Raw genomic sequence first — 56550 nt, 5'->3', positions numbered from 1 at the left:
CGCTGCACCTGCCGCGGCGCAAAGCAGATAGAAGATGAGAAAGCGGACATGGCCCAAGGCATCCTCGACATTGTCGCCGAAGACCCAGAGGAACAGCATGTTCGGCGCCAGATGCCAGAAATCGATGTGGAGAAAGGCGTAGGTCAGGAAAGTTGCGTCTTCCGGCACGATGACGAGCGACGGGTCCAGCACCGCGTGGTCGAAGATCAATGCCGGGATGAAGCCGAGCGCCATCGCCGCGCGCTCGGCCTGATCGGATGGGGCGAGCGTGGTGAACAGCCATGCCAGCACGTTCGCGACGATCAGCCCGATCGTGACGTATTGAACCTTTATGTATCTGAGGTGGTTCGCATCATGCAGTGGTACGAACATTAGCAGCCTCCATGATCCCCTGTCCGTCTCGACTTTAAAAAGACCCCTCCCAAACCCTCCCCACAAGAGGGAGGGATAACCTGGCCGTTCCGCCGAGGCCTAATCGAGGCAGGCGATCGCGGCGATTCCTCTCCCCCTTGTGGGGGAGATGGCCGGCAGGCCAGAGGGGGACTTGCGGACGTCGTGGGCTTTGGCATAGCCGTGGCTCTCCAACCCATCACCACACCTCACCGATGCTTCCCCGGCACCCACAAAATATCCGCCTGTCCGCGATCATTGGCAAATCGTGCAGCGACGAACAGGAAGTCCGACAATCGGTTGATATATTTCAGCGCCGCCTCGCCGATCCGTTCCTGGCGGGACAGCTCCACCATCAGGCGCTCGGCGCGGCGCGCCACGGTGCGGGCCATGTGCAGATGAGCGGCGGCCGCCGTGCCGCCCGGCAGGACGAAGGATGTCAGCGGATCGAGCTCGCCGTTCAGGCTGTCGATCTCCCGCTCCAGCCGCTCCGCCTGCGCCTCGATGATGCGAAGCGGCTCGTAGGCGAACTCTTCGCCCGTGTCGGGCGTGGCAAGATCCGAGCCGAGGTCGAACAGGTCGTTCTGGATGCGCACCAGCATGACATCCAGCTCGTTGACGCCGATCGTGTGGAGGCGCGCGAGGCCGACCGCGGAATTGGTCTCGTCCACCGTGCCATAGGCCTCCACGCGCAAATCGAACTTTTCCCGGCGTGGGCCGGAGACGAGCCCGGTCGTGCCCTTGTCGCCGGTGCGGGTGTAGATCTTGTTGAGCTTGACCATGGTTCCTCGTTGTTCAGGTCGGCCTGCCGCCGCCGGTGATCCAGAGCGTCAGCATGATGAGCACGATCGCGACCGCCTGCAGCACCAGCCGGAGCTGCATCAGTTTGTTCGACCGGTTGGCGTCCTGACCCTTCATCATGGTGAACAGGCCGCGGATCAGGACGAGCACGACGAGGCCCATCACGATCACGGTGAGAATGGTGGTGAATGTGGACATCAGGCTCCTCCCGTCAGTCGAACCGCTTCAACAGCGTATAGAAAAGCGAAGCGGGAAGCAGCCTCTTCAACAACGCGCCCTGCTTGGCAGGTCTGGTGACCAGATAGTGCGGTTGTGGACGCGGCGAGGTCAAGGCGTGGCGCAGTACCTCATAGACCGCATCCGGCCCGAGCTTGTGGCGATTGACCGGTCCGCTTCCGTCCAGCCGCCTGAGCTGGCGTTCGTATTCGGCTGCATGGGCCGAGCCTTGCAGATCGATATGTTCGTTGATCTTGGCGAGTGCATTCGCCGTGAAACGCGATTCGATCGGGCCTGGCTCGATCAGGCTGACGCCGATGCCGCTGCCTTCCAGTTCCATGCGCATGGTGACGGTCAGCCCCTCCAGCGCATATTTGGAGGCCGTGTAGGCGCCGCGATAGCGATAGGGCACGAGGCCGAGGATCGACGAGCAATTGACGATCCGGCCCTTTCCCTGCGCCCGCATTATCGGAATGACCCGGCGGGTCAGCTCGTGCCAGCCGAAGACATTGGTTTCGAACTGCTCGCGCAGAACCTCGGTCGTCAGGTCTTCGACGGCACCGGGTTGGCCATAGGCGCCGTTGTTGAACAGCGCGTCGAGCCGGCCACCAGTCCTCTCCGCTACGTCCTCGACCAGCCGCGCGATCGTCTCCGGCCTTGTATAGTCCATGATCAGTGCTTCGATGCCGTCGGCCTGGAGAGCTGCCAGATCCTCTTGCTTGCGCACACTTCCGAACACGCGCCAGCCGTCTGCCTTCAATGCCCTTGCGCAGTATGCGCCGATGCCCGAGGAACAGCCGGTGACGATGATCGTTCTCTTGGCAGTCATTGTGAAACTGTTCCCCGGCTTCCCTGTACAAGTGGCGGTGTTCCTCCCATATTTCGCCGGAAGTCACAACGGAGTGTCCATTGTCGGAAGAAATGCGTCGGCCGCGATGGCACAGACTGGCCTTCAAGGTTCTGTGGGATGCCTATTGGCACTTCTCCGAGGATGACGGCTGGGCGATGGCGAGCCATGTTGCGCTTTCCGGCCTCCTGGCATTGTTCCCCTTCCTGATCTTCGGCACGGCATTGGCCGGCTTTCTGGGCGCGGGCGGATTTTCGGAAACCACGCTGCATCTGATGTTCGACACATGGCCGGCCGATATCGCCGATCCGATCGCGTCTGAAATCCAGCGGGTGCTGGAAATCCCGCGCGGCGGGCTGCTCACAGTCTCGGTACTGGCTGCCGCCTATTTTGCCTCCAACGGTGTCGAGGCGGTGCGTGTTTCGCTCAACCGCGCCTATCGCGTCACCGAGACACGTCCCTGGTATGTTACGCGCCTCGCGAGCCTCGGCTATGTCATCCTGGCGGTGGTGATCTTTGCCGTCATCAGCATCCTGCTGCTGGCGGTTCCGATCGCCAGCCGTTTCGCCCAGACGCGTTTTCCGTGGCTGATCAGCGATCTCAATGCGGTCGCCAACTGGGGTCTCATCGGCACGGCGCTTCTCCTGATGATCGGGCTGCTCGGTTCGCATAAATGGCTGCCGGCCGGTAACCGCCGGCTGATCGATATCCTGCCGGGCGTGGCGATGACCGTGGTGCTGTGGACGGCATTCGGCTTCGGTTTCGCCGCCTATCTCTCGACCTTCGCCAACTATGCCGCGACCTATGCCGGCCTCGCGTCGATCATGATCGTGCTGGTCTTCCTCTACATGGTCGGCGTGATCTTCATGCTCGGCGCCGAACTCAACGCCGCGATCCTCAAATACAAGGTCTATTCGGTGGTCAAGCAGGTCAAGCGGCAGCGCAAGGTGCGCCGGGCCCAAAGCCTAGAGGCCGACAAGGCGGCGAATGTCGTCGGGGAAGATGCCTTCGTCCCGAAGAGCCGCAATTCCGGTTGAGCCTTCGCTTTTCGAAAGCTTTCGACCTTCATCGTCCACGACAAGCCGGTGGTGGTGGTAGACAGGCTCGGGAAGGTCGAGCAACACCTGCAGCAGCCGGTGCACCGCCGTTGCGGCAAACAGGTCCTGCCCTCGCACCACATGGGTGATGCCCTGCAGTGCGTCGTCCATGACGACCGAGAGATGATAGCTCGACGGCGCATCCGAGCGTGATAGAACGACATCGCCCCATCGGCCGGGATCGGCGACAATTTCTTGATCCTCTCCGTCGCCCGTCTCCTGCCAGGAGAGCGTCTTTTCCGTCATTGCCAGCGCCTTGCCCATATCCAGCCGCCAGGCATGCCGCACACCCTCTGCGATCAGCCGCTGCCGCTCGGCCTCGCCGCAGTGCCGGTCGTCCTCCGGATAGAGCGGCGAACCATCCGGGTCGCGCAGCCAGATGCTGCCGTCCCGCTCATAGTCCGAAACCCGAGCCTTCACCTCGCCGCGGGTCATGAAGGCAGGGTAGACGAGGCCCATGTCCTGCAGCCGGGCGAGCGCCTGCCGATAAAAATCGAAATGCTCCGACTGCCGCCGCACCGGCGTCTCCCACGAGATGCCGAGCCAGGCGAGATCTCGATAGATCATTTCCTCGAATTCGGGTGTGCAGCGGGCCACATCTATGTCTTCGATGCGCAGCAGGAAGCGGCCTCCCGTGTCGCGGGCCATATCGTGGTTCATCAGCGCGGAACGCGCATGGCCGAGATGCAGGAGCCCATTCGGGCTTGGCGCGAAGCGGAAGACGGGGCTATCAGAGGATTGGGTCTGCATGCGGTCTTCTGCCATGCTTTAGGCTCATGGGCCAAGGCGAGAATATGGGGCCAAGGCGAGAATGGGGCCAACGGGAGAATGGATCGGTGCAGGTCATAACATGCGACGCGGATGTCGAGGCAGGGCTTGCGCAACTCTTGCTTCTCGACAAACGGCTCATCCCGATCGCCGAACTGACCGGCCCGCTTCCCCTGCGTCTCTCCAAGCCCGGCTTTGCCGGTCTCGCCTCGGTCATCGTCTCCCAGATGGTGTCCCGCGCCAGCGCCGACGCGATCTGGCGCAGGATTACCGTGGCTGGACCGGTGACGGCGCCGGCATATGCCGCGCTTGCGCCCGAGGTCATATCCACCTTCGGCCTGTCGCGGGCAAAAGCCGCAACGCTGATGGCACTCTCGAAGGCCGTGGTCGACGAAACGGTCGACCTGCACGGCATCTGCGCCCTCGATGGCGACGAGGCGATGAAACAGCTGGTGTCACTGCCCGGCATCGGTCCCTGGACGGCACAGGTCTATCTGATGTTCTGCGCCGGCCATCCCGATATCTTCCCGTCGGGCGACGTGGCATTGCAGTCTCGCCGTCGGCCACGCCTTCAAGATGGATGCACGACCCGAATCGAAGGCACTGGCTGCGATGGCTGAAGGGTGGAGCCCGCACCGGTCCGTCGCGGCCCGGCTATTCTGGGCCTATTACGCGGTCGCCATGCGCCGCAACGGCCTGCCGATTGCATAAATCTGTGTGAAGCTCGGGGGAACGAAGCCACTGCATTTATTGGGCTTCACAATCCTGTAACAACGGACCTAATATAGAGGAGATAGATGCCGAATCGGGTAGGAGCGTCACTTGACGATTGCAGTCTCCCCGCAGGCCTTGCCGGCGCTCGTCCTGAACGCTGACTACCGGCCGCTGAGTTACTATCCCTTGTCGTTATGGTCCTGGCAGGACGCGATCAAGGCGGTCTTCCTTGACCGTGTGAACATCATCGCCGAATACGAGCATTCGGTCTGTTCACCCAGTTTCACGATGAGATTGCCGAGCGTCGTCAGCCTCAAGACCTATGTCCAGCCGACCCGCAACCCCGCTTTCACCCGCTTCAACGTGTTCCTGCGCGACAAGTTCGAGTGCCAGTATTGCGGCGCCCATGACGAGTTGACCTTCGACCACGTCATCCCGCGTGCCCATGGCGGCGAGACGACCTGGGAAAACGTCGTCGCGGCCTGTTCGCCCTGCAATCTCAGGAAGGGCAGCAAGCTGCCCAAGCAGGCCGGCATGTTCCCGCACCAGAAGCCTTATCCGCCGAGCGTGCAGGACCTGCACAACAACGGCCGCCTCTTCCCGCCCAACTATCTGCACGAAAGCTGGATGGACTATCTCTACTGGGATACCGAGCTGCAGCCTTAAGCCGAAGGGCTTCTTTCGATGTTCGGATTTACCGAAGGCCGCCTCAGGCGGCCTTTTTCGCGCCGATAAAGGCGATCGCGGCAAGCACGAGGCTGGCAAGCACGTTCCAGCCGGCAAAGGAGAGGCCGAGCACGCGAAGGGCGGCCTCGGTGCAGGACGGGCCATGTACGGTGTTGAGGTCGCCAAGCAGGTTGCCTGCATTGGTCGTGACGCCGGCGCCGCCGCCGCAGCTAGCAGGCCCCGGCCAGAAACTCCATTCGACGCCCGCGTGATAGACACCCATGCCGGCGCCGACGAGCATCATGATGCCGACGATGATCAGCAGGATACGGGGGATCCAGGCCGGCAGGCCGAAGGCGGCCGAGCCGACGGCGAGAATGCCGACGGGAATGCCGAAATAATAGGGATCGCGCTGCAGCAGGCAGAGCGCGCAGGGAATGTAGCCGCCGATATGCTGGAAGCCGAGCGCGCCGCCGACCGTCGCTGCCATGCCGAGCGTGACGAGTATCGCATGGCCGGTGCCGGGGCGGTTGGTCCGGGCGGTCGTCGTCATTGCCATGCAGCTCTCCTTGCCGTTCGCCGTCAGTCGACCCTGCGATACGCAAGCCATGTGTCGGCATTTCGGCGAAAGCTGTAGAGCAGAACGCTCACTACTGTAAACTGGGGGAGGCGGCGTTCTTGCCGCTGTTTCCGGCACATTCCCGTGATCGCTGCCTCGGCATCAAGCGCGTGCCCGGTCCGTCCGATTGCCAGCGTCCGTCTTGTTTAGTACGAGGACGGTCAAAGGCGTGCCGGCCGGACCGGCGCCGCATCATGCGTTTTGCCCAACAGGCAGGTGAACAGAGTGGACTACCCTTTCAAGAGCGGGCGACCCGATATCCGTCGGGGCATGGTCGACAAGCTGCGCACGGCCTATGAGAACTGGCGCATCACCCGGCGCGAGCGTCGCGACAGGCAGGATGTCGAGCTTGCGCCCATGGCAGCAGTCAGGCCGCTTTCGCGCGAAGACCTTCCTCTGGTCTTCGTCACCCACAACGACATGACGATCCTGCCCTACTTCATCCGCCACTATCGCAAGCTCGGCGTGACGCGCTTCATCTGCGTCGACGACGTCTCCAGCGACGGAACGCGGGACTATCTCGCCGCACAGCCGGATGTCGACCTCTGGACCTCGCCGCTGCGCTATGGCGAGGCAAGGCGCGGCCGCCGCTGGCGGGAGGCGCTTTTGCCCGCTACGGCTATGATCGCTGGTATGTCAACGTCGATTCCGACGAGTTCCTTCTCTACGACGGCTGCGACGCAAGGGGCTCACCGAACTCACCGCCCTCTTGGAGGAGCATGGCGCCGGGCGGCTTGCAGCGCCGATGATCGATATGTATCCCGGCCCGGGCAGTATCGCGCCCGATCCGGATCACGGGGAGCCCTGGCAGTTCTCCAATCATTTCGACGCGAGCGGATATGATGCCGCACTCGACAAACGCGGCGTGAGCCTCAAGGGCGGGCCGCGCAAGCGCCGGTTTTCCGAGGCCAACGAGCTGATGAAATATCCGGTGATCTTCTGGGACCGCCACTGCTTCTTCGGCAGCAGTCCCCACCGCCCGCTACCTTACGAGCGGAATTTCGAACCGTTTTTCGGCGTGCTGCTGCATCTGAAGTTCTTCACCAACTACCGCGGCAAGATCGCCGAGGCGGCCGAGGGCAAGCAGCATCATAATGGCGCAGAGCACTATCAGGCGATGATGACCGCGCTTGATCGCGACGGAGACCTCGATTTTGCCGGGAAGGAATCGGTCCGCTTCGAAGGTCCTGCGCAATTGCGGGAACTGGGTTTCCTTACGAGCCTTCCGGAAACCTGAGCCGGCAGCGGTGCCGCCGGCATTGCGCCATCAACGCTGAAAGTGGAAGGTCTTCCGGTCGCTGCTCTTTTCCTTGAAGCCGGCGGTAGCAAGGCTTGCCTTGATCTCCTCGACCTTCTGCTCGCCGATGATATGCGGGTGCAGTTCGACCAGAATGTGCCGGATCGGTCCGAGATCGGCATTCGGCAGAAGCTCGTACTCGCCGCCCTCGACATCCATGATCAGAACGTCGGGACGGTGCCTGGCGATGACTTCGTGGAACGGCTCGCTTTTCACGGTAAGGGTCTGGCCTTCGACACCGCGTTCGAAGGCGCTCGACGAGATGATGTTGGCGGCGGCGTTGAAGACGAGATCCCGGCCGTCCTGCGTCACCGCATGCATGTTCAGCTGCGGTTCGATCCCGTTCAGGCGAAAGTTCTGGCGGATCAGGCTTTCGACCGCCGGATTCTGCCTCATAGGTCCAGACATTCTCCGGTCCGCAGATCTTGGACGCCAGCAGGGCGATGAAACCGAGGCCGGTGCCGAGTTCCACCACCCGTGACCCGGGCTTCAGGATGTCGAGAAGTATGTTGCGTTCGGTGTCTTCATAGACCTCGCGAAACATCAGGTCGCGCACATAAGGCGGCACCTGGTCCTTGCCGGAGACCAGCCTGATGCCGTTGATGGTAACGGTTCTCGCATTCGTGAGCCGCCTGAATTTCTTCCTGATCGAGCGTGCAAGTCTCTGCATGGCAATGTCTCTTCTCGTTTGGCGTGGCCACGTCGGGCGACGATCAGTTGTCGCCGCGTCGCCGCAACAGGCGCGCGGGCACGCCGCCGTAAATTCCATAGGGCTCGGTCCTGCCCTTGACCACGGCATTGGCCGCAATCACACAGCCTTTTGCGACATGCGCACCGGCCAGGATCTTCGCGCCGCTGCCTATCCATACGTCATCCTCGATGATGACGGGGCGCAATGTGACGCCCTGATCAGTGATCGGACGGGACTTGTCGGAGTAGTTGTGCTCGAAGGAAACAATCACCGCGTGGGCGGCGATGCGCACGTCATTGCCGATCGTCACCCCGCCGGCACCATAGATGATGGCGTAGGGATTAAGGGATACGTGCTCGCCCAGAACTATGCTGCCCTTCTGGGCATCGAGCATGGCGCCCGGATGCAGCTTGCCACGGGCGCCGATGACGATTTTGCCGCGGTGAAAGAGAATTCGTGCGCCGACCGCGATCTTGCTGCGTGGACCGATCCTCAATTCTCCGGGTAGGAAAAGAGCTTTCAGCCGCTGATACAGGAGAAACGGAGTGGGTATCTTCACCTTCGCCGGCGCCTAGCTTTGATCTGATGGTGCCCCGTGCCGGCGTCAGGTCACCGGTCTGTGGGCAATGATTTCAATGGTTTAGATTTCCATCTGCGCTGTCCGCTGTAGCAGGTTGCTGTAGCAGTTTCAACTCCAGCCCAAGTCTTCAATCTCGCTTTAAAGGTATGATCTGCCCCTGATTGCCTTCAGCATTTCGCGGCGCAGATTTCGGTTGTTTCAGCAACACGACACGCGCAGACTCTGGCTCAGCCACCCGGAAGGAAGATTGGTTAGACTCTCAACATCATGTGGAAGTAGCGGGAGGTCATGCCGCAGCACTTCTTTGCTAATCTCCGCCGAGTCTATCAATGCGCGGAACACATCGGAGAGAAGGGAGGGGTGTTGAAGCTCCCAAGTGTCGTCGAATGGCTCGTTAGCGTTATAACCTCGCGCACTGTACGCCTTGTAAAGACGAAGAGCGTTGCCTTTGTCGATCACGCTTAGCCTCTGCAGCCGAACTATCTGAGCTTTAATTGATACCTTCCATCGAGCCTTGAGGCGTTCGAGTTCCCACATCGCCCCAGAGCTTACCTCTGCTACGTATTGCGCTGCTGGCAGCAAAAAAGCGGAGGCGAAGCGATGCGCTTGGTCCTCAATGAGGCGATGATCTTCGACCAATTCATTCTGAGTGACGGCACGATGAATTAGAAGATGCCCAAGCTCATGCGCTGCGTCGAATTGGCGTCGAGAAAAAGACTGCTTATCATTGGCTAGCAGAACATAGGGCCGACCGTCGCTCCCCCACCGGCTCACTCCGTCTAGTTGCGTTGTCTCCATGGTCTCAGCGGCGACGACCACGCCTATTTTCTCAAGGAAAGCGACCATGTCGGCTATCGGACGTAGCGCCAAACCCCAATGGTTTCTCGCGTTGATAGCGATAGCTTCGATCTCCTCCTCTCTGAGGGTTTTGAAGGAGCGGCCAGCTAACATATCGGGGACATCAACTTCTGGTAAATATGCGTAGTGATCGGCAACCGCAGTTATATCCTGCAGCCACAGCAAGCGAACTTCTTGGACGCCACGGTCACTCTTCAATGCGCCAGCAAACGAACGGAAAAACGGCAAGCCGCTTTCACCTTTACGCTCTGCCAGAAAGAAGTCTTCCGGCATGCTAAGCACGTTCGCCAACTCAGCTAACGCTGACGGTTCTGGCGCAGTTTCACCGTCCTCCCACCGAATGACGGTGCTAGGTGCTTTACGCATCAAGTCCGCCAACGCCTTACGCGAACTTATGCCTCTCGCCAGTCTCGCTTCGGCAAGCTTGGCGCCCGAGAAGCCGACCACACCGTTACGCACGGTTATTCACCATATCAAACCTACTTCGTCTCTTGCTCGCCGGTCGATGATCCTTTGAAGGTGGTTTTGACCGGTTTGAGCACTGTCGTTCGGCGAGCAGGTACTCCGGACGCAGAGCCATATCCAGCCAAAAATTCACCCAGTTCTTGCTGGTAGACAAAGCGCTCTTGCCGCGCATCAATCAGGCAAACGGTAATCATCGCTATCTTAGACACATCTTCCAGATCGCGCCGAACCATAAGAACAGCGAACCGGTCTGCGTCTCTGTAGCTTTCAAGCGGGGCGAAAAGGTCTCTCGTTAGGCCCCTGTTCAGCGTGCACAGCGCCCTTCGCGATTTGCTCCGCTTATTTGGCAAATCGTCGGCTTTGAGGTGGGAAGCAAAACCCAATAGCGTGGAACCAAACCGACCCACTGTGACGAAAACAGGGGTATCCTTCTTCTCATCTGTTCCGACATCGATCTTGATCTGTCGTACAAACTCGACGCCGTGCCTCGTCAAAATTTGTTCGAAAGCCTCATCCAACATCTGCGCCCGCAGAAGTCCGATCGCCAATCTTTTGCGGCGAGAGGAAAGCAGCAAAGGCCGCTCTTCCTTACTCTCTGCGGAATTAACTGAGTGGTCCGCTTGTCGCGCGCCAACGGGGAATATCTCTTGCACTTCCAGCAAAATGTTTCTCGAGACATCTCGCCTGATGCCGGCTGCGAATTCCAACTGCTGTGCCATTTCCAACATGAGGTCCGCCACATTCGAATCATTGTGATGGTCGGATTATGTTGTGAAATTTTTGCATTATGCAATAATTTTCTGCTGAGGTTTTGCTGAAATAGCCATTTATGGCGTCATGTTACGCGCATTAGGGTGGCCAGTTTAAGGCTGCGCTACCGCTTCTGTTCGCAGAGACGTGGTAAAATCCCTCCATAGTTGAGATGTCAGGGATTTCTCGAAGAACTCAGCTTCTATACCCGATTGACGAAAATCAGGACTGATATTTACCGACACACTTTTTCCATCTGAGTTCTTCCATACAGAGGTGGAGTATGGATTGTCGGAGGGTGCAGATATTGTTGGATTTCGTGGAGGAAGATTGAGCTGAAGATCGCCAAGGTGACCACCGCCACCGAATGGGCCGTGATGCGAATTGTCCCTAAGGCTAGGAATGAGGCTATTATTCTCGCCGAACGGTGCTCCACCGCCGGGAACGATGATTGAGGCGCCGATTATCGTGCTGTTCAGCCCGTCTTCGAGCTGATCTGCGGTGTAAATTTCAGATGAGAACGTAGCCCCAAAGGGCGAGGCTGCCATCTCCAAGGGGTTACAAAGAGACCCATCCGGCGCGAAATTTGCGGCTCTCAGCAATCGAATTATAGGTTCAACAGGAATCATAACCCCATAACCGTCAACCTGCGTGAGCTTCTCCTTTGTCAATCCGACGACCGAGAACATATGAACTAACGGGCCGCCACTATCGCCATTGTGTACTGGTGCGGGGCTAAACCTAACGTTTGGCGCAAATTGTCCGAGGTCATCTAATTCCGTTAATAGGGCGGCTGGATCAACTAAAGGCGCTGGCATTGCAAAACGCACCACCGTTTCATTCACAACGCTTTTATCGGCTATTGCCAATGCGCACATGCTGTTCGGGGCATCGCTGCCCCTGAGCTTCAAAAGAACAATGTCACCTAGCGAGCTTGCTTCGTCTGCTATGGACTGGAAGGTCGCGGAGGCGGACGAAGCCCTTATGACCTTATCGCAAACAGCAGGAGTATCTATCACGTGTCTCGCTGATATGATCAAAGAACGGCTTACCAAAAAGCCCATCCCTTGCGATTGACACTGGTCAATACCGCCGCTGTCAAACTGAGGAACCCTGCCTGATACGTCAATCTTGACTATTGCTCGTTTGAAAAGCTTGACGACAGTTCGTTGCATTGCATCTGACGCGAAGAGGCTGTCGGGTAATATAGAGTACAGGCAAACGAACAGTAGAAAAAGGCGCATTGCGCTAGCCCTTTGCTTGAACAAACGAAAAGAAGCGGCTGTTCGGGCCGATCGCTTCTTTGCCCATGGTCACGGCTCCATTCGTGCCTGCCAATCCTTGATTGCCTCCGAGCATCCTAACCTTTCCATCAGGAAGCTTCGCAATAAAGAATGCCACATGACCTGTTCCAAGGCAGCTAGCGGTCATATTGCCAGTTCCTTTGTTCGCCATGACGACTAGGTCACCTCTTGCTGGGTCATCCGTCTTTGTGTTGCATCGGAACGATCCGGAGCTTGCGCTGTTTGTGCTGAATCTCAATAGATTGTCATTGCTGAATGGTTGTCCTGACTGAGAGAAAAAGCCCGGTGATTTGCCGATTTCGTCGATAGTTTTCGCTTTTGCTCTTACGTGGCACCAATTCATAAATGCGGCGCACCATGCAGTTGCATCACCTTCGGGCTTAGTTCTCGTGGCTGAGAAAAAATGGAATATTACGGGGTTGGCGCGCTCGGGCCATTCGCGAGCGTATTTTGCGAGGTTGGCCCCGAAATCGCCTTGTCCCAGTTTGAGAAAATACTCGGCGACTTCAATCGGTTCGCAGTTAAAAGGCGATGCGATTAGAACGTTGTAAGCGTCAGTTATTTCGTGAGCTAGCGGCTTCCCAGTGCCTACAACGGTAGTTTCAATAAAAGGCGCTGCGGCTTGTCCGTCTAAGGCAACAAGATCATCTGGAAGAGGAGGCATCGGACTCTCAATCTCGATCCCTTCACCTGAAGATTGCGAGAGTGCTTTGTTGGCAGCGAAGCCAAATGCTGCTGTCGAGGCTACACAGCCCGTAAGAAAAGTGCGTCTTTGCATATTAACCCCCATAGCGTGTATGTGTGGGAGGTTCTCACCTTTTGGTTTTTCGTCAAGTGATAAAGTATCATTTTCATTTGGAGCTTGAGTTTCTTGCCTTAAACATCATTGAAAAGCGTATTTATTCAGTTGTTTACTGTCGATTGTTCTTTCGTATATTTACTTGAATCGTTTTGTCTTCTGCGTTTTCGATGTTTTTCCACCATCCTCATACCCGGCGCTATGCCTCGTTTCGAAATTCACGTGCATCAGGTGAAAATACATAATCATCCCATGACAAACGGACGCGTGATTATTCCGCCCGAAGCGCCCTGAACACGCTGGAACGGCTGATGCCTAATTCCACAACTATTTGCTCTGCGGTCTTCCCTTCGGCCCTCAGGCGCTTCACGTCATCAGCTTTCCGCTGAGCAGTCGGGGCGCGGCCCTTGTACTTGCCGTCAGCTTTCGCCCTGGCAATGCCCTCCCGCTGCCGCTCCAGCATGATGTCGCGCTCGAACTCGGCAATGGAACCTAGCAGGCTCAGCATCAGCTTGCCGGTAGGTGTCGAGGTGTCGATGTTGAGATTAAGGATTTTGAGCGTGACGCCTTTAGTCTCCAGCGTGTCCTTGATCCTCACTAGGTCGGTCATGGAGCGCGCCAATCGGTCCAGCTTGGTGACGATGAATACATCACCTTCACGGGCATGGTCTATTGGCACTGAAGGGGGATTGCTCCCCTCCAGCTTATCGACACGGCCTAAGCGCTGATTGTCTCCTCCTCGGCATGAGTAGCGACCAGAAGGCGATGGAGGAAAGCATGGCCCTCGCTGGTCAGGTGCAGCTCTGTGTTCCGCCCATCGCTCGGCTGACGACGCTGGCTAACGAAGTTCAGCCCCGGCTTTCCGTGTCGGTCGGTGTCCAAGAGAGCATAGACGTTGCGGGAGACACCGGCTTGGCTGATGTCCATGAGGTCGAGCAACTCCCGCTGACCAATCCCCGGCTTCATGGCGATGAGGAGCAGGATGGCGGCTGTCTGCATCGGCATGTCAGGCCGCAGCTCACGGAAGGTTTCGATGAAGCGGAAGGCCTCGTACAGCGTCCGCTTCGATGAGAAGGCATCGGTTCGAGTGTGGGTCATTCGAAAGGTCTCACGGTGGGTTTGTCATTCGATTACAGCGGGTTATGCGCCCGTCAAGTGCATCGAGATGGCCTCAAAATGCAGGGAGGAGGCCCACCGGGGGAAGCCGGTAGAGCCTTGTATCTGATTGGGGTCTCGAATTTTTGGCCCGAAAAAGTCCGGACCTGATGCGGACCAGTAGGCCTACTTATTGGCCCATGCTCGGGTGCGCCTCGGCTTGCTGATAGGCAGCGTCGGAGGGTTGCCCTTGTGGGTGGCGAGGAAGCTGGACTTACCGTTGGAGCGAGGCCGCTGCGTGGCTGCCTGCTTGGTCTCAGCCTTGGCTTCCGTCTTGGTTGGGGTGATCGCCAGCGAACTGGTCGAGCGCGTGTCCTCGGGCTGAGATGCCGGGGCAGTCTTGGCCGTGGAGCGACCAGCATTCTCGGCATCGACCGAGCTGGAGCGCGGGCCGCTGTTGGTGGCTGGTCGTGGTGTCGGAGTGGGGACAGACTTCATGGTCTTCTCCATCTCCTCCTTGGTCTTGGTGTGATAGGCTCGGCCCTGCCACTTGAAGGTGGTCTTACCGGCTGAGCGGGCGGCTTTGAATGCTTCGCCGAATGCTGTCATGCGATTGTTTCCGTTGTTATGGGGGTGACGGTGGTTTCTGGTTGCCTCGTGTCGGCCTTCTGGGCGCACGGAGTGCATGGACGGGTGAAGACCACCCGCCGATGAGGAATAGCGCTCATAGGCGCGTTTTTGGGATTGGGTCTCAGGCGTCCAGGCGGAGCTTCGAGACCTCGACGATAAGCCGCCTGTAATCACGCTCGGAGATGAGACCAACGGGGCCGATGATCTGGCCTCGGTCATTGACGGTGGTCTTCGTGAAGGGGATGCCGAAGTCGGTCAGAACATCGAGGCAATCACCGTCCTCGTCAGCGTTGATGTCGAGATGCTCACCGACATCCGTGGTCAGGAACTGGGCAGAGCCGTCAGCAGCGTTGATGAAGCGGATGCGAATGATGGCGACATCCTCGTCATGGCTGTCGATGGTCATGGTGCGAATACGCGGAAAGGTCATGTGCGTTTCTTTCTGGGTTCGTGATGATGGTCGTGTCAGGCGGCAAGCGCCGAGGCGTTGAAGGGTTGGTAGGTCGCGACCCTCGGGCCATGTCCGGTGGTCTCGGAGATCGTGAGGGCGGCTGCGGTCTCGATGTCGCGGATGATGAGGCGAGCGAACGGCTCACCGATGCCCCAGACCTCAAGCCGACCGGAGTGGCCGAGAGCGACCAAGCGGCGGCAGGCATCGGCGGAGGGATTGCGGGTCTTGTCGATGATGATCTCGCCTTCGAACGAGACCGAGTAGTTCTGCCCACGCTGGTCGAGGCTGGTGGGCTGGATGAAGATTTTCAGGGTAGAGGTGGCTGAAGGCATGGCTTCGCCATCCTCCCGACCAAGGGAAGTTTCGTTGTGCATGATGATGGTCTCAGGGTTCTGTGGTGGTGATGTTGGCGGGGCGGTGAAATGCAAACGGCCCTCTCGTCAGCAGACCACGAGGCTGAGCCTAGAAGTCGCGACAAGAGGGCCGAGGGTCACCACACCCATGAGAACGGCTGATGCTCAACTTTGAGCATGAGCTATCGCACTCTCGGAAGTCGAGCGTCCATGATGGGGACTGTGCGGGGTGGAGGTGGTCGAGGGTTCGCTATGAAGGAAACCTCGGGGTGGACATGAAGGGAGACTATAGGTGGATTAGGGTTTCATCACGATCATCATCACCATGAATATCAAGACAGAGATCATCCTGATTTCATCAGCCATCCTCTGTTCCAGTTCATTTCAGATGATGGTCTCCCCCTTCAGGCCCTTCTATAAGGGTGGGGTAATCGATTTGAGCTTCTGAGTGTCAGTTTTCCAGCGTCGATTAGCGGTTGCCGTCGTGTTCCCGATATGCGGTTGTGGCGTTGGGAATACACGCCTAATGATTTCGGAAAGCCAGATTACCAAGGGAGAAGACCAATTTCTGAAGCGATCGACCCAAACTACGTGATCCACCGTCCGTGGCGCGGAGACCTGTACGAGCAAGGCATCGAAGGCCGCCGCGTTATGATCGTCGGCAACTCCCACTGGCTTGGCGAGGATGAGCCAGACGACAGCGAAGTTACCGAGGAGGTTCTCGAAAAGGTCGTCTCAGGAGATTACAATATCGCGTTCTTCAACCACATCCGCGACTACTTCGGCTTCACGACCCACTCCGATTTTTGGAGCCGTGTCCTATTCATGAACTATGCTCCGTGGGCGATCGGCGAAGGGGAAAAGCGATACGCTCACCTGAGCGGACCAATGGTGCCAGTCGCGAAGTCACGGTTTGAGGATGAGATTTCCAAAAATGCGCCTGACGTGGTCTTTGTATTCAGCAAAAAATTCAGTGGGCACTGCCAGAGATGGCCTTTGAAGAGGTCGATGTCCCTCTTGCCGGTTCTCGACTGGGCGTTTTGCCGACCAATCCTTCGACCCGCATCTTCCTTCTGAGGCATACTCAGGGTGCCCCGAAGCGAAAGATGATCGAGACCGTAGTGGCAGGACTCGACATGCCCTCTCCGCAACCAAAGGAAAAGGCAGCTCCTCTTGTCTCGTCCCCGCATTTTAACGCGCTCAATGCTCCGAGGTAGATGAGCGCCGGTCTGATGGCGAAAGGCGAAAAAACCGGGGGGACGAGGAAGGTAAGAACGCTATCTGAGGCTGGAGCGTTTCGAGCTGAAGGTCTGCGGTAGCCGCCGCCGTCTCGTCGTGTGGCGGCGCACCTTCACGGTCTGCCTAAGCCGAGCCTTTAGGGCGTCGATAAACAACGCCTCGCGGCCAGCAGCGGCATCACCCATGGCCCGCGTCAGCGCCTCCCGAAGGAGAACGCTCAGGCTCTTGTGGCGGGCAAAGGCGGTGACAACCGCTCGGGCCGTGGCATCAGCTCGGCGGCTAGTCGAGAAGTGACAGACGAACAGCGCCTGATCTTCGGTCAGCAGATAGGCCCGCGATGGATCGACTGACACGGCTACACCGCCATCATCTTCCCAGATCATGAAGCCATAGTGCATCGGGCCGGTGACGTAGAGTTTGATGAGGCCGGTCCTGATGTCGATCGGACGGCGCATCCCAAGGGACACGGCAAGGTCCAGATCGCGGACGTATGGCTCACCATTGCGGACGTAGAGGGGAAGTTGGCGCTCATCCTGCGGTCACCTCTGAAGGCTCCGCTTGCTGCTGAATTTTCAGCAATAAGGCGTCTGTGTCCTGTGAGCCGCTGCCGTGGCGCTTCTCGATGACCCAATGCCGCCACTTGCCAGACGGTGACTGAAACCATTCCTCCCGGCTCCAAGCGAACTCAAGACGGTCTGTGAAGATATAGAAGGCATGCGGGAAGCGGTTAACGACTTCGATGTGGTGGCCGAAAGCGGCGAACTGGAAAGACATTCTGAAAGTCCATGAGGGAGGTTGAAGTGATGCGTTCCGGCCAGAACGATGCTGTTAGACTCCGCATCAGATAGTTCGTCAAGCTCGTAAATCTCATGAAAATCAATAACATAACCACCGGTGAATTTCTTGACGATAAGCCGTTGATCGGCCTCAGAAAACCTGAAGAGATTTTTTGAACGGATGTGGCGATAGCCCTAGCGACGTTTCACATTTGGCCCTTGCCTCGCTCGGCCGCTGCCCTGCGTGGCTTCAGCAACTTCGCCCGCGTGCGATTTTCGACCAGCTTTACGCCTTTATCGCCTCTTGGTAGTTGTCGTCTTCGAGGGCTATGGGGTGAATTTCATGACAGACTGGTACTACGCCGTAGGACAGGGGCAGCAGGGGCCTGTCGGCGACGACGAGCTGCGCTCATTAATCAAGAGTGGTGCTATCAAGCGCGACACCTACGTTTGGCGCGATGGGATGGAAAACTGGCTGCACGCCGAGGACCATCCAGACTTAGCGAAAGCCTTCGTCACGCCGCCGCCTTTGCCCTTGATCCAACCACCAAAGCTGCCGCCACCCGCCTTCCAGCCAGTCGCACAGCAGCCTGCTATCGTGCTGATATCGAGGCCTTGGCCACGTTTTTGGGCGCGGTTCATCGACAATCTTATCTTCGTGCCGCTTTTGGGTTTTGGCATCGGATTGTGGTCCGTACTGTATGCGCCCGACATCTATCTCCAACTCATGACGATGAATGCAGTGGTCTTCGGCATTCTGGTACTGCCGCTCGCAATGCTGATGACTGCGCTTTGCATGATCTTGACAGGTTACACACCCGGCAAGGCTATCGTGGGTGTGAAAGTCCCGGTAGCCGACGGACGCAACCGTATCGCTTTTTTCTTGGGCCGTGAGATGAGGGTCTGGGTGGCCGGTCTCGGTCTCGGCATTCCGTTTGTCGCCCTGTTCACGCAAGTCCGCCAGTATCGCCGTTTAGCTGCGGGTAAGGCAGCGACCTATGACGAGGGCGCTCCAGTCGTTACCGCAAGTCCATCGAAAATGAGGTTGGGATTGGCAATAGTGATTGTCAGCGCGCTTTTCGCTGGCAACATCGTGCTGCGGATGGACGAGCAACAAAGCAGCCGGAACCTCACAACCAGCAAGACGTGGGTCAACCCAGTCACGAACAAGCCCGCAAGTATCGGTCGAACATGGCAGCCCGAGGAGATGGCGACCAACAGCGGTCGGGCATTCTACTTTGCGTCCAACGAACTCTTAGCCGAGGCAATTTTTGGCTACGAACAGTTCCCCACCGCTGGAGTTGATGCCGCCGCTTATGCTCGGGCGATCAAGGATGCAGTGGCTTCAGACGTGGCGATTACGTCGGAGTGGCAGCCTACATATGTGCAGAGGATGCCTGCTCTGCGTGCTACTGGAAGAGCGATCAAGGCCAATGACAGTGTAGTCGAGGTCACAATCGTCGTGTCAGGACGAAACGCTTGGAGGACGCTGGTGTTCACTAGAGGCAATTCGCCAGCGCAAGCGGCCGAGAAGGACAGGTTCGTCCAGGCGATGTTTGCAACCGCTAACTAAGCTTCTACGTTTGCCCGCCAGAGCTATCATGGCGATCGATTGTGAACGCTTTCCGCATCGCCCTCGTAAGCCCCACCAGCTTCACCGAAGCGGAGCCGTAATGCTTCTCACTGGCACCTGCATTGAGGTGGCCCAGTATCGCTGCCTTGTCGGTCGGATGGACACCCGCAAGGTCACACCTGTCAGCCATGTTGTGGCGCAAAGAGTGGATGGCATGGAGCCGGTCCGTGCTGACGGTTCTCAGCCACTTCATCAGCGACTGGGATGCGGTGTTCGGGCCGACTGGGCCTGAGTATCGGGCAAAGGCATGGGCGCTTCCCTCCGAGGCTTTGTGGGCCTCTGTGGCGGCTGCGAGTGCATCGCCTACCAGCGGAACATCCCGCTTCGACGCGGCATTCTTCAGCCGTCTTCCTTCGTGGGGAACAATGCGGAGATGCGGCGTCTCGCTATCAAGAACGATGTCCTGCCGTCTCAAGCCGGTTATCTCGGCCAGTCGGCAGCCGGTCCCCTCCAACAATCGCCAGATCAGCTTGAGGTCGGGATTGGCCTTCTCCAAGACCTTGGCGCGGGTAGCTGCGACCACACCCGCAGGCAGCGGCTCTCTCGCCTCCTTGTCGGACACGGCGCTCTTGGGTAGGTCCAGCCCAGCGAACGGGTTATCCATGCTCCTGAGCTTCTTTGCCTTGTAGAGCGAGAACACGCCCTTCAGGTCATTCAGCTCGCGGCGCACGGACGACGGCTTGAGTGTGCCTTTCCCGAGCATGTGGTCTCGGACCTTGTAGGCATCATCGACCGTCCAATCTGGCAGAGCCGGTATCTCGCCCAAGGCCGCCTTAACGGTGCGCGTGATGGCGTCTAGGCGGTTCTTGCGCTTCTTCTGGGCGAACTCAGTGCCTGACACCTTCTCGGTGATGTAAAAATTCTTAGCCTCTTCCAGCGTGTGCTTGCTGGGCTGCGACTTCTCGACTGACACAACAGCGGGCTTCGGGGTCTCGATCACATCGCCCATGTTGCGCTGTCGCTTCGCCTGATCGGCTTTGATCCTTGCCTGATAGATCGCCCTGACCAGCTTCAGCCAGCTTGGCGAGTTATCAACCAGTCGAAGTTCAATGCCGTCCCATGACAGAACCTCGGCTGCCTCGTCCAGCATGAAGGGGAGATTTGACCGCGAGCGAACTCCCTGCGGTTCTCTTGGTCAAGTGTGTCCAGCCATTCGGCTGCGTTGTCGAAATCATCGCCTTCGAAGCCGCCAAGTCGCCGTTCCTCGTCCTCGTCCAGAAGGTGGGCGAAGTAGACATCCCCGATGATCTTGAGCTGGGCTTCCGTCAGCTCCTCCAGCGGCGGCTCGTTGAGACGTGCCAGTCTCAGGCGCTCTTTTTCGAACATCTCCGAGACCACGCCGCTCTCAATTCGCAGCTTCTCAATCGCCTTGCGACGGTCCTGTGTGCCTAGGGATTTCCAGATTTGGGTCTTTTTCAGCACCTCATGGAGGTCTGCGGGCACTGGGGCGCGGAGATAATAGGTGCGATTTCTGAGGGTCAACCAAGGGTAAACGGTCACGTCTTCCATGCCTCGCTGTAGCAGTTCGCTGTAGCAGATGGAAGTTTAACCTATTGAAAAACCAGTAGGTATTTGAATTACCTATAAGTTTTTGGTGCCCCGTGCCGGAATCGAACCAGCACTCCTTTCGGAACCTGATTTTGAGTCAGGCGCGTCTACCAATTCCGCCAACGGGGCACGGAAGGTGTTCAGCGCTCTATCATGCGCCGTCGGGAAAGCGCAAGGAGGAAGTGCGCGAATTCACGTCACGAGAACGAGCCGCGTGCGAGTTCGGCGCACGCATCAAACGGCTCCGGTAGAGGGCGCTAAACCCCGGGAATATTTATATTAGAAATCACTGAAACAAAAGTGGCCTGATCCGCATTGATAGTCGTCGTCGGCCCGCAGAGTGCGGACCACATGGAGGAGAGTAACATGCACAGGTCTTTGAGTTTGGTGCTTGTGTCGACTTGCGTCGCAGCGGCCCTTTCGGTGCCGGTGGTCGCACAAAGCGTATCGATTGGTGGAGCCAACGGAGTAAACGCCGGCATTAGCGGCGGCAATGGCGGGCTTGGTGTAGGCGCGTCGATCGGCGGCGCCAATGGTGCCAATGCGGGCGCCAGCATCGGCGGAAGTCGCGGCGGCGTCAGCGCCGGCGCTTCGTTGGGAGGCTCCGGCGGTGTCGGAGCAGGTGCGAGTGTTGGTGGCTCAAACGCCGCCGGCACGGGCGGTTCCGGCGGGCTGGGCGCGGGCGCCTCGGCATCGATAGGAGGTCGTGGCGGCGTGAATGCCGGTGCGGGAGCCAGCACGGCGAACGGGATCGATGCGGGCGCGACAGCGTCCATCGGCGGTTCCAACGGCGTCAATGCGGGCCTTGGGGCGCGCGTGGGCGGTACCAGCGGAACCGGCGTCGGGATCCAGGTCGGAATAGGCGGTGAACTTGTCGGCGGAGGCTCCGGCGGCGGCACTGGCGGCGGCGTCGGGGGAGGTGCTGGAGCCGGTGGCGGCATCGGAAGCGGTGCAGGCGGGCTCGGAGGGCGCGGTCTCTCCGCGCCGCAACGCGCAGCCTTTGACAACATGTCCACCGCTGAACGGCGCCAGCTCCTGACCCGTTGCGCGCAGATTTCCGGCGGCGGCTATGATCCTGCGTTGGTGCAGCTGTGCCGCATGCTGAAGATGAGTGCGTCGCGCTGATCCTCGACAAAGAAAAGCCCGGGGCTGCGGTGTGGCCCCGGGCTTCATGTATCAGAAAAATGATCCCGAGATTTACCCGTCGCGTCCCGTCAACTGCATGATCTTTTCGCGTAGGATGCGCGCCATGTTGCGGGTATTGCGGTAGAGATGCAGCTGGGCTGCGACCTGACGCACGTCACGGTCGGCATTGCGCTTCAAGCCGATCACGAGATTGCCCATCTCCTCGCGCTCCTCCCAAAGCCGGCTCATGATCGGATGGTCCGGCACCGCGCAGGAATCGGTGCGGACGATATTGGCATCGTCCAGATGCCATTCCGTCAGCTTCATGATCAGCAGCTTGCCCGGCGAATGCTGGGCGAGGCTCTCATCATAGGCGGTTTTCCAGGTGTAGGCTTCGCCGGCCATCAGGAAGACGACGATCGAGGCGATCGCCCGGCCGTTGAGATTGATGGTGTGGATGCGAACGGCGTCGATTTCGGCAAGATTGGTGATCGCCTCGCGGGCGAATGCCGCGCGGTAGCGGTCGCTGATCAGCGCCGTGCGTTTCTTGCCCTTCCAGCCTTTCGCCTCGAGCGCCAGAAACTCCTCCATCCGAAGGCGCACCTCCTCCGGCTGGCGGGCGACGTTGTAGGTCATTTCGCCAAGGCGCTCGAGGTGACGCCATTGGCGACGCATTTCGCGGTAGTGATGGGGGAAACCGCCTGCTTCAGATAGGTTTCGCCATCGGCATAGCTTTCCAGCATCGGCCGGCGGACGGTTCCACTCAGTGCGATCGGCAGATCATGGCTGACTGCGACCGCCTTTGCGAGCTGGGCGAAACGGCCGTTCAGGCGAATGTCGGGAAACACCAGGATCGACGGCATGCGCGCCCGTGGCGACACCAGCACTTCGAGCAGGTTGTCGATCGTCTCGGCCGCGTCCTCGGCATCGACCAGCGGGGTGCCGAGCGGGCCGAACGGGTTCGCCCAGGCGCGGATTATCGGAGCGCCGACCGAAAAGCCGGGTTTCTCGACGGTGAATGGCATCAAAAGACGCAGCCGGCTGCGGTTGCCGTTGTCGTCGCGGATCAGGGCGAACCGCACCTGCTTGTCTTCCACCCGCGGCATGGCGGGGGCGAGCAGGCGGGCGGAGAAGAAGATGTTCGGCTCCATGGCGCGGTGCGACAGGAACTCCAGTTCCTCCTGCAGGTCATAGCCGAGCGCCGCCGGATAGATGGAAAACTCCCGCCCGGTCCTGCCGATCGCCAGCTGAAGATCCGCTTCGGGCAGGGAGCCGCGACGCGCCTGCTCGCTGGCTGAGCCGGCTGCATCGGCTTGCTCGATGTCGTCGGACGACGGCGGGATCCGCATGGTCAAGTCGCTCCTGGACGGTTGGGGTCGGGCCGGGCGAAGGCGAAGAGGACGATGCCGAGCGTGCGCTTGACGGCGACGTGCAACAGCAGGGCTTCCACCATGACCGCACCGGCGGACGATATGGCGGCCCCGGTCAGACCATAGAGCGGAATGAGGATCACATTCAAGGTGATCGCGACCATAAGCGTAACTGCATATAGCGCTACGCACAGGTTCTGCTTGCCGGCCATGTTCAGGAGCACTTCACCGGGGCCGACCGACGCCTTGGCGAGGATGCCGGCAAACAGGATCGCCATCAGCCAGTGGCCTTCGGTGAAGGCCGGTCCGAAAAGCGATAGCAGCAGTTCGCCGGCCGCGAGCGTGCAGATGCCGATCGCAAGCGACGGCCAGAAGGTCCAGCGGGCGGCTTCGCCGGCAAAGGTCGCAAGCGCAGCCATGTCGTTTTCGGCGATGATGGCGGAAAAGCGCGGTGCGGCAGCCGCCTTGATCGAGAAATAGACGAACTGAACGAGCACGATCGTCTTTGCCGCGGCGAAATAGATGCCGACCTGATCCGGTGGCAGGTAGAGACCGACCACGACCACGTCGGCATTGGTCAGCAGGAAGCCGATGCCGTCGACCAGAAAGAGCGGCAGGGAATATTTCAGCCAGGTACCAAGCTGGTAGCGGCGCGGTGCGGTTCCGTAGACGCCGCGAAGCCTGAGCGTCAGCTGCAGGATATGGGCGAAGGTCGTCACATAGGTGGCAGCAAGTGCGGCGATCATCGCCGTCTTCGCGCTTGCCGGGGCGCCGGTCAGCGATGCCGTCGCCATGAAGGTGAGGATCAGGATCGGGCGCAGGATGTAAGTCGGCCCGAGTGCCGAGATGGTCCAGCCGCGGGTTCGTGCCATGCCGTCCAGAATGTCGCCTACGGCGATCATCGGGATGATGAAGAGCGCGATGCCGGCCGGGACCACGTAATAGGGCTCGATATGCTCTCCGAAGAGAAACAGGAAGGCGAAGCCGAGGCATCCGAAGGCGGTGGAGGCGGCAAGCGCGATCAGGCAGGCGGCTATGTTGAGCCCACGCAGAATGCCGTTCTCGCCGCCTGCGGCATAGAGATGCGAGAAGCGGATGATCGAGGTGTGGAAGCCGAGGCAGGACAGGCTGCCGGCCAGGATGACGATCACCCAGACGAAGGCATAGAGGCCGTATTCGAACTCGCCCATGATGCGGGCAAGCAGGATCTGCGACAGGAAGGCGATGGCGGCGCTGGCGATGCGGATGGCGAAGGCGGTCAGGGCCTGGCGCTGCGCGCGTGCCGTCTCGCCCTTGTCGGTCAGCGCGGTGACGACCTTGCCGACAAGTGGTGCGACCCGGGCGCGCAGGCTTGGCGGGAGCAGTCTTTCCACTGTTTCGATGACCGCCATGAGGGGCACGCGATGCTCTTTAATCCCGCACAAACAATCGGTGGACCCTGCCATGGCAAGGTTAAGAAACGGTTCTTCCGCACAGTTACAGCCGTTAACCGGCATGGTCCAGACCAAACGAAAACGCCGCCCTTGAAGGCGGCGTCAATCGATCTTGCTACAGGGTCGAACTGGCCTCAGGCCTGCTCGAATGCGCCGTGGCAATGCTTGTACTTCTTGCCGGAACCGCAGGGGCAGTTCTCGTTGCGGCCGACCTTGCCCCAGGTGGACGGGTCTTCCGGGCGGCGTTCGGCGGGGGCAGCGATGAAGTCCTGACCGCTGCGGCCCGTCACCTGATCCTCGCCGGTCAGCGGGTCGAGGTGATGTTCCTCATAGACCGGCGGCGGTTCGGGTGCCTGCGGGTTCTGGACGAGCTCGACGCGCATCAACTGGGCGGTGACGGCCTCGCGCAGGTTGGCGAGCAGCGCCTGGAACAGCTCGAAGGCCTCGGCCTTGTATTCCTGCAGCGGATCGCGCTGGGCATAGCCGCGGAAGCCGATGACGGAGCGCAGGTGGTCGAGGTTGACGATATGCTCGCGCCACAGGTGATCCAGCGTCTGCAGGAGGATCGAGCGTTCGACATAGTTCATGACGTCGGCGCCGAAACGGTCGCGACGGTCCTTGGCGGAAGCATCGGCGGCCTGGGTGATGCGCTCGCGGATATCGTCTTCGCCGATACCCTCTTCCTTGACCCAGTCCTCGATCGGCAGGTTGAGGTCGAGCAGGCGCTCCACGTCCTGATGCAGGCCGGCGCCGTTCCACTGTTCGGCATAGGCGCGCTCAGGTATATGTTTGGCGACGATAACCTCGATCACCTCGGTGCGCATGTCCTCGACGGCTTCCGAGACGTCCTCGGAATCCATCACTTCGAGGCGCTGCTCGAAGATCACCTTGCGCTGGTCGTTGGTGACGTCGTCATATTTCAGAAGGTTTTTACGAATGTCGAAGTTGCGGGCCTCGACCTTCTTCTGGGCGCGTTCCAGCGCCTTGTTGATCCACGGATGGACAATCGCTTCGCCTTCCTTGAGGCCAAGCTTCTGCAGCATGCCGTCCATGCGGTCGGAGCCAAAGATGCGCATCAGGTCGTCCTGGAGGGACAGGTAGAATTTCGAACGACCCGGGTCGCCCTGACGGCCCGAACGGCCGCGCAGCTGGTTGTCGATACGGCGGCTTTCGTGGCGCTCGGTGGCGATGACGTAGAGACCGCCGGCCTCGAGCGCCTTGGCCTTCAGCACCTTGATTTCCGCCCGGATGGCCGCTTCCTTCGCGTCGCGCTCGGCTTCGTCCTCGATGCCTTCGAGCTCACGCTCGAGACGCATGTCGACATTGCCGCCGAGCTGGATGTCGGTACCGCGACCGGCCATGTTGGTGGCGATCGTGACGGCGCCCGGCACGCCGGCCTGGGATACGATATAGGCTTCCTGCTCGTGGTAACGGGCGTTCAGCACGTTGAATTTTTCGAAGCCCGACTGGCGCAGCATGGTCGCCAGGATTTCCGACTTCTCGATCGACGTGGTGCCGACGAGAACCGGCTGGTTGCGCTCGTGGGCGGCCTTGATCTCGACGATGATCGCCTGGAACTTTTCCTCGAAGGTTCGGTAGACCTCGTCGTCCTCGTCGATACGGGCGATCGGCAGGTTGGTCGGAACTTCCACCACTTCGAGCTTGTAGATATTGCCGAATTCTTCCGCTTCCGTCTGCGCCGTGCCGGTCATGCCGGCAAGCTTGGAATACATGCGGAAATAGTTCTGGAAGGTGATCGAGGAGAGCGTCTGGTTCTCCGGCTGGATCTGCACCTTTTCCTTGGCTTCCAGCGCCTGGTGCTGGCCTTCGGAGAAGCGGCGACCGGGCATCATGCGGCCGGTGAATTCGTCGATGATGACGATCTCGCCGTTGCGGACGATGTAGTCCTTGTCGCGCGAGAACAGCTTGTGGGCCTTCAGCGCGTTGTTGATGTGGTGAACGATCGCGACGTTTTCGACGTCGTAAAGCGATCTCGCCCTTCAGCAGGCCGGCCTGGCGCAGCAGGTTTTCCAGCTTTTCCGTGCCGTCTTCGGAAAAATTGGCGGAGCGCTGCTTCTCGTCGATCTCGTAGTCTTCAGGCGACAGGAGCGGAATGAACGCGTCGATCGTCGTGTAGAGATCGGAGCGGTCGTCGAGCGGACCGGAGATGATCAGCGGCGTGCGCGCCTCGTCGACCAGGATCGAGTCCACTTCGTCGACGATCGCATAGTTGTGGCCGCGCTGAACCATCTGGCCGCGCTCATACTTCATGTTGTCGCGCAGGAAGTCGAAGCCGAGCTCGTTATTGGTCGCGTAGGTGATGTCACAGGCATAGGCCTCGCGGCGTTCCTCGTCGGACAGGCCGTGCATGATCACGCCGGTCGAAAGGCCGAGGAAACCGTAGAGGCGGCTCATGATGCCGGCGTCGCGCTGAGCGAGGTAGTCGTTGACGGTAACGACGTGGACACCCTTGCCGGACAAGGCGTTGAGATAGACGGGCAGCGTGCCGACCAGCGTCTTGCCTTCACCGGTCTTCATCTCGGCGATCGCGCCGTCATGCAGGATCATGCCGCCGGTCAGCTGGACGTCGAAGGGCCGCATGCCGAGAACGCGGCGGGAAGCCTCGCGCACGACAGCAAAGGCCGGGATCAGGATGTCGTCGAGCGTCTTGCCCTCTGCCAGCATCTGGCGGAATTCGACGGTCTTGTTGGCGAGCTGCTCGTCGGTCAGCGCCTTGGTCGTTTCCTCGATGGCATTGATCTTTTCGAGTCTCGGATTGTAACCGCGGACGCGGCGCTCATTGGCCGAGCCGAACAATTTGCGGGCAATGCCGCCGAAGCTGACCATCCAAATGGTCCTTTCTGATCTCAGTACCATGGGATACGGGCAGAGTGCCGGTCGTTTCCGGTGCCGGCAAATTGACCCGCCGCGCCCGGAAACTCTTCTGGACGCCAAGTTGCGTGACAGATAAGAGGGGTCCGAATTATGTCAACGGTTGCGGCCGATACAGAATGGCCACATTCCGGTGTTTGTGAAGGATTTTAGGCTGGTTCTCACATGAGGCCGGCGTCCATGCGAAAGGTAACTTGATGTTGCGCCACAAACTTCTCGTAACGGCGGCCATCGCCGCTGCGATCTCCTTCCAGGCTCCCGCATTCGCGCAGGAAGACCCGGTCGTTGCCAAGGTCGGCAATCTGGAGATCCACCAGTCCGAACTGGATCTGGCCGTACAGAACCTCGATCCGCAACTTGCCCAGCTGCCGGACGAACAGAAGAAGGTCGCTGCCCTTTCCGGCGCCATCGACATCAAGCTTCTTGCCAGCGGCGCGATCGCCGAAGGCGTCGACAAGACCGACGATTTCAAGAAGCGGATGGCTTATATCGGCGACCGCGAATTGCATAACGCCTATTTCCGCAAGCATGTCGTCGAAGCTACCACCGATGAAGAGGTGAAGGCACGCTACGACAAGGAAATCGCCGGCCTTCCGAAGCAGGAGGAATTCAAGGCTGCTCACATCCTGGTCAAGACCGAGGATGAGGCCAAGGCTATTATCGCCGATCTCGACAAGGGTGGCGATTTCGCCGCGCTCGCCAAGGAAAAGAGCCAGGATTCCAACAAGGATGAAGGCGGCGATCTCGGCTGGTTCGGTCCGGGCCGCATGGTTCCGGAATTCGAGCAGGCTGCCATGACCCTCGAAAAGGGCGCCTATACCAAGACCCCGGTCAAGACCCAGTTCGGCTTCCACGTCATCAAGCTCGAAGACAAGCGCGATGCCCCGCCGCCGCCGTTCGAACAGGTCAAGGACCAGGTCAAGCAGCTCGTCATGCGCGACAAGTATGTCGCCATGATCGACAAGGCGAAGACCGACCAGAAGATCGAGATCACCGACGAGGCCCTGAAGAAGGGTTATGAGGAGGTCGGCAAGATGCAGGAAGCCGGCGGAGACGCAGCCGCTCCGGACGCTGCAGCCCCTGCCGCGCCGGCTCAACAGTAAGAGCAATCATGGGCCCGGTTCATCCGGGCCCTTCCATATCAGACAGCCAGGGTCCGCCGATGTCCGCTTCCATCTCTCCTCTCGCGCCGAAATACTATCCTGAAATGCCCGTGGTTCGCGGCGTGCGGATGGCCACAGCGGCTGCCGGTATCAAGTACAAGAACCGCACCGACGTGTTGTTGATGGTGTTCGACGAAGCTGCTGCTGTCGCTGGCGTCTTCACCAAGTCCAAGTGCCCTTCGGCGCCGGTCGATTTCTGCCGTTCGAACCTGTCGCATGGCGTCGCCCGTGCCGTCGTGGTCAATTCCGGCAACGCGAATGCCTTTACCGGCATCAAGGGCAAGGCCGCGACTGCGCTGACGGCGAAGTCCGCTTCGGAGGCTGTCGGCTGCGGCGAGAATGAAGTCTATCTGGCGTCCACAGGCGTCATCGGCGAACCTCTCGATGCCGGCAAATTCGCTGGCGTTCTGGGTGACATGCAGAAAACCGCGACCGGGGATTTCTGGCAGGAAGCCGCCAAGGCGATCATGACCACGGACACCTACCCGAAGGTCGCGACCCGCACGGCCGAGATCGGCGGCGTCACGGTCACGATCAACGGCATCGCCAAGGGTGCCGGCATGATCGCGCCGGACATGGCGACCATGCTGTCCTTCGTCGTCACCGATGCGGATATCGCGGCCCCCGTGCTGCAGAGCCTGCTTTCGGCCGGCGTCGAGCCCAGCTTCAATTCCATGACCGTCGACAGCGACACGTCGACATCCGACACGCTGATGCTGTTTGCCACCGGCGCTGCCGCCAAGGATGGCCAGAAGCAGGTCACCGATGCCAAGGATCCGGCGCTTGCTTCCTTCCGCGATGCGCTGAATGCGCTTCTCAAGGATCTCGCAATCCAGGTCGCCCGCGACGGCGAGGGTGCCACCAAGATGCTGGAAATCACCGTAACCGGTGCCGAGAGCGATGCCGCCGCCAAGACGATCGCGCTGTCGATCGCCAATTCGCCGCTGGTCAAGACGGCTGCCGCCGGCGAAGACGCCAACTGGGGCCGTATCGTCATGGCCGTCGGCAAGGCCGGTGAAGCTGCCGATCGCGACAAGCTGGCGATCTGGTTCGGCGATGTCCGCGTTGCCGTCAATGGCGAGCGCGACGCCGGCTATTCCGAAGAAGCCGCCTCGAACGTGATGAAGGCGCAGGACATTCCGGTGCGCGTCGATCTCGGTCTCGGATCGGGCAAGGCGACCGTCTGGACCTGCGACCTGACCAAGGAATATGTCGCCATCAATGGTGACTACCGGAGCTGATGCTGGTGATGACAATGCCTTCCGCCCCTGCCGACCTGCCTTTGGTCCGCAGGCTCGAAGCCGTCAGCTTTCGAGCCTGGCCCGCGGCATCCGTCGTCTATGACGGAAGCTGGCAGGTGCGGCTGACCGGCGGCCACCCGTCGAAGCGGTTGAACTGCATCGTTCCTCTCGATCCGTCCGACTACCGCGACCTCGACACGCGGCTCGCCAAGGCGACCAAGCGTTTCGAGGATTACGGCCGCCGGCTCGTGCTCAGGGAGACGCCGCTCGCGCCGCCGCCGATGATCCGGCATCTGGAAGAGAACGGCTGGGAGGCATTCGAGACCGTCGACGTCCTGACCGCCGGACTGTCGAGCCTCGAACTTCCCGATACGCTCGATTACCTGCCGAGCCACGATATCGGTCGTTTCGCCGATGCCTGTCTGCAGGTGGCGGAGGAGGATGCGGCGCTGAAACCGGCCCTCGCGGAGGTGCTGAGCGCCATCAAACCGCCGTCCGGCTATTTCATGAAGCAGGATCCCAACAACGGTGCGGTCGCCACCGTTCTGTGCGTGCAGGACAACGACCTCGCCGGGATCATGTCGCTTGCCGTCGCCGAAAAGCATCGGCGCGAGGGGCTTGGCACGGAAATGATGTCGTCGGCGCTGCGCTGGGCCCGTATCAGCGGCGCCAAGACCGCCTGGCTGCAGGTCGAGAACGGCAATGAGGCGGCTCTCGCCCTCTATGAACGCCTTGGCTTCCGCAAGGCCTACTCCTATCGCTACTGGCGGCAGGGAGAGGCAGCATGAGCGTGGAAAGAAAGATTCTGCTCGTCGCCGCCTGCGCGCTGATCGACGCTGATGGCCGCATTCTGCTGGCCCAGCGGCCTGAAGGAAAATCGCTTGCGGGCCTTTGGGAGTTTCCTGGCGGCAAGATCGAGCCCGGCGAGACGCCCGAGGAAACCCTGGTGCGCGAGCTTCACGAAGAGCTCGGCATTGTCACCAAACCAGCGTGTCTCGCGCCGCTGACCTTCGCGAGCCATACCTACGAGACGTTCCATCTGCTGATGCCGCTTTACGTTTGCCGCCGCTTCGAGGGCGTGCCGATGGGCAAGGAGGGGCAGGCGATCAAGTGGGTGCGCCCGAATGCGCTTCGCGACTATCCCATGCCGCCGGCGGACGAGCCGCTGATCCCGATCCTGCAGGACCTGCTTTAGGCGGTAACTAAAATTAGCTGCATCGGATTTAGACCGCGTTAACAATTCGTTCAACGGATTCTGGCATCGTCAGGGCTTGGCACGTATTGGCTTTGGCGAGGCTTCGAGGAATGGACGACGAGTTCTGGAAAACTGTGCGTGATCGCCAACGTGCGACGTACAGGTCCGGCAAGACCGGCGTGCTCAATGTTGCGCTGCTGTTCGGGACCGCGGCGATCGCGCTTTCTCTCATCCTCACGCCCATGCTCGCCGAGCGCGCCGATCAGCGCCGCATGGCAAGCGTGCATGCCGATTTCGACATGCTGACGACAGGCTCGATCAAGCCCGCCGACAGCAATACCAAACACTATACGATCCGCCGCAGCGTCCTGCAGGACACACCCGGTTCGGTCTGTATCGTGCAGGGCTACGGGGCAGACGGGGATTGCTGACCGCCGGTCCACGCATGAAGTCAAGGCAGCCGGTCTCGAAAGGACCCTTTATGCGTTTTTTCCGTAGCCTGCTGAAGGATCGCAGCGGAGCCACAGCCGTGGAATATGGCGTTCTTGCCGCTATCCTTGCCGTGACGTTGGCTATTGCCCTCGGCAATTACTACGAGCTGATGAATGGCGTGTTCAGCGGCCTCGGCGGCACATATCAGAACGCGACGTCCCGATAAGTTGGAAATCCATCACTCAAGATTCTTCAGCGCATCCGCCAGTCGCACCTTGGCCGAGCCCGGCTTCAGCGGTTGCTGCTGGCTGGCATGCGGCGCCCAGCCGGATGCGTAGATGATCGTGAAGGTGGCGCGGATGCGGCCGTCCGGGTCCGAGTAGCGCTCCGCGTAGATTTCAGCGGCCCTCAGGAAAAAGGCACGGTTCAGCGGTTTTCTGCTGCGCCCGACGAGCGGGTTGGTCATGCCCATGGCTCTCAGGTCGCGCATCAGGGGAAGAGGAGTCGTAGCGCACCGTATAGCTTTCGGCATCGACGACCGGCAGGGTGAAGCCGGCGCGCTGCAGAAGCGAGCCGACATCGCGGACGTCGGCGAAGGGGATGACGCGCGGGCTGGCGCCGCCAGTCAGTTCGGCTTCGGCCGCCAGCAGTACGTCGCGCAGTTCAGCCAAGGTGCCGGCACCGGGGATGGCTGCCATGAACAGCCCGTCCGGCTTCAAGGCGCGGCGGATGCGGACGAAGGTGCCGGGCGTATCGTTGACCACATGGAGAGAGGCGGCGACAGGACAAGATTGACGCTTTCGGGCGCCAGCGGCACATCGTCGAGAGCTGCTATCCGGATGTCGCTTCCGGTCGCGAATGCGGTGCTCGTCTCGATGCGGGCAATGTTTTCGACCTTGCCGGTCGCCAGCGCATGACGGGCAGCAGTGCCGGTAGCGCCATGCAGCTCGACGGCGTCCGTGAACTTCCGCTCGACGACCGTCAGTCGTTCGGCCATCTCCTGGGCTGCGATCTCCAGGAGGAAGTCGGCCTTGTCTGTCCGTCTGGCTAAGGCCTGTTCGCGCCTTCTGGCCACAAGCGTCTCGTCGAAAAGAATTTCCATCGTCACCACTCGAATTGTTCTTCGCTAAGGCGCCGTTCGGCGCTTATTGTCAAGCCATGACCGACCATCCGGCTCCCAGTCTCGTCTTCAGCCTCGGCGCTTCCGCGTCGGGATGGGCGCGGCGTGTCGCCGATCTCGTCTATCCGCCGATCTGCCTCGGATGCGGGGTCATGACCGGCCGTCACGGCGCCGTCTGTGCCTCCTGCTGGCAGAAGCTGCGGTTCATCGATCGGCCGCATTGCGACGTGCTGGGCCTGCCGTTTTCCTATGATCCCGGGCCGGGCATGCTGTCGGCGCAGGCGATCGCTCATCCGCCTATCTTCGATCGGCTTCGCTCGGCGGTGATCTTCGACGGTGCTGCCCGTGCCATGGTTCATGGCCTCAAATATAAGGATCGCGGCGATCTCGCGCCAACCATGGCGGCGTGGATGGCGCGGGGAGGGCGGGACTGTCTCGACCGGTGCGACGCGATCGTGCCGGTGCCGCTGCATCGGACGCGGTTCGCCTTCCGAAAATTCAATCAGGCGGCCGAGCTGGCGCGGCATCTCGCGAAGCTGACGGACAAACCGTATCTACCGGCGGCGCTGATCCGGACCAAGCGGACACGCCGCCAGGTAGGCCTGACGGCCCGGGCGAGAGAGGAGAACGTGCGGGCGGCTTTCGCCGTGCCGCCTGGGCGAGAGGCCGAGATCTTCGGCAAGCGCATTGTCCTCGTTGACGATGTCTATACGACCGGGGCCACTGTGACCGCCGCGACACGGGCCTTGAAGAAGGCGGGTGCGGCGGAGGTCGGCGTGTTGACCTTTGCAATGGCTCTCGCCGAGACTATATGACGAACAGACAACAGACGGCGCAAACACCCCTATCGCGCCCGGAGACCATCATGGCAGACGTTACGATTTATACCCGTGAATATTGCGGCTACTGTTCGCGCGCCAAGGCGTTGCTGACATCCAAGGGTGCCGACTATGTCGAGCATGACGCGACCTATTCGCGGGAGCTTCGCGAGGAAATGATCGCCAAGGCCAACGGCCATTCGACCTTCCCGCAGATTTTCATCAACGGCCAGCATGTCGGCGGCTGCGACGATCTTCACGCGCTCGACCGGCAGGGCAAGCTGGACGAGATGCTGGCGGCTTGAGGATTTCGGGATGACGATCAGGGTCGCTGCAGTTCAGATGTGTTCCGGGGTGAACCCCGAGAAGAACGCTGCCGACATGGCGCGGCTGGTGCGCGATGCCGCCGCTCGCGGGGCGACCTATGTGCAGACGCCCGAAATGACCGGCATGCTGCAGCGTGACCGCAAGGCCGCCCGCGAAGTCTTGCGCGGCGAGGCGGATGACGTGATCGTCGCGACCGCCCGCAAGCTGGCGGGTGAACTCGGCATTACCCTGCATGTCGGTTCGACGGCGATTGCCCGCGACGACGGCAAGATCGCCAACCGTGCCTTCATCTTCGCGCCGGACGGCAGCCAGATCTGCACCTACGACAAGATCCACATGTTCGATGTCGATCTCGACAATGGCGAGAGCTGGCGGGAAAGCTCGGCCTACGAGCCGGGCGATGCCGCGAAGGTTGCGGAGCTCGGCTTCGGCAAGATCGGCATGGCGATCTGCTACGACGTCCGCTTTCCGCAGCTGTTTCGCAGCGAAGCGGTTGCCGGTGCCGAAATCCTGACGGTTCCTGCCGCCTTTACCCGCCAGACCGGCGAGGCTCATTGGGAGATTCTGTTGAGGGCCCGCGCGATCGAGAACGGCGCGTTCCTCATTGCCGCGGCGCAAGCCGGACTGCACGAAGATGGCCGCGAGACCTATGGCAATTCGATGATCATCGACCCGTGGGGCAAGATCCTCGCCAGAGCCGGCGACGCGGGTGAAGAGGTTCTGATCGCGGATATTGATCTCGATGCGGTGCAGGCCGCCCGGCGCAAGGTTCCCAATCTCAAGAACGCACGCGAGTTCGTGCTGGAAGACGTGCCCGGCAGACAAGCCGGAGGAGTTGCCGCGTGATCAAGTATACCCTGTGCTGCGACAATGCGCATACATTCGAAGGCTGGTTTTCCGAGAGTGCCGATTTCGATCGTCAGGTCGAAAACGGCTTCCTCACCTGTCCTGTCTGCAATTCCGGCTCGATCTCCAAGTCGCTGATGGCGCCATCGGTTTCGACTGCCCGCAAGCAGGAGGCCAAGCGGCAGATGGCGATGGATCTGGTGCGCCAGGAGGCGATGGCCAAGCTTCGCGAGGCGGTCTCCAACATCCGCGCCAATTCCGAGGATGTCGGCGAGAAATTTCCCGAAGAGGCGCGCAAGATGCATTACGGCGAGGCGGATGCCCGCGGCATCATCGGCCAGGCGAGCCTCGACGAGGTGCACGAGCTGCTGGACGAGGGCATCGATATCGCGCCTCTGCCCAATCTTCCTGACGACACCAACTAGCATGACTGGTGGGGCGAAACTGGCGATCTACAATTTCGGCCTGTTCGTCGCGCCTTATGAGAGTGATGCAGTTGAAGGGTTTCGGCTTCGGGAGCCCGCGAATTTCGCGGCTGCCGAATGTGCTGAAGGTTTCCTCGGCCGCGCGGGCTATGGCGAAGAGGCCGGGCTTGAGAGCTGGGGCGAACAGGTTTTTCCTCGCTTTATCGAGGGCAGCGGCTTCGACTGGGCGCCGTCGTCGCTGTCGCTCTGGGCCGATCTCGAAAGCCTGATGGCGTTTTCCTATTCCGGCGTGCATGCCGATGCGCTGAAACATGCTCGCAACTGGCAGGTAGAGCGGCGCTGGCCGGCGCTCGTGCTCTGGTGGACAGAGCATCGGCCTGACTGGGCGGACGCGGTGGAGCGGTTCGAGCGCCTCCACGATCATGGGCCAGGGCCGGCCGCCTTCCATTTCAAAGATCCCTACGGGCCGGATGGCGAACGGATATCGATCGACCGTGCCCGCGTGCGCGAACTGGCCGCGCTCAATGCGGAAAGACAACAAGAGCTGCTGGCCCATGTGCTTTCGGTGGGAGTTTAACGCAAGCGTGGGCGAGGGGGATGGTCAGCCATCATATTCTCCGTTCCCGATCGAGAATTTGCAGATAGTCCCTAGCACCGTGGATGATGCGGAGGAGATGAACGCCGTTGTGTTCCACGCTGTAGAAAATGAGATAGGGTTCGAATACGCGTCGGCGTATGTCCGGCAGACTTGCGTCCTCCACCATCTCGAAGGCATTCGGCATCTGCCCGATTTGAAGGCATGCCGCGCGCAGTTGCTCGACATAGGAGCGTGCCCGGCGAGGATTGCGGTCTGCGAGGTAGCGGGCAATTCCCGCAAGGTCCTGACGAGCCTCCCGGGTGAAAATGACCTTCATCGCGCAGGGCGTTTCCAGCCAAGTTCTTCATAAACGCTGTCGAAGGCCTCTTCGATCGACATGACCCGTCCAGCCTCGACGTCGTCGATGCCCTTCTGGAGTTCGGCATCGAGCTGACGCCGTGCGAGTTCGCGCTCGCGGCGTTCGCGGATCAGGTCCTCGACGTAATCGCTGGGGAGTCAAACGGCCCGCGCTCGACTTCTGCGCGGACGAAATCCTCGATCTCGGGTTCCAGCGTGACTGTGATTTTCAAGCCTTCCGACATGGGCGGTTCCTCGCTGTCACCGGGACTCTAGCACAGATGCGGATGGCGGGAAATCACGCCTCCCGCTTGGCGAGCAGCATGTAGTTGACGTCCATGTCGGGCGACAGGTTCCAGCGATCCTGGAGCGGATTGAAGAAGACGCCGGTGCGGTGGATGATGTGCAGGCCCGACGCTTCGAGCGGGCGCTCAATCTCTTCGGGGCGGACCAGCTTTTCGTATTGATGGGTGCCGCGGGGCAGCCAACGCAGGACGTTCTCGGCGGCGAAGATCGCTAGCGCGCGGGCCTTGAGCGTTCGATTGATGGTGGCGACGAACATGAGGCCGCCGGGACGGACCATGTTGGCGCAGGTCTCGAGGAACAGGTTGACGTCGGCGACATGCTCGACGACTTCCATGTTCAAGACGATGTCGAAGCTTTCGCCGGCCGCAGCCAGATCTTCCGCCGTCACGGCGCGATAATCGACCGGAACACCGGTCTCCTTCGCATGGGCCGACGCAATGCCGATGTTCTTTTCCGACGGGTCGGCGCCGACGACTTCGGCACCCATGCGGGCGATCGGTTCCGACAGAAGGCCGCCGCCGCAGCCGATGTCGAGGATGCGCAGGCCGGCGAGCGGCTGGTGCGCCTTCGGATCACGGCCGAAATGCTGGCAGATGCGATTGCGGATATATTCGAGACGAACCGGATTGAACTTGTGGAGCGGGCGGAATTTTCCGGTCGGGCTCCACCATTCGGCGGCCATCTTCGAGAACATTTCGACCTGGTCCTTGTCGACCGTCGTCGGCGCCGCTTCCGTCATCTTCGTCATCCTTCGTGTTTGGATGTTGAAGTCGGACGTTGGAACGGTGAAGTCAAGGCCCCGTCGGGCTTTCCTTCCGAGGTGCTTGGCGCGACATCCGCATCTCATTCGCAACCCACCAGCGTATTTCGGCGTCGGTTAAATCGCTTCGCATGTCTGAGAGGCTTTCCGCTAATTTTCTGAGTGATGCGTATTGCAGCTCTGGAACGTGAGCGACGCAGCCGGGAAGTGTCGCGCAGGCTATGCCGCTCAGACCGATCTCCTGTTGTGCGCGCACCTGCATCTTCTGATGATCGGATGGACACATGGGGCCGCAACATTCCTGAAGACGGCGGCACTGGCGAAAACGGCAGAAGCGATTGCGAATGGTGGCGAGCGCTGCGGCAAGCCGCCAGAAAAATTCGTGATCCTCGGCGCGGCGTCTTTCATATTCGGAGAAATCGGGTTTCGTCATGGGCGTCCTTTCCGCGGCTGACGTCGAGACTGATCTGATGACTGCAGGACGGAGTCCGCCCTTGGCGATCTTGGTATTTTTCATTTCGGCCGGGACACGTCGGGTGCCTCGAATTGAATTTTTATATGTGACACTCGGCGTGTCCCGTTCGGTGTGTTTTTCTGCGCAACTCCGGTCCGTCTGCGGCGGCAGGTCTTATGTCCTTGCGGACTGCCGGCCGGTTTGTGTGCGACACACGCACGCCTCCTTATAAAAGGAGAGGCAGACCATTTTCTGCGCAGCCCCGGATGTCCCGCCTGCATCACTGCGGCCCATCCGATCACCGATCCCGCCTCGCCGGCAATGCTGACCGGTGTAGCCGAAGCGGAACGGGGGGATTGTAGGCATGAGCCGAAAAGGCGTGGATGAAGTGGGGGAAGATTTTCTGAGGCGCTTTCCTCTCCCCTTGCGGGAGAGGAAGAAAAATCAGCATCTTAGCTCGAAGAGGTAAGTGCTGGATTTTTCAGGAGAGGGGCAAGATCTTCCCCGCCGGAGAGAGCCCCTCTCTTGCGATTTCTAAGACTTAGCCTTCGGCTAAGATCTTGAAAGCCTTCACGCGGCGTCGCGTTCAGGCCTTCGTTCGCTGAAATCGACTTCATCGATTTCTGGCCTCTGGCCACCACTCCGAAGTCTCTCCCGCAGGGGAGAGATACAGGTGCCGCACCCTCGGCGCTCTACCTCTCCCTTGGTGGGAGAGGTTACAAAATCAGCCTTTCAGCCGAAGGCTAAGTGCGAGATTTTGTTGGTGAGGGGCGCGTTTTTTGTCCGATATCAAGCCTCGGCCTCTATTCTGCCTGCCGGAGATGAGAAGGGTGCAGTACGTCTCGTCATGCGGATGAACCATGCCCCACTACCCTGTTCACGAGCCATTCAGGGCTGAACTGGAACAATCGAGGTCAATCGACATTTAGGCGATAAAAACATGGAGCAAAAAACCAGTGCTCCGGTAAAGGTCATCAGGAGGAAGCCCCTTTGAAGAAGTTCTTGATGAGCGCTGCAGCTTTCTGCGCGCTTCTGGTGGCGCCATCGATCGCCGACGCGGCGGTTCGGGGCTATGCCACCGCCAATGTGAACATGCGCTCGGGCCCGAGTACCGCCTATCCGGCCGTGACGGTGATCCCCGTCGGATCGCCGGTAACGATCAACGGTTGCATGAGTGCGGTCAACTGGTGCGACGTGTCGTTCTACAACGGTCGCGGCTGGGTGTCCGGCAACTACGTTCAGGCGTCCTATCGTTCCAATCGTGTCTATGTCGCACCGGACTATTATCAGGGCCTCGGCATTCCGTCGGTGACTTTCGAGGTCGATAATTACTGGGGCCGCTACTATCGCGACCGCAACTTCTATCGCGAGCGTGACCGCTGGCGCGATTATAACTGGCGCGCCGACCGTCTGCCACCGCCGCCGCGCTGGGATGACGGCCGCCGCCCGCCACCACCCGGCTGGGACAGGGATCGCGACAGGGATCGCTGGGACCGCGACAGAGACAGAGATAGGGACCGGTGGGACCGCGATCGTTCGGATCGGGACAGGGACCGCTGGGACAGAGACCGGGATCGTGACCGTGATCGGGATAGGGATCGCCCAGACCGAGACGAAACGCGACGTCCGCCACCTCCGGGCTTCGACCGGGATCGCGACGAACGCCGTGATCCGCCGCGCGCCGAGCGCAATCGCGATGATCGGCAGGGCGGAGAGCGTATCCGTGTCGAGCGTCGGGATTCGGGTGGACCGGGACGTGACAGCCCAAGTCAACCCGTGATCGTGCCGGGAGAGCGGCGCTCGACTGGGGATCACTGACTGGCCGAATGACCGGGATCGAAAAACAGGAATGGGCCGCAGTGCGGCCCTTTTCTTTATGACGAGCGTACCGCTTAGCCAGATTCCGGCCATTGCACGCCTCGCCCCTTTTCGATAATAGACGCCAACTCGATGCTGGCCCTTTTGGTCAGTTTGTTGTGTTTGGAATCTGGCGCTCCGGCAATGCCTGGAGCGAGTTGGTGGTTTTAGTCGAATGGCACGCATCGTCATGAAGTTCGGCGGCACTTCTGTCGCCAATCTTGAACGCATTCACAACGTTGCACGCCATGTCAAACGCGAGGTTGATGCCGGGCACGAGGTTGCCGTCGTCGTTTCCGCCATGTCCGGCAAGACCAACGAGCTGGTCGGCTGGGTTCAGGACATGCCGAAGGTTGCCGGCGCCAATTCGCCTTTCTACGATGCGCGCGAATATGACGCTGTCGTTGCCTCCGGCGAACAGGTGACATCCGGCATCCTGGCGATCGCGCTGCAGTCGATGGGCATCAATGCCCGGTCCTGGCAGGGCTGGCAGATCCCGATCCGCACCGACAATGCCCATGGCGCCGCGCGCATTCTCGAGATCGACGGTTCCGACATCATCAAGCGCATGGGCGAGGGCCAGGTGGCTGTCGTTGCCGGCTTCCAGGGCTTGGCCCGGATAACCGCATCGCGACGCTCGGCCGTGGCGGCTCCGATACGTCGGCCGTGGCCATCGCCGCCGCCGTGAAGGCTGACCGCTGCGATATCTATACGGATGTCGACGGCGTCTACACGACGGACCCGCGCATCGTGCCCAAGGCGCGCCGCATGAAGAAGGTGTCCTTCGAGGAAATGCTGGAAATGGCCTCGCTCGGATCGAAGGTCCTGCAGGTCCGCTCCGTCGAGCTCGCCATGGTCCACAAGGTGCGCACCTTCGTTCGCTCCAGTTTCGAGGATCCCGATGCACCGGGCATGGGCGACCTCTTGAACCCACCCGGTACGTTGATTTGCGCAGAGGAAGAAATCGTGGAACAGGAAGTCGTAACCGGCATCGCCTATGCCAAGGATGAGGCACAGATCTCGCTGCGTCGCGTCGCCGACCGTCCTGGCGTTTCGGCCGCTATCTTCGGCCCGCTGGCCGATGCCCATATCAATGTCGACATGATCGTCCAGAACATCTCGGAAGATGGTTCGAAGACCGACATGACCTTCACCGTCCCGTCCGGCGACGTCGAGAAGGCCATCAAGGTTCTGGAAGACAACAAGCCGGAGATCGGCTTCGACGTGGTGCAGAACGAATCAGGTCTCGCCAAGGTTTCTGTCATCGGCATCGGCATGCGCAGCCATGCCGGCGTCGCGGCCACCGCATTCAAGGCACTTGCCGCAAAAAGCATCAACATCAAGGCCATTACGACGTCAGAAATCAAGATTTCCATCCTGATCGACGGCGCATATTCCGAACTTGCAGTTCGGACTTTGCATTCCGCATACGGTCTCGATAAAAGCTGATAGAAGCCCTTCCGGCATGATGCTCCGCCAGGCGCGTCGCCGGGCGGTGATGGAGAGGCTGTAAGGGGAGCACTATGCCGATGAGAGACCTGTCGGCTGGGCCGCGCGTTCTTTTGAAGCGTCTGCGCGAACTGATGGCCGAGCCACTGGACCCGCAGGAACGCCTCGACCGCATTGTCACGCAGATTGCAGGCAACATGGTGGCGGAGGTCTGCTCCGTCTACGTGCTGCGTTCGGACGGCGTGCTAGAACTCTACGCGACCGAAGGCCTCAACAAGGAAGCCGTCCACCTTTCGCAATTGAAGATGGGGCAGGGCCTCGTCGGGACGATCGCGGCATCGGCGCAGCCGCTCAACCTTTCCGACGCCCAGGCGCATCCCGCCTTCCGCTACCTGCCCGAAACGGGTGAAGAGATCTATCATTCCTTCCTCGGCGTGCCGATCCTGCGCGCCGGCCGCACGCTCGGCGTTCTCGTCGTGCAGAACAAGGCGAGCCGCAACTATCGCGAGGACGAGGTCGAGGCGCTCGAGACCACGGCGATGGTGATCGCCGAGATGATCGCCACCGGTGAGCTGAAGAAGATCACGGCGCCCGGGCTGGAGCTCGACCTGACGCGGGCCGTCTCGATCGAGGCGAACGGTTACAACGAGGGCATCGGGCTCGGTCATGTCGTGCTGCACGAGCCGCGCATCGTCGTCACCAACCTGCTGAACGAGGATTCCGACAAGGAACTCGGCCGGCTGGCGGAGGCGCTCGGTTCGCTGCGCATCTCGATCGACGACATGCTGCAGCGCCGCGATGTGGCGCAGGAGGGCGAGCACCGCGAGGTGCTGGAAACCTACCGCATGTTCGCCCATGACCAGGGCTGGGTGCGGCGCATGGAAGAGGCGATCCACAACGGATTGACCGCCGAGGCGGCCGTCGAGAAGGTGCAGAGCGACACCAAGGCGCGGATGATGCGCCTGACCGATCCCTATCTGCGCGAGCGGATGCATGATTTCGACGATCTGGCGAACCGGCTTTTGCGCCAGCTGACCGGGTTTTCCGGCCGTCGGGCGGATGATTTTCCGCCGGATGCGATCATTCTGGCGCGCGCCATGGGTGCCGCGGAACTTCTCGACTATCCGCGCCAGAACCTGCGCGGCCTCGTGCTGGAAGATGGAGCCGTTACGAGCCATGTGGTGATCGTCGCGCGCGCCATGGGCATTCCGGTTGTCGGTCAGGCGACGGGGCTCGTGGCGCTTGCCGAAAACGACGACCCGATCATCATCGACGGTGACGACGGCCATGTGCATGTGCGGCCGCTGATCGACATCCAGAAGGCCTATGAGGAAAAGGTTCGCCTGCGGGCCAAGCGGCAGGAACAGTTCCGGGCGCTGAAATCGGTCGAGCCGCTGACCAAGGACGGCAAGGCGATCAGCCTCAACATGAATGCCGGGCTTATCGTCGACCTGCCGCAGCTTGTGGAATCCGGCGCGCAGGGCATCGGCCTTTTTCGCACCGAGCTGCAGTTCATGATTGCGTCCACCATGCCGAAGCTCGAGGAGCAGGAGGCGTTCTACCGCAACGTCATCAAGCAGGCCGCCGGCAAGCCGGTGACGTTCCGCACGCTGGATATCGGCGGCGACAAGGTCGTCTCCTATTTCCGCGCGCAGGAAGAGGAAAACCCGGCACTCGGCTGGCGGGCGATCCGCCTGTCGCTCGATCGGCCGGGCCTGCTCAGGACCCAGCTTCGCGCGCTTCTGAGGGCCGCGGCCGGGCAGGAGTTGCGGATGATGCTGCCGATGGTGACGGAAGTCTCCGAGATCCATGCTGTGCGCGACCTGCTGCAGAAGGAAGTGCAGTATCTGTCGAAATTCGGCTATGTGCTGCCGCGCAAGCTGCAGTTCGGTGCGATGCTGGAAGTGCCGTCTTTGATGTGGCAGCTCGATGAACTGATGGCGGAGGTGGATTTCGTCTCGGTCGGGTCGAACGATCTCTTCCAGTTCTCGATGGCGGTAGACCGCGGCAATGCGCGGGTCGCCGACCGGTTCGACAATCTGGGCAAGCCGTTTCTCAGAATCCTGCGGGATATAGCCAGAGCTGGCGAGCGCAACCGGACGCCTGTGACGCTGTGCGGCGAGATGGCCGGCAAGCCCTTGTCGGCCATGGCGCTGATCGGCGTCGGTTTCCGCTCGGTGTCGATGGCGGCAACCTCGATCGGTCCGGTCAAGGCGATGCTTCTGGGCCTCGACGCGGACCAATTGGCGTCGGAGCTGAACGCGGCGCTCGACGATACGAAGTCGACGGAGTCCATACGGGAGTTGTTGCTGCGGTTTGCAGAAACCAACAACATTCCGATTTGACGATTGAATGACGGTTGTTGATCGAGCTATGTGCTCTCAACGTCATCCTCGGGCTTGTCCCGAGGATCTATCCACGCCGATAGACCTGCAGATCCTCGGGACAAGCCCGAGGATGACGAACGGCATATTTGGAGTTCAGTAATTGGCGAAGCTTCCTGTCGAGAAAATGCGCGAGCTGGAGCGCCGGTTCGGCGAGATTGAGGCCCGCATGTCGGAAGGCCCGGCTGCCGACGTCTATGTGAAGCTGGCCTCGGAGTATTCCGAACTGCAGCCGGTGGTCGGCAAGATCCGCGAATACGAGAAGACCGTCGCGGAAGTGGCGGACCTCAGGGCGATGCTGTCCGACAAGGGCACCGACCGGGAGATGCGCGAACTGGCCGAGATGGAGCTGCCGGAAGCGGAAGAGCGGATCGAGGCGCTGGAGAAGGACATGCAGGTCCTGCTCCTGCCGAAGGATGCGGCGGACGAGAAGAGCGCGATCCTGGAAATCCGCGCCGGCACCGGCGGCAACGAGGCAGCGCTCTTTGCCGGCGACCTGTTCCGCATGTATGAGCGCTATGCCAGCGCCCATGGCTGGAAGGTGGAAGTGCTTTCCGCCAGCGAGGGCGAAGCGGGCGGCTACAAGGAAATCATCGCGAACGTGACCGGCCGTGGGGTGTTTTCCAAGCTGAAATTCGAAAGCGGCGTGCACCGGGTGCAGCGCGTGCCGGACACCGAGACGCAGGGGCGTATTCACACCTCGGCGGCGACCGTGGCGGTGATGCCGGAAGCAGAAGAGATCGATATCGAAATCCGGCCCGAAGACATCCGCATTGACACGATGCGCGCGTCGGGTGCCGGCGGACAGCACGTCAATACGACGGATTCTGCCGTGCGCGTCACCCACCTGCCGACCGGCATCATCGTCGTCAGTGCCGAGAAATCGCAGCACCAGAACCGCGCCAAGGCGATGCAGGTCCTGCGTTCGCGTCTCTACGACATGGAGCGGCAGAAGGCCGACAGCGAACGTTCGGCGGACCGCAAGAGCCAGGTGGGTTCCGGTGACCGGTCGGAGCGCATCCGCACCTACAATTTTCCCCAGGGCCGCGTCACCGATCACCGCATCAACCTGACGCTCTACAAGCTGGACCGGATGATGGAGGGCGAGATCGACGAAGTGGTGGATGCTCTCATCGCCGATTATCAGGCGGGGCAGCTCGCGCAGCTCGGCGAAGTGCAGGGATGATGACGACGCTTGCCGAAGCCGTGGCGATCGCGCGCAGCAGGTTCGCGGAGGCGGGCCTGCCGGATGCAGCGATCGAGGCACGGCTTCTGATCGGCGGCTTGCTGAAGCTTTCCAGCACGGATGTCTTCGTCAATGGCGACAGGGTACTGAACGCGGAAGAGAAGAAGAAAATCGACGATGCCGTCGGCCGGCGCTTGAAACGGGAGCCGGTGCACCGCATATTAGGGTCGAGAGAATTCCATGGCCTAGATTTCCTGCTTTCGAAGGAAACGCTGGAGCCTAGACCGGATACGGAAGTATTGGTCGATGCTATTCTGGAATTCGCCCATAAGCTCAAAGAAGACAGGATCAGGATTCTTGATCTCGGCACTGGAACCGGTGCCATTGTTCTTTCGTTGTTGAGTGAGTTGCCCAATGCCTTCGGGGTTGGCAGCGACATTTCCGACGATGCTTTGAAGACCGCGCGCGCCAATGCGAGAGTATTCGGTCTGGATGACCGGTTCGAAACGGTTCAAAGCCACTGGTTTGACATGATTGAGGGGCGCTTTGACATAATAGCGTCAAATCCGCCTTATATACGAAGCGATGTCATCCCGAATTTGGAGCCTGAAGTCCGCAATTTCGATCCTGCGGCGGCACTGGATGGCGGGGCTGACGGACTGGCAGCTTATGTTGCCATTGCTGGTCACGCAGCCGAGTTCCTCAAACCTCATGGATATGTGGGACTGGAAATCGGTTTCGACCAGAAAGACCCGGTGATCGCGATCTTCGAAGCAGCTGGTTTTGCACTCGTGCAGGCCAAGCGAGACTATGGTGATAACGATCGGGTATTGATTTTCACAAGGCCGCCGTTTGATGTTGCGTAGCAAAAGAAAAGGCTTGGAATTCCTAAGTAATCGCGATAGCTTGCGGCTACGCATCGGGGCGGCTGGGAATGAACAACGATTCGTTCGGGTTACAGGTCAACCCTTAATTCGGTTCTTTTTTCGGAGAGCCGACGAGGTTGAGCAATCCCGGTGCGTGAATCAGGTAATTTGACTTTGAAAGCGGCAGGCCGCCTTTGTCGACCTGTGCGCAGCACGCGAAGTCTTGCTCCGGTTTTGACCGGCGAGCCGCGTGGCCCCTATCAGCAAAGAAGAAGAGTTGGTGAACGATAAATGAGGCCAGGACAGCAGAATAAGCGTGGTCGAGGGCGTGGTAACAACAATAACGGCGGCGGCGGCGGTGGTAACAACAACTTCAACCGCAAGGGCGGAAACCCGCTCAGCCGTACCTATGACAGCTCCGGCCCGGACATAAAGATCCGCGGCACTGCTCAGCACATCGCAGAAAAGTATTCGCAGCTTGCGCGCGACGCGCAGAGCTCGGGCGACCGGGTTATTGCTGAAAACTACCTGCAGCACGCCGAGCACTACAATCGTATCATTGCTGCAGCGCAGGCCCAGATGCAGGATCGCTTCCAGCATCAGGATCGCGGCGACATGCAGGATCGCGATGGCAATTCGATCGATCAGGACGATATGGACGCCGGCGACGGCGAGGATCTGGGCTACGCACCGCAGCCGGTCATCGAAGACCAGCAGCCGCGCCGCGAGCAGAACCAGAACCGTGATGGCCAGCAGGGTCAGGAGCAGCAGCCGCGCGAAAACCGCCGCGACCGCAACGACCGTCGTGACCGCCGCCAGGATCGCAACGAGCGCAACAACAACCGCCCTGTCGCTGCCGAGCAGGCTGGCGCCGAAGCCGGCCAAGCTGCTGAGGCTGCACCGGTATCGGCTCCGGTCTCGGAAGAGGCTGCGATTTCCGCGCCCGTCGCCGACGGTTCCGGCCCGCAGCCGGTGATCGACGGTACCCCGGCTGAGGTCGCGGTCGAGGAAGAGGCGCAGGCGGAAACGACCCCGCGCCGCCGCCGCACCGCCAGCACCCGTCCGCGCCGTCAGTCGCGCAAAGCGGAAGGCGAGGGCGATGCCGCTGCCGATGGCAGTGAACCCGCCATGGCGGAAGCCGGCGAATAAGCCAGCGCAAAACTTTGAAACTGAAAAACTCCGGTCATTGGCCGGAGTTTTTTGCGTTTGGGGAGGTGCTGCGATTTCCGCCTCCGCTGACAGTTGCGGCCCGCAGCCGGTGATAGAAGCTGCGCGGGCGGAAGTGTTGGCCGAGGTAGAGGCTCAGCCTGAAACCGCGCCGCGAGCATTCGTCCACGCCGAGCGCATGGCGCTCCTTTCGTTGGCGGACGAGGTCAAGTGCCTTCGAAATCTTGGAAGTCATGTGCCGGCTACTTGAAGCCTGTAACCCCAAGATCGCCGTTTCTAAACGAAATCAATAAGGAGGTGCTTGGTCGGATTTCTCTCGATAAATTCTTCCCTAATCCAGCGAAGAACTCGTCGTTGACCGCCGAAAGTAACAAGCTCGATCGCTTCCTCAAAGCTGACCCATCGAAACTCACAATGTTCATGATTGAGTGAGACCTCCGCGGTGTTGTCGATGAATGCCACGAAGACAGGTGCGATAGTGATCGCATCGCGATCCGCTTCATAAAATTGTTCGCAGATGTCAGCGGAATACAAGGCCTCAGGCCTCAGGCGTCAGGCCGGTCTCTTCCGCGAGCTCGCGCACAGCCGCCTGCCAAGCGATCTCACCTTCCTCGATACCACCTGCCACCTAGCACCACTCCCCGGCCAAAGACTGGGTTCTTTTGAGGAGCAAAACCTCATGCCGCGTCTCAGTTCTTCGAAGGGCTACGAGTGATGCAATGAATGCCCTGATTTGAATTTCTGCCATATCCGGTACCTCGCATTTAGTGATGCCCTGCTCCGCTGGTCGGCACCGAGTAGCACAATGACGACTTCGTCTGCGCTGACTTTGCGACACTCTCTGCCTTCGTACAGCGAAATCCGAGCCATGCACATGCTGGTGCCGAGGGCGCGAAGGCCGCCATGACGGGCGGAGGCTTTAAGCTACTTTGGTTATTCGCCGGAGTTTCAGTATTTCAAGGCAGAAGCCGTTCCGCCTGCCGAATGTTGCCATTCTCCTGGTTGAAACGATTGAACGGCAGTTTTTGAGGCGCGAGCTCCGGCCGTATTGCAACCTTCGATATTTGTCGAATTTTTCAAACGATTGTAGCCGCTTACCGCATTGCAAAAAATATTGCGCCCTGCAAAAACTTCGCACTACTTAGGTGCGGAAGCGCGTCTGCGCCTTGTCCGAACAAGCAATTTTCCGGGAGAGAAGAGATGACGACATTCGAAGCCTATCTCGAAAGCCGCAAGGGAACCGTGGTGAGCGAAGAACTGGTCGACGTTCTGCGCAACGTCGCCGAGGCCACGCGGCAGATTTCGGACAGGCTGAGGACCTCGTCGCTGGACGGGCTGACCGGCGCCACGGAAGTCACGAACGTCCAAGGCGAGACGCAGAAGCCGCTCGACATTCTTTCCAACGACATTCTCCTGGAAGCCTGCCGCCAGTCTCCGGCCGTCTCTTTCGCGGTTTCGGAGGAACTGGATACGGAAGTCGCTATTCATTCGGACGGCAAATATGCCGTTATCTTCGATCCGCTGGACGGCTCGTCCAATCTCGACGTGAATGTCACGGTCGGCACGATCTTCTCCGTGATCGAGGCCAAGGCATCCGGCGATATCCTGAAAAGCGGGCGCAGCCAGCTGGTCGCCGGTTATGCCGCCTATGGTCCGCAGACGGTACTGGTCCTGACGATCGGCGAGGGGTGCAGATCTTCACGCTGAACGCGGATGGCGTCTACCTGCTGACCAATGCGGATGCGAAGATCGTTCCGGATGCCAAGGAATTCGCCATCAATGCCGCCCGCCGCGCCTCCTGGGACGATGTGGTCGCTGCCTATATCGAGGATGCGATCGATACCGGACACAATATGCGTTGGGTCGGGTCGATGGTGGCCGATGCGCACCGCATCTTCAACCGCGGTGGCGTGTTCCTCTATCCGGCCGACCGGAACAAGCCGGCGTCCGGCGGACGCCTGCGGCTGCTCTATGAAGGCAACCCGATCGGCATGCTGGTGGAAGCGGCCGGCGGTGCTGCGATCATCGGCGAGACCGCCATCCTCGACATCCAGCCGACCTCGCTGCATCAGCGCGTGCCGGTAATCTTCGGCTCCAAGGCCGAAGTCGACAAGATTGCTGCGGCCTATGCCGCGCGGGTGCATGAGGCGGCGGCCGAGTAAGGTTTTCGGGCCATAGGTCTATCCGGCATGGCTCCGCGTCTGCGGGGCCATACTCACATTTGGCGGGCGATTACTTCCGATGCCCGCAGGTTGCGGGTGCCTCAGCCGGAGCGACCGAACAGCATGCGGTCGCGGGCGCGAACGGGGTCGGTCCAGTCGCGCTCGAACCAGGCACGGCCGCCCACCTTCGGGGGCAGCTTCAGTTCAAGCGGCTTCGCCGGGCCATCGTGTTCGCTGGAGGCGACGCGGAAGACATAATGGTCGTACATGCGCAGCGCCTCGATCATATAGCTGGTGGCGACCGTGCGATTGCGCACCAGAACCAGGTTCTCGCCGTTGTCGTCGTCAGCCGGCTCGGAGAAATTATAGGAACCGAGATAGACGCGGGCGTCGGGCGTGTCGAAATCCAGAACGATGAACTTGTGATGCATTCTCGTGCCGCGCTTGTTGCCGTCGGCGCCGGCCAGTCCTGACGGTTCGGTCAGGAAGGGCGGCGGCACGTTGCCGGTCAGCGCGGCGGCCCGGACCAGCCGTTCCCTTCCGTCGGGATTGATGACGGTCAAGCCAAGATTGTCTGCCTGAACCCTGCCATCGGCGATGCCCATCACATGCATGTCGGGCTTTTCCAGCGCGCGCCCGAGCGCCGGGCCGATCGGCCCTCTGGTCATCTGGCCGAGGAAGGCGAGCGAGAAGATGACCCTGGAGCGGGCCTTGTCGATGTCGGCGCCGATCTCCTCCAGCCGGCCGGCATCCTTGGCATGCGGGGAGAAGGCGACCTTGGCATCGATGCCGGTGAGCCCGAGATCGTGCCACTTGCCGGCGCTTGGTGAATTGCGGAAATCGGCGGCGCGGCCGGCGTCGAAATAGCTGTCGAAGGCGGTGAAATAGTCTTCGACGGCAGTTTCGCTATGGACGATGAGGCTGTTGTTCGACTGCACGTAGAAGCCGCGCCAGCTGTGATTGGTCGAACCGTAGACGACGGTGTTCATGCCTCCGCCTTTGATGGCGATCGACTTGTGATGCTGGAGATTGGCCATGTGCTGGCGCTTGACGTTGGTGGCGCCGGCCGAGGCGATCAGGCGGTTGGCAGCTTTCGTTTCGGGCGAATGAGGCGCGCCGTGTTTCGGACCGCTGTCGTCGATAATGACCTTCAGCTTGTTGCCAAGCGCTTCCAGCCGTTCCAGCACTTCCGGCAGGTTGAGGTCGTAGACGATCGCGCGGACTTCGGCGCCTTTCTCCCGTGCCTGTTCGAGGAGCGAGAGGGTTTCGGCGCGCGCTTCGAAGCCCATCCAGGAGAGCGCCCGCTCAGCCTGCGCGTGGGTCGGGACGAAATCGAGGCCTTCCTCGGCTTCGGGCGGGACAAGCGTGGTGATATTTCCTCCGTCGGAAAAATTGCGGACGAAGGCCTGCGAGGAAACATAGCCGCGGGTGAAGGCGACGTTGAGCTTGCCGGGCACGGTCTCGCGCATCAGCGCAAGCGTGGCTTCCTGAGGCTCGCCCGGTGAGAGCTTGCCGTCAGTATCGATGAACATGGGGGTGATGCGATAGAGGAAGTCGCCCTGAAGATTGGCATCGAAGGGAAAATGGACCCAGCGGAATTTCTGGATCGGGGCCTCGGTGGTGCGGATGCCCGTGGCGGGCACCAGTTGGCCCGGAAAGCCGATGCGATTGCGCACCGTCTTGAAGAAGGCGGCGCCGGGCTCCCGGTACTGGATCGCAAAACCCGCGAAGTTTTCGGGTGGTTCGCCGTCCTTCCAGTCCATGCCGAGAAGGATCATTCCGTCGCCACGGTGGATGGTCAGCGAGATCGGGGATGCTGCATTCGATCCGGTCGCCTGAAAATCCGTCAGCATGCCCACCTCCATCGAAGATGGTGAAACCTTAGCGTGTTATTGTGACGGATAATATCGCGCCTTACGGCGGACTAGCGGCCTGCCAGCAACAGGCTGGCAGGCGACGGATCAGAATAGTGTTCGGTGGCTCTCGACTTCGTCGCGGGCTTCGTCGAACTCGTCGAGATGGGCCTGGGCGAAGGCCTGGAAATCAGGGTCGGAAATCTGCTCCACGCCCTGCGGCAGGCCGTGGTCCTGGAACAGGGTTTTGAAAATTCCGATGATCTGGGTGGTCTTGTCTTCTGACATTGCGTTTACCTCTGGGCGATTACGCCTTTGACGTTGAGGTGGCGCCCGCCCCCAACAAGGGCGTCACGGATTTGATTTAGGTACGCGCGGCCTGCGACAAAATGGCCTTCACGAGTATATGATGAAGATCTTGTGTTTTGCACGCGTGGCGCAGCCGAGGCTGGCCTCCTTATGAAGCCCCGGCCCTCCGGCCGAGGCTTTTTGTCGTTGGGGAGGTGAGGCGGTGAAGAGGACCTTACGCGCGACGGCCCTCGGCGAATTTCGGGACGTCAGTTGGTCAGGCGGGTGGGGACCTTGGTCGCCTTCTGGCCGATGTCGGCGAAGCTGGCGATCAGGGCGTCCATAGTCGTCGGCTCGTAGTAATTGGAGGCGGATGAGGCGCAGTATTGCAGCAGGCTCTTGCCCTTGTCGGGGGCCATGAAGGCGACGGTGAAGATGCGGATGCCGCCCTCCTTGGCGGAGGCGCATTTGGCCCGGACGGACTGGTCCAGGGAGCTGAGCCAGTCGCCGGTATCGCCTTCCATCTGCCCGTCGGTCATCAGCACAATGATCCGGTCGACCGGTTTGTTGTCGTATTTCGCCTGGGCGACGCTTTCGGCATCGGTGCCGTAGATGTTCTGGCGGATCGCCTTGTCGGCGGTGTCGACTGCCGCGGTCGCATCCGTGCCGCCCGCGGGAACCAGGGTGCTGACATAGCCGCGCGCATCTGCCGTACCCCAGTTTATCGCCTTCTGCCCCTTGATGCCGTTGGCGTATGAAATAGCCCCGGTGCGGACGTGTCTGAAGGTGGGATCGGCTTTGTCCAGCGCATCGAAGAGCGCGGTGGCCGCCTGTTTCAGGGCTTCCATCTTGGTGACGTAGGTCGGCCTGTATGCCAGGCAGATGCCCAGCACCATCAGGCTACATTCCCTGCCCTTCACGGTGGTGGTGTTTTCCGTCATCGATCCCGATTGATCGAGCACCAGTTCCATGGAAACGCCGTTTCGCGCCGTTCCGATGCCGCTCGACGCATTGCTCGTCACCGTCACCGTCCTCGCGCTGCCGCCGATAAAGCTGCTGAAGGGGCTGAGGGCGACGGAAGCCGAAGCGGACACGACGACTGCAAACGTCCTGCCGGTTCCGGTGGTGGTCGTGGTGATCGAGACATTCGTGGCATTTTTCACGGCGGCCGCCTCGCTGGCGGTCATGTAGTTTGCGACCTGGCCGGAGACGAAGTTCTTGCCGAGTGTCTGCCCGCTCGTGGCATCCGCCGTTCCGTCGGCCATCGCAGCCGAGACGGCAAGGGCGGCGCCATCGGCTGCCTGCTGCAGCTGGTTCTGCGAGAGGGAGAGGTTCATCGTATCCATTGCCAGCCCGGCCACGCCGATCAGGACGGGAAGCAGGATGGCGGTCATCATGCCGAAATTGCCGTTTCGGTCGTTGCAGAAGCCGCGCCTGAGATTTTGCTCGAGGTTTCGCATGGCGGTGAAACGCGCAAAACGATCGAAGGTCTCCTGCTATATAAGCATGTGCTTAATTTAAGGTAAGCCACACTATGCCGGCTGACCGATAGTGGGATCATGACGCGGCAGGACCGTGCAATCGCTGTGTGAAAACCTTGCGTAATCTCCTTTAAATCGGTGAAAGGCGCTCCCATATCCTGACCGACGCCGATCGCGGCGCGGGCTTGCCTTTGAGGGAGCTCAATCTCGACCATCGGCCTGTGCCTTATCGAAGGGCAGGGCGATCAATGGAGGTGTATATGAACATTGAAAAATATTCCGAACGCGTGCGCGGTTTTCTGCAGTCTGCCCAGACCCAGGCGCTTGCTGCGGGCAACCAGCAGTTCGCGCCCGAGCATCTCTTGAAAGTGCTGCTCGACGACGACCAGGGAATGGCGTCCTCGCTGATCGAGCGGGCCGGCGGCAGTGCCAAGGAGGCGCGGATCGCCAATGACGCCGCCCTTGCCAAGCTGCCAAAGGTTTCCGGCGGCAATGGCGAAATCTATCTTTCGCAGCCGCTCGCCAGGGTTTTCTCGACTGCCGAAGACGCCGCAAAGAAGGCCGGCGACAGTTTTGTCACGGTCGAACGGCTCCTGCTTGCGCTCTTGATCGAGAGCACAGCTTCGACATCCGCGACCTTGAAGAAGGCCGGCATTACCGCACAGGGTCTCAATCAGGTGATCAACGACATCCGCAAAGGCCGCACGGCCGACAGCGCCAATGCCGAACAGGGTTTCGAGGCGCTGAAGAAATATGCCCGCGACCTGACGGCGGATGCGCGTGACGGCAAGCTCGACCCGGTAATCGGCCGTGACGACGAAATCCGTCGCACGATCCAGGTCCTGTCGCGCCGTACCAAGAACAATCCGGTCCTGATCGGTGAGCCCGGCGTCGGCAAGACGGCGATCGCCGAAGGCTTGGCATTGCGCATCGTCAATGGCGACGTGCCGGAAAGCCTCAAGGACAAGCAGTTGATGGCACTCGACATGGGTGCGCTGATTGCCGGTGCAAAGTATCGCGGCGAGTTCGAGGAGCGGCTGAAGAGCGTGCTCAACGAAGTGCAGTCGGAAAACGGCAATATCATCCTGTTCATCGACGAGATGCACACGCTGGTCGGTGCCGGCAAATCCGACGGGGCGATGGATGCGTCGAACCTCTTGAAGCCGGCGCTTGCCCGCGGAGAGTTGCATTGCGTCGGCGCGACCACGCTCGATGAATATCGCAAGCATGTCGAGAAGGACCCGGCGCTCGCTCGTCGTTTCCAGCCGGTCATGATCGATGAGCCGACGGTCGAGGATACGATCTCGATCCTGCGCGGCTTGAAGGAAAAGTACGAGCAGCACCACAAGGTACGGATCTCGGACTCGGCTCTGGTTGCGGCCGCGACCCTGTCGAACCGCTATATCACCGACCGCTTCCTGCCGGACAAGGCGATCGACCTGATGGACGAAGCCGCCTCGCGACTTCGCATGCAGGTGGATTCCAAGCCGGAGGAACTGGACGAACTCGACCGCCGCATCATGCAGCTGAAGATCGAGCGCGAGGCGCTGAAGAAGGAAACCGACACGGCCTCTGCCGATCGGCTGACCCGGCTTGAAAGCGAGGTCACCTCGCTGGAAGAGCAGGCGGATGCGCTGACGGCGCGCTGGCAGGCGGAAAAGCAGAAACTCGGCCTTGCCGCGGACCTGAAGAAGCAGCTCGACGACGCCCGCAACGAACTGGCGAGCGCCCAACGCAAGGGTGAATTCCAGCGCGCCGGTGAGCTGACCTATGGCGTCATTCCGGACCTGGAAAAGCGGCTCGTCGATGCCGAAGCCCAGGATACGACCACCAATGCCATGGTGCAGGAAGTGGTGAACCCGGATGCGATCGCGCATGTTGTTTCTCGCTGGACCGGCATTCCGGTCGACAAGATGCTGGAAGGCGAGCGCGACAAGCTGCTCAGGATGGAAGACGAGCTGGCAAAGTCCGTCGTCGGCCAGGGCGATGCCGTCCAGGCGGTGTCGCGTGCGGTTCGCCGTTCGCGTGCTGGCCTGCAGGATCCGAACCGACCGATCGGCTCGTTCATCTTCTTGGGCCCGACCGGCGTCGGCAAGACGGAGCTCACCAAGTCGCTCGCGCGCTTCCTGTTCGACGACGAAACAGCGATGGTGCGCATCGACATGTCGGAATACATGGAGAAGCATTCCGTGTCGCGTCTGATCGGTGCCCCTCCGGGCTATGTCGGTTATGACGAAGGCGGTGCGCTCACCGAAGCGGTCCGGCGCAAGCCCTATCAAGTCGTGCTGTTCGACGAGATCGAGAAGGCGCATCCGGACGTGTTCAACGTTCTCCTGCAGGTGCTCGATGACGGGCGCCTGACGGACGGTCAGGGCCGCACGGTCGACTTCAAGAACACGATCATCATCATGACCTCGAACCTCGGGGCCGAATACCTGACCAACCTTGCCGAGGGCGAGGATACGGACAGCGTTCGCGAACAGGTGATGAGCGTGGTCAGGGCGTCGTTCCGGCCGGAATTCCTCAACCGCGTCGACGAGATCATCCTCTTCCACCGCCTGAAGCGGAACGAGATGGGCGCGATCGTCGATATCCAGTTGCAGCGTCTGCTCAAGCTTCTCTCCGATCGCAAGATCGAGCTGGAGCTCGACGGCGATGCCCGCGAATGGCTGGCGAATAAGGGTTACGACCCGGTTTATGGTGCGCGTCCGCTGAAGCGGGTGATCCAGAAGTTCGTCCAGGATCCGCTGGCCGAGGATATTCTGGGCGGAAAGATCCCGGATGGCTCGACCGTCAAGGTGACGTCCGGTTCGGACCGGCTGTTGTTCCGCGTCAAGGGCAGCATGAGTGCTGCGGCGTAAGGCGAAAGCCACCGATCAAAAGCAAAATGGCGGCTCCGGCCGCCATTTTCGTCTGATATTGTGAGATGCAACCGTTAGCGGCTCGCGACCTCGTCCGACGGCTGGGTGTTGAGCAGGGCGTCGATGCGTTTGCGCTCTTCCTCGAAGCGGGCGAGAGCCGGGCCGGCCAAGGATTTTCCACCGGGCAGGCGGACCTTCATCGCGTCGACCTTGGTGCCGTTGACGATGAGTTCGTAGTGAAGGTGGGCGCCGGTCGACTGTCCGGTCGAACCGACATAACCGATCACCTGGCCCTGGGTGACCTTGGCGCCTTCGCGCACGCCACGGGCGATCGCGCTCTGGTGGTTGTAGGAGGATTCATAGCCGTTGGCGTGACGGATGATCGTCTGGTTACCGTAGCCACCGGAATCCCAACCGGCCTTTTCCACGATACCGTTGCCTGTGGCGATGATCGGCGTGCCGCGCGGAGCGGCCCAGTCGGTGCCGGTATGCATCAGCGCGCGGCCGAGGATCGGGTGGCTACGCATGCCGAAACCGGAGGTCATGCGCGCATTGGGAACCGGGCTGCGCAGCAGGAACTGGCGAATGCTCTTGCCGTTCTGGTCGAAATAATCGACCGCATTGTCTTCGTCCACATTCTGGAAGCGATAGAAGCGGGTATCGTTGTCGCCGAAATGGGCATCGACGTAGAGAAGCTCGGAATCCTTGCCGGCCTTGCCGTCCTCGTCGGCGACGGAGAAGAAGGCCTCGATCTTGTCGGTTGCTCTCAGCTGCGCCTGGAGATCGACATTGCTGGCCAGGAGCTTGACGAGCAGGGCCGTCATGTCCTTGCTCATTCCGTAAGACAGGGCGGCGCGGTAGATGCCGTCATAGACGCTGGGCAGATCGCGGCCGGCCATGATCTGGGGGCCCTGGTCGCTGAAGGCTGACTGCACGGCCGCCAGCATCGGTGGTTCTTCGCCGTCGATGAAACGGCCACGGTCGTCGAGCGCGACAGTTACCTGATGCTCGCCCTTGCGATAGAGGCTGGCGCGGACGACGAGAACCATCTCGCCTTCCTGGATGACGCCGATGCGCAGCACGTCGCCCGGTTGTACCTTGGCGTCGCCGAGGCGCGTTTCGAGATAACCGGAAATTTCCTTCGCCTTGCCATCCGGATAGCCGACCGCCGTCAGGGCTTCGGCAACCGTGGTTGACCGGCGCACGGGAACGATGTCATCCGCATATTCGCGGGTATGGGGGGTGATGGGCTCCGGATCGGCAACCGACATATTCTCCTCGACCACGCGGGCAGTGATGCCCGAGGTGAGGTCGACGCTATCTTCGGCGGTGGAGAAGCGCTGCGGGTCCACGTAATAGAGGGCCGAGAGCTGAGCATCGCCAGCGGTCAGTACCGAGCCGTTGGATCGGACGTTTTCCTCGACTTCTTCCAGCGTCATCGGCGCGGCATAGGCGAAGCTGCTGCCCTTGGTGGGGAATGCGACCGTCTGCAGGCTGACTTCGGACTCGACGTTCGAGCCGTAGATCAGGCCCGTGCGGTTGGCCGGCGGCGGCGGCGCTTCGCTGGA

53 protein-coding genes, 1 tRNA gene and 8 pseudogenes (2 of these 62 running past the window's edge) are annotated in these 56550 nt (G+C 60.5%); 27 read left to right on the top strand and 35 right to left on the bottom strand.

From position 1 onward, the window contains the following. From N7E02_RS12515 to N7E02_RS12500, 4 genes are all read right to left on the bottom strand, one after another. Positions 1-372, bottom strand: the start of a protein-coding gene (locus N7E02_RS12515) for a rhomboid family intramembrane serine protease (protein WP_286582269.1). The gene continues 375 nt to the left of window position 1, outside the view; the window shows 372 of its 747 coding nt (coding positions 1-372); it begins with the start codon at positions 370-372; its stop codon lies beyond the left edge, outside the window. Positions 373-599: 227 nt separating this feature from the next. Further along, positions 600-1172 (bottom strand): cob(I)yrinic acid a,c-diamide adenosyltransferase, encoded by a 573-nt coding sequence (locus tag N7E02_RS12510; RefSeq protein WP_286582268.1) that lies wholly within the window; start codon positions 1170-1172, stop codon positions 600-602. 13 nt (positions 1173-1185) lie between these two features. Beyond that, positions 1186-1389, bottom strand: a complete 204-nt coding sequence (locus N7E02_RS12505) for a twin transmembrane helix small protein (RefSeq protein WP_092999450.1) — start codon at positions 1387-1389, stop codon at positions 1186-1188. A gap of 13 nt (positions 1390-1402) precedes the next feature. Beyond that, positions 1403-2236 carry an SDR family oxidoreductase gene (locus N7E02_RS12500; protein ID WP_286582267.1) on the bottom strand — a complete coding sequence of 278 codons (834 nt, stop codon included), beginning with the start codon at positions 2234-2236 and terminating at the stop codon, positions 1403-1405. 92 nt (positions 2237-2328) lie between these two features. Here N7E02_RS12500 and N7E02_RS12495 point away from each other — a divergent pair, with 92 nt between their 5' ends. Beyond that, a complete protein-coding gene (locus N7E02_RS12495; RefSeq protein WP_286583797.1) occupies positions 2329-3291 on the top strand; it encodes a YihY/virulence factor BrkB family protein in 963 nt (320 codons plus the stop codon). On the opposite strand, the gene gluQRS is transcribed toward N7E02_RS12495, so the two are convergent. Beyond that, entirely contained in the window at positions 3220-4116 is an 897-nt protein-coding gene (gluQRS, locus tag N7E02_RS12490; protein ID WP_286582265.1) for a tRNA glutamyl-Q(34) synthetase GluQRS, read from the bottom strand. The two genes, N7E02_RS12495 and gluQRS, sit on opposite strands and share 72 nt — an antisense overlap. Before the next feature lie 29 nt (positions 4117-4145). Here gluQRS and N7E02_RS12485 point away from each other — a divergent pair. Further along, a pseudogene (locus N7E02_RS12485) lies at positions 4146-4830 on the top strand (DNA-3-methyladenine glycosylase family protein). A gap of 111 nt (positions 4831-4941) precedes the next feature. After that, positions 4942-5499 carry an HNH endonuclease gene (locus tag N7E02_RS12480; RefSeq protein WP_286582264.1) on the top strand — a complete coding sequence of 186 codons (558 nt, stop codon included), beginning with the start codon at positions 4942-4944 and terminating at the stop codon, positions 5497-5499. 43 nt (positions 5500-5542) lie between these two features. Here N7E02_RS12480 and N7E02_RS12475 read toward each other — a convergent pair whose 3' ends face one another. Beyond that, a complete protein-coding gene (locus N7E02_RS12475) occupies positions 5543-6052 on the bottom strand; it encodes a disulfide bond formation protein B (protein WP_286583796.1) in 510 nt (169 codons plus the stop codon). A 348-nt stretch (positions 6053-6400) separates the two neighbouring features. Between N7E02_RS12475 and N7E02_RS12470 the strand changes: the two are divergent. Further along, positions 6401-7355, top strand: a pseudogene (locus tag N7E02_RS12470) (glycosyltransferase family 2 protein). A 30-nt stretch (positions 7356-7385) separates the two neighbouring features. Here N7E02_RS12470 and N7E02_RS12465 read toward each other — a convergent pair. From N7E02_RS12465 to N7E02_RS12415, 11 genes and pseudogenes are all read right to left on the bottom strand, one after another. After that, positions 7386-7811 (bottom strand): FkbM family methyltransferase, encoded by a 426-nt coding sequence (locus tag N7E02_RS12465; RefSeq protein WP_286582262.1) that lies wholly within the window; start codon positions 7809-7811, stop codon positions 7386-7388. A 317-nt stretch (positions 7812-8128) separates the two neighbouring features. Next, positions 8129-8665: an acyltransferase gene (locus tag N7E02_RS12460; protein ID WP_286582261.1), complete on the bottom strand. Its 537-nt coding sequence runs from the start codon at positions 8663-8665 to the stop codon at positions 8129-8131. A 219-nt stretch (positions 8666-8884) separates the two neighbouring features. After that, positions 8885-10003 (bottom strand): helix-turn-helix domain-containing protein, encoded by a 1119-nt coding sequence (locus N7E02_RS12455; RefSeq protein ID WP_286582259.1) that lies wholly within the window; start codon positions 10001-10003, stop codon positions 8885-8887. A gap of 20 nt (positions 10004-10023) precedes the next feature. Then, on the bottom strand, positions 10024-10737 hold the full coding sequence (locus tag N7E02_RS12450) for a hypothetical protein (protein ID WP_286582258.1): 714 nt from the start codon (positions 10735-10737) through the stop codon (positions 10024-10026). A 135-nt stretch (positions 10738-10872) separates the two neighbouring features. Then, a complete protein-coding gene (locus tag N7E02_RS12445) occupies positions 10873-12003 on the bottom strand; it encodes a S1 family serine peptidase (RefSeq protein WP_286582257.1) in 1131 nt (376 codons plus the stop codon). Positions 12004-12007: 4 nt separating this feature from the next. Continuing rightward, positions 12008-12841 carry a CHAP domain-containing protein gene (locus N7E02_RS12440; protein WP_286582256.1) on the bottom strand — a complete coding sequence of 278 codons (834 nt, stop codon included), beginning with the start codon at positions 12839-12841 and terminating at the stop codon, positions 12008-12010. 292 nt (positions 12842-13133) lie between these two features. Then, positions 13134-13535 (bottom strand): annotated as a pseudogene (locus tag N7E02_RS12435) (recombinase family protein); the annotation flags it as partial. A 44-nt stretch (positions 13536-13579) separates the two neighbouring features. After that, the gene (locus N7E02_RS12430) at positions 13580-13960 is read right to left on the bottom strand and encodes a winged helix DNA-binding protein (protein WP_286582255.1); all 381 of its coding nucleotides are present in this window, start codon (positions 13958-13960) and stop codon (positions 13580-13582) included. A 183-nt stretch (positions 13961-14143) separates the two neighbouring features. Further along, on the bottom strand, positions 14144-14566 hold the full coding sequence (locus tag N7E02_RS12425; RefSeq protein ID WP_286582254.1) for a hypothetical protein: 423 nt from the start codon (positions 14564-14566) through the stop codon (positions 14144-14146). Between the two features lie 142 nt (positions 14567-14708). Then, positions 14709-15017: a hypothetical protein gene (locus tag N7E02_RS12420; RefSeq protein ID WP_286582251.1), complete on the bottom strand. Its 309-nt coding sequence runs from the start codon at positions 15015-15017 to the stop codon at positions 14709-14711. A gap of 35 nt (positions 15018-15052) precedes the next feature. Then, complete coding sequence (locus N7E02_RS12415; protein WP_286582250.1) at positions 15053-15370, bottom strand: hypothetical protein; 318 nt, start codon at positions 15368-15370, stop codon at positions 15053-15055. A 522-nt stretch (positions 15371-15892) separates the two neighbouring features. Here N7E02_RS12415 and N7E02_RS12410 point away from each other — a divergent pair. Beyond that, complete coding sequence (locus tag N7E02_RS12410; protein WP_286582248.1) at positions 15893-16468, top strand: hypothetical protein; 576 nt, start codon at positions 15893-15895, stop codon at positions 16466-16468. Between the two features lie 200 nt (positions 16469-16668). On the opposite strand, the gene N7E02_RS12405 is transcribed toward N7E02_RS12410, so the two are convergent. Together N7E02_RS12405 and N7E02_RS12400 are read right to left on the bottom strand one after the other, a co-directional pair. Then, entirely contained in the window at positions 16669-17097 is a 429-nt protein-coding gene (locus tag N7E02_RS12405) for a hypothetical protein (RefSeq protein ID WP_286582246.1), read from the bottom strand. A 61-nt stretch (positions 17098-17158) separates the two neighbouring features. Continuing rightward, a complete protein-coding gene (locus N7E02_RS12400; protein ID WP_286582245.1) occupies positions 17159-17404 on the bottom strand; it encodes a hypothetical protein in 246 nt (81 codons plus the stop codon). Between the two features lie 345 nt (positions 17405-17749). On the opposite strand from N7E02_RS12400, the gene N7E02_RS12395 reads away from it, so the two are divergent. Next, entirely contained in the window at positions 17750-18979 is a 1230-nt protein-coding gene (locus N7E02_RS12395; protein ID WP_286582244.1) for an RDD family protein, read from the top strand. A 4-nt stretch (positions 18980-18983) separates the two neighbouring features. Here N7E02_RS12395 and N7E02_RS12390 read toward each other — a convergent pair whose 3' ends face one another. The 3 genes from N7E02_RS12390 to N7E02_RS12380 form a co-directional block, all read right to left on the bottom strand. Next, complete coding sequence (locus N7E02_RS12390; RefSeq protein WP_286582242.1) at positions 18984-20129, bottom strand: site-specific integrase; 1146 nt, start codon at positions 20127-20129, stop codon at positions 18984-18986. After that, positions 20051-20548, bottom strand: a complete 498-nt coding sequence (locus tag N7E02_RS12385) for a DUF6538 domain-containing protein (protein ID WP_286582240.1) — start codon at positions 20546-20548, stop codon at positions 20051-20053. Before N7E02_RS12385 ends, N7E02_RS12390 begins: the two co-directional genes overlap by 79 nt. Positions 20549-20631: 83 nt before the next feature. Beyond that, positions 20632-20716 (bottom strand) — tRNA-Leu (locus N7E02_RS12380). Positions 20717-20953: 237 nt separating this feature from the next. Here N7E02_RS12380 and N7E02_RS12375 point away from each other — a divergent pair. Further along, on the top strand, positions 20954-21712 hold the full coding sequence (locus N7E02_RS12375; RefSeq protein WP_286582239.1) for a hypothetical protein: 759 nt from the start codon (positions 20954-20956) through the stop codon (positions 21710-21712). Between the two features lie 72 nt (positions 21713-21784). Here the strand turns inward: N7E02_RS12375 and N7E02_RS12370 are convergent. The 3 genes and pseudogenes from N7E02_RS12370 to secA form a co-directional block, all read right to left on the bottom strand. Further along, a pseudogene (locus N7E02_RS12370) lies at positions 21785-23061 on the bottom strand (GNAT family N-acetyltransferase). A 2-nt stretch (positions 23062-23063) separates the two neighbouring features. Then, positions 23064-24473, bottom strand: coding sequence for a lipopolysaccharide biosynthesis protein (locus N7E02_RS12365; protein ID WP_286583794.1), 1410 nt, complete (start codon positions 24471-24473; stop codon positions 23064-23066). 176 nt (positions 24474-24649) lie between these two features. Continuing rightward, positions 24650-27362: pseudogene (gene secA / locus N7E02_RS12360) on the bottom strand (preprotein translocase subunit SecA). Positions 27363-27604: 242 nt separating this feature from the next. Between secA and N7E02_RS12355 the strand changes: the two are divergent. From N7E02_RS12355 to N7E02_RS12330, 6 genes are all read left to right on the top strand, one after another. Beyond that, positions 27605-28510 carry a peptidylprolyl isomerase gene (locus tag N7E02_RS12355; RefSeq protein WP_286582238.1) on the top strand — a complete coding sequence of 302 codons (906 nt, stop codon included), beginning with the start codon at positions 27605-27607 and terminating at the stop codon, positions 28508-28510. Positions 28511-28569: 59 nt separating this feature from the next. Then, the gene (argJ, locus tag N7E02_RS12350) at positions 28570-29811 is read left to right on the top strand and encodes a bifunctional glutamate N-acetyltransferase/amino-acid acetyltransferase ArgJ (protein ID WP_286582236.1); all 1242 of its coding nucleotides are present in this window, start codon (positions 28570-28572) and stop codon (positions 29809-29811) included. Beyond that, the gene (locus N7E02_RS12345) at positions 29811-30599 is read left to right on the top strand and encodes a GNAT family N-acetyltransferase (RefSeq protein ID WP_286582235.1); all 789 of its coding nucleotides are present in this window, start codon (positions 29811-29813) and stop codon (positions 30597-30599) included. Before argJ ends, N7E02_RS12345 begins: the two co-directional genes overlap by 1 nt. Next, on the top strand, positions 30596-31006 hold the full coding sequence (gene mutT, locus N7E02_RS12340; RefSeq protein ID WP_286582234.1) for an 8-oxo-dGTP diphosphatase MutT: 411 nt from the start codon (positions 30596-30598) through the stop codon (positions 31004-31006). The genes N7E02_RS12345 and mutT overlap by 4 nt, the downstream gene beginning before the upstream one ends. 110 nt (positions 31007-31116) lie before the next feature. Further along, positions 31117-31437: a hypothetical protein gene (locus N7E02_RS12335; protein WP_286582233.1), complete on the top strand. Its 321-nt coding sequence runs from the start codon at positions 31117-31119 to the stop codon at positions 31435-31437. A 50-nt stretch (positions 31438-31487) separates the two neighbouring features. Continuing rightward, a complete protein-coding gene (locus N7E02_RS12330; protein ID WP_286582232.1) occupies positions 31488-31664 on the top strand; it encodes a Flp family type IVb pilin in 177 nt (58 codons plus the stop codon). 12 nt (positions 31665-31676) lie between these two features. On the opposite strand, the pseudogene N7E02_RS12325 reads toward N7E02_RS12330, so the two are convergent. Further along, positions 31677-32540: pseudogene (locus tag N7E02_RS12325) on the bottom strand (methyltransferase domain-containing protein). 56 nt (positions 32541-32596) lie between these two features. Here N7E02_RS12325 and N7E02_RS12320 point away from each other — a divergent pair. The 5 genes from N7E02_RS12320 to N7E02_RS12300 are packed head-to-tail and all read left to right on the top strand — an operon-like array spanning position 32597 to position 35551. Further along, positions 32597-33373 carry a ComF family protein gene (locus tag N7E02_RS12320; protein WP_286582230.1) on the top strand — a complete coding sequence of 259 codons (777 nt, stop codon included), beginning with the start codon at positions 32597-32599 and terminating at the stop codon, positions 33371-33373. Between the two features lie 50 nt (positions 33374-33423). Next, positions 33424-33681: a glutaredoxin 3 gene (grxC, locus tag N7E02_RS12315; protein ID WP_286582228.1), complete on the top strand. Its 258-nt coding sequence runs from the start codon at positions 33424-33426 to the stop codon at positions 33679-33681. A gap of 10 nt (positions 33682-33691) precedes the next feature. Beyond that, a complete protein-coding gene (locus tag N7E02_RS12310; protein WP_286582227.1) occupies positions 33692-34549 on the top strand; it encodes a carbon-nitrogen hydrolase family protein in 858 nt (285 codons plus the stop codon). Next, positions 34546-34974 (top strand): DUF1178 family protein, encoded by a 429-nt coding sequence (locus tag N7E02_RS12305; protein ID WP_286582225.1) that lies wholly within the window; start codon positions 34546-34548, stop codon positions 34972-34974. Before N7E02_RS12310 ends, N7E02_RS12305 begins: the two co-directional genes overlap by 4 nt. A 1-nt stretch (position 34975) precedes the next feature. After that, complete coding sequence (locus tag N7E02_RS12300) at positions 34976-35551, top strand: DUF3291 domain-containing protein (protein ID WP_286582223.1); 576 nt, start codon at positions 34976-34978, stop codon at positions 35549-35551. 31 nt (positions 35552-35582) lie between these two features. Here N7E02_RS12300 and N7E02_RS12295 read toward each other — a convergent pair whose 3' ends face one another. The 3 genes from N7E02_RS12295 to N7E02_RS12285 form a co-directional block, all read right to left on the bottom strand. Next, on the bottom strand, positions 35583-35888 hold the full coding sequence (locus N7E02_RS12295) for a type II toxin-antitoxin system RelE/ParE family toxin (protein ID WP_286582221.1): 306 nt from the start codon (positions 35886-35888) through the stop codon (positions 35583-35585). A gap of 318 nt (positions 35889-36206) precedes the next feature. Beyond that, complete coding sequence (gene ubiG, locus N7E02_RS12290; protein ID WP_286582219.1) at positions 36207-36953, bottom strand: bifunctional 2-polyprenyl-6-hydroxyphenol methylase/3-demethylubiquinol 3-O-methyltransferase UbiG; 747 nt, start codon at positions 36951-36953, stop codon at positions 36207-36209. A 52-nt stretch (positions 36954-37005) separates the two neighbouring features. Beyond that, the gene (locus tag N7E02_RS12285; protein ID WP_286582218.1) at positions 37006-37407 is read right to left on the bottom strand and encodes a hypothetical protein; all 402 of its coding nucleotides are present in this window, start codon (positions 37405-37407) and stop codon (positions 37006-37008) included. 1026 nt (positions 37408-38433) lie between these two features. Between N7E02_RS12285 and N7E02_RS12280 the strand changes: the two genes are divergently transcribed. The 6 genes and pseudogenes from N7E02_RS12280 to N7E02_RS12255 all read left to right on the top strand — a co-directional run bounded on the left by N7E02_RS12280 (position 38434) and on the right by N7E02_RS12255 (position 46319). Next, positions 38434-39246 (top strand): SH3 domain-containing protein, encoded by an 813-nt coding sequence (locus N7E02_RS12280; RefSeq protein WP_286582216.1) that lies wholly within the window; start codon positions 38434-38436, stop codon positions 39244-39246. 214 nt (positions 39247-39460) lie between these two features. Beyond that, positions 39461-40734: pseudogene (locus N7E02_RS12275) on the top strand (aspartate kinase). A gap of 80 nt (positions 40735-40814) precedes the next feature. After that, positions 40815-43079: a phosphoenolpyruvate--protein phosphotransferase gene (gene ptsP / locus N7E02_RS12270; protein WP_286583792.1), complete on the top strand. Its 2265-nt coding sequence runs from the start codon at positions 40815-40817 to the stop codon at positions 43077-43079. Positions 43080-43221: 142 nt separating this feature from the next. After that, positions 43222-44304, top strand: coding sequence for a peptide chain release factor 1 (gene prfA, locus N7E02_RS12265; RefSeq protein WP_286582215.1), 1083 nt, complete (start codon positions 43222-43224; stop codon positions 44302-44304). Further along, positions 44301-45170 (top strand): peptide chain release factor N(5)-glutamine methyltransferase, encoded by an 870-nt coding sequence (prmC, locus tag N7E02_RS12260; protein WP_286582214.1) that lies wholly within the window; start codon positions 44301-44303, stop codon positions 45168-45170. Before prfA ends, prmC begins: the two co-directional genes overlap by 4 nt. 291 nt (positions 45171-45461) lie before the next feature. Next, complete coding sequence (locus N7E02_RS12255; protein ID WP_286582213.1) at positions 45462-46319, top strand: DUF4167 domain-containing protein; 858 nt, start codon at positions 45462-45464, stop codon at positions 46317-46319. A gap of 294 nt (positions 46320-46613) precedes the next feature. Here the strand turns inward: N7E02_RS12255 and N7E02_RS29685 are convergent, their stop codons facing one another. Beyond that, a complete protein-coding gene (locus N7E02_RS29685) occupies positions 46614-46871 on the bottom strand; it encodes an NUDIX hydrolase (protein ID WP_353622883.1) in 258 nt (85 codons plus the stop codon). Positions 46872-46875: 4 nt separating this feature from the next. Continuing rightward, entirely contained in the window at positions 46876-46965 is a 90-nt protein-coding gene (locus N7E02_RS29680) for an NUDIX domain-containing protein (RefSeq protein ID WP_353622882.1), read from the bottom strand. A gap of 572 nt (positions 46966-47537) precedes the next feature. Between N7E02_RS29680 and N7E02_RS12245 the strand changes: the two genes are divergently transcribed. Further along, positions 47538-48044, top strand: coding sequence for an FIG domain-containing protein (locus N7E02_RS12245; RefSeq protein WP_286582212.1), 507 nt, complete (start codon positions 47538-47540; stop codon positions 48042-48044). Beyond that, positions 48026-48499 carry a class 1 fructose-bisphosphatase gene (locus tag N7E02_RS12240; RefSeq protein ID WP_286582211.1) on the top strand — a complete coding sequence of 158 codons (474 nt, stop codon included), beginning with the start codon at positions 48026-48028 and terminating at the stop codon, positions 48497-48499. Before N7E02_RS12245 ends, N7E02_RS12240 begins: the two co-directional genes overlap by 19 nt. A gap of 101 nt (positions 48500-48600) precedes the next feature. Here the strand turns inward: N7E02_RS12240 and N7E02_RS12235 are convergent, their stop codons facing one another. The 3 genes from N7E02_RS12235 to N7E02_RS12225 form a co-directional block, all read right to left on the bottom strand. Then, the gene (locus tag N7E02_RS12235) at positions 48601-50352 is read right to left on the bottom strand and encodes a phospholipase D-like domain-containing protein (protein ID WP_286582209.1); all 1752 of its coding nucleotides are present in this window, start codon (positions 50350-50352) and stop codon (positions 48601-48603) included. 108 nt (positions 50353-50460) lie between these two features. Continuing rightward, the gene (locus N7E02_RS12230) at positions 50461-50640 is read right to left on the bottom strand and encodes a hypothetical protein (RefSeq protein WP_286582208.1); all 180 of its coding nucleotides are present in this window, start codon (positions 50638-50640) and stop codon (positions 50461-50463) included. A 269-nt stretch (positions 50641-50909) separates the two neighbouring features. Then, positions 50910-52037, bottom strand: coding sequence for a vWA domain-containing protein (locus N7E02_RS12225; RefSeq protein WP_286582206.1), 1128 nt, complete (start codon positions 52035-52037; stop codon positions 50910-50912). A 344-nt stretch (positions 52038-52381) separates the two neighbouring features. Here N7E02_RS12225 and clpB point away from each other — a divergent pair, with 344 nt between their 5' ends. Beyond that, on the top strand, positions 52382-54982 hold the full coding sequence (gene clpB, locus N7E02_RS12220; RefSeq protein WP_286582205.1) for an ATP-dependent chaperone ClpB: 2601 nt from the start codon (positions 52382-52384) through the stop codon (positions 54980-54982). Between the two features lie 74 nt (positions 54983-55056). On the opposite strand, the pseudogene N7E02_RS12215 reads toward clpB, so the two are convergent. Next, positions 55057-56550 (bottom strand): annotated as a pseudogene (locus tag N7E02_RS12215) (peptidoglycan DD-metalloendopeptidase family protein) (it continues 445 nt past the right edge of the window).

It is taken from the genome of Terrirhizobium terrae (assembly GCF_030323265.1).
Classification (GTDB): domain Bacteria; phylum Pseudomonadota; class Alphaproteobacteria; order Rhizobiales; family Rhizobiaceae; genus Neorhizobium.
This window is presented reverse-complemented; position numbering and strand designations above follow the sequence as displayed.

Coding starts and splice junctions, on each gene's coding strand:
- N7E02_RS12415 (WP_286582250.1), bottom strand. CDS start 15,370: ATGCCTTCAGCCACCTCTACCCTGAAAATCTTCATCCAGCCCACCAGC.
- N7E02_RS12310 (WP_286582227.1), top strand. CDS start 33,692: ATGACGATCAGGGTCGCTGCAGTTCAGATGTGTTCCGGGGTGAACCCC.
- N7E02_RS12245 (WP_286582212.1), top strand. CDS start 47,538: ATGACGACATTCGAAGCCTATCTCGAAAGCCGCAAGGGAACCGTGGTG.
- N7E02_RS12300 (WP_286582223.1), top strand. CDS start 34,976: ATGACTGGTGGGGCGAAACTGGCGATCTACAATTTCGGCCTGTTCGTC.
- N7E02_RS12365 (WP_286583794.1), bottom strand. CDS start 24,473: ATGGCGGTCATCGAAACAGTGGAAAGACTGCTCCCGCCAAGCCTGCGC.
- N7E02_RS12430 (WP_286582255.1), bottom strand. CDS start 13,960: ATGACCCACACTCGAACCGATGCCTTCTCATCGAAGCGGACGCTGTAC.
- N7E02_RS12400 (WP_286582245.1), bottom strand. CDS start 17,404: ATGTCTTTCCAGTTCGCCGCTTTCGGCCACCACATCGAAGTCGTTAAC.
- N7E02_RS12510 (WP_286582268.1), bottom strand. CDS start 1,172: ATGGTCAAGCTCAACAAGATCTACACCCGCACCGGCGACAAGGGCACG.
- prmC (WP_286582214.1), top strand. CDS start 44,301: ATGATGACGACGCTTGCCGAAGCCGTGGCGATCGCGCGCAGCAGGTTC.
- N7E02_RS12235 (WP_286582209.1), bottom strand. CDS start 50,352: ATGCTGACGGATTTTCAGGCGACCGGATCGAATGCAGCATCCCCGATC.
- N7E02_RS12450 (WP_286582258.1), bottom strand. CDS start 10,737: ATGTTGGAAATGGCACAGCAGTTGGAATTCGCAGCCGGCATCAGGCGA.
- argJ (WP_286582236.1), top strand. CDS start 28,570: ATGTCCGCTTCCATCTCTCCTCTCGCGCCGAAATACTATCCTGAAATG.
- N7E02_RS12445 (WP_286582257.1), bottom strand. CDS start 12,003: ATGCGCCTTTTTCTACTGTTCGTTTGCCTGTACTCTATATTACCCGAC.
- N7E02_RS12280 (WP_286582216.1), top strand. CDS start 38,434: ATGAGCGCTGCAGCTTTCTGCGCGCTTCTGGTGGCGCCATCGATCGCC.
- N7E02_RS12475 (WP_286583796.1), bottom strand. CDS start 6,052: ATGACGACGACCGCCCGGACCAACCGCCCCGGCACCGGCCATGCGATA.
- N7E02_RS12425 (WP_286582254.1), bottom strand. CDS start 14,566: ATGACAGCATTCGGCGAAGCATTCAAAGCCGCCCGCTCAGCCGGTAAG.
- N7E02_RS12395 (WP_286582244.1), top strand. CDS start 17,750: ATGACAGACTGGTACTACGCCGTAGGACAGGGGCAGCAGGGGCCTGTC.
- N7E02_RS12285 (WP_286582218.1), bottom strand. CDS start 37,407: ATGACGAAACCCGATTTCTCCGAATATGAAAGACGCCGCGCCGAGGAT.
- N7E02_RS12345 (WP_286582235.1), top strand. CDS start 29,811: ATGCTGGTGATGACAATGCCTTCCGCCCCTGCCGACCTGCCTTTGGTC.
- N7E02_RS12320 (WP_286582230.1), top strand. CDS start 32,597: ATGACCGACCATCCGGCTCCCAGTCTCGTCTTCAGCCTCGGCGCTTCC.
- N7E02_RS12420 (WP_286582251.1), bottom strand. CDS start 15,017: ATGACCTTTCCGCGTATTCGCACCATGACCATCGACAGCCATGACGAG.
- N7E02_RS12500 (WP_286582267.1), bottom strand. CDS start 2,236: ATGACTGCCAAGAGAACGATCATCGTCACCGGCTGTTCCTCGGGCATC.
- ubiG (WP_286582219.1), bottom strand. CDS start 36,953: ATGACGGAAGCGGCGCCGACGACGGTCGACAAGGACCAGGTCGAAATG.
- N7E02_RS12465 (WP_286582262.1), bottom strand. CDS start 7,811: ATGAGGCAGAATCCGGCGGTCGAAAGCCTGATCCGCCAGAACTTTCGC.
- N7E02_RS12385 (WP_286582240.1), bottom strand. CDS start 20,548: ATGGAAGACGTGACCGTTTACCCTTGGTTGACCCTCAGAAATCGCACC.
- ptsP (WP_286583792.1), top strand. CDS start 40,815: ATGAGAGACCTGTCGGCTGGGCCGCGCGTTCTTTTGAAGCGTCTGCGC.
- N7E02_RS12225 (WP_286582206.1), bottom strand. CDS start 52,037: ATGATGACCGCCATCCTGCTTCCCGTCCTGATCGGCGTGGCCGGGCTG.
- N7E02_RS12505 (WP_092999450.1), bottom strand. CDS start 1,389: ATGTCCACATTCACCACCATTCTCACCGTGATCGTGATGGGCCTCGTC.
- N7E02_RS12495 (WP_286583797.1), top strand. CDS start 2,329: ATGCGTCGGCCGCGATGGCACAGACTGGCCTTCAAGGTTCTGTGGGAT.
- N7E02_RS12390 (WP_286582242.1), bottom strand. CDS start 20,129: ATGCTGGACGAGGCAGCCGAGGTTCTGTCATGGGACGGCATTGAACTT.
- N7E02_RS12355 (WP_286582238.1), top strand. CDS start 27,605: ATGTTGCGCCACAAACTTCTCGTAACGGCGGCCATCGCCGCTGCGATC.
- gluQRS (WP_286582265.1), bottom strand. CDS start 4,116: ATGGCAGAAGACCGCATGCAGACCCAATCCTCTGATAGCCCCGTCTTC.
- clpB (WP_286582205.1), top strand. CDS start 52,382: ATGAACATTGAAAAATATTCCGAACGCGTGCGCGGTTTTCTGCAGTCT.
- N7E02_RS12230 (WP_286582208.1), bottom strand. CDS start 50,640: ATGTCAGAAGACAAGACCACCCAGATCATCGGAATTTTCAAAACCCTG.
- grxC (WP_286582228.1), top strand. CDS start 33,424: ATGGCAGACGTTACGATTTATACCCGTGAATATTGCGGCTACTGTTCG.
- N7E02_RS12440 (WP_286582256.1), bottom strand. CDS start 12,841: ATGCAAAGACGCACTTTTCTTACGGGCTGTGTAGCCTCGACAGCAGCA.
- N7E02_RS12330 (WP_286582232.1), top strand. CDS start 31,488: ATGCGTTTTTTCCGTAGCCTGCTGAAGGATCGCAGCGGAGCCACAGCC.
- N7E02_RS12335 (WP_286582233.1), top strand. CDS start 31,117: ATGGACGACGAGTTCTGGAAAACTGTGCGTGATCGCCAACGTGCGACG.
- mutT (WP_286582234.1), top strand. CDS start 30,596: ATGAGCGTGGAAAGAAAGATTCTGCTCGTCGCCGCCTGCGCGCTGATC.
- N7E02_RS12255 (WP_286582213.1), top strand. CDS start 45,462: ATGAGGCCAGGACAGCAGAATAAGCGTGGTCGAGGGCGTGGTAACAAC.
- N7E02_RS12295 (WP_286582221.1), bottom strand. CDS start 35,888: ATGAAGGTCATTTTCACCCGGGAGGCTCGTCAGGACCTTGCGGGAATT.
- N7E02_RS12375 (WP_286582239.1), top strand. CDS start 20,954: ATGCACAGGTCTTTGAGTTTGGTGCTTGTGTCGACTTGCGTCGCAGCG.